Annotated in this window: 58 protein-coding genes (2 of these 58 running past the window's edge); 19 read left to right on the top strand and 39 right to left on the bottom strand. The window is 74.1% G+C overall.

Annotated features, from left to right (window positions below):
- Both HPC71_RS10120 and HPC71_RS10115 read right to left on the bottom strand, forming a co-directional pair.
- Positions 1-600, bottom strand: the 5' portion of a protein-coding gene (locus HPC71_RS10120) for a phosphotransferase family protein (RefSeq protein WP_171896649.1). Its footprint begins 195 nt before the window's first position; the window shows 600 of its 795 coding nt (coding positions 1-600); its start codon is at positions 598-600; its stop codon lies beyond the left edge, outside the window.
- 50 nt (positions 601-650) lie between these two features.
- Positions 651-1310 (bottom strand): nitroreductase family protein, encoded by a 660-nt coding sequence (locus HPC71_RS10115; protein WP_154614403.1) that lies wholly within the window; start codon positions 1308-1310, stop codon positions 651-653.
- A 50-nt stretch (positions 1311-1360) separates the two neighbouring features.
- Here HPC71_RS10115 and HPC71_RS10110 point away from each other — a divergent pair, with 50 nt between their 5' ends.
- The 3 genes from HPC71_RS10110 to HPC71_RS10100 are packed head-to-tail and all read left to right on the top strand — an operon-like array spanning position 1361 to position 3486.
- Positions 1361-2107, top strand: a complete 747-nt coding sequence (locus HPC71_RS10110; protein ID WP_195849508.1) for a glycerophosphodiester phosphodiesterase — start codon at positions 1361-1363, stop codon at positions 2105-2107.
- Positions 2104-3051: an alpha/beta hydrolase gene (locus tag HPC71_RS10105; RefSeq protein ID WP_171896648.1), complete on the top strand. Its 948-nt coding sequence runs from the start codon at positions 2104-2106 to the stop codon at positions 3049-3051. Before HPC71_RS10110 ends, HPC71_RS10105 begins: the two co-directional genes overlap by 4 nt.
- 57 nt (positions 3052-3108) lie before the next feature.
- Complete coding sequence (locus tag HPC71_RS10100; protein WP_154614405.1) at positions 3109-3486, top strand: hypothetical protein; 378 nt, start codon at positions 3109-3111, stop codon at positions 3484-3486.
- Positions 3487-3544: 58 nt separating this feature from the next.
- Here HPC71_RS10100 and HPC71_RS10095 read toward each other — a convergent pair whose 3' ends face one another.
- The 4 genes from HPC71_RS10095 to HPC71_RS10080 are packed head-to-tail and all read right to left on the bottom strand — an operon-like array spanning position 3545 to position 6810.
- Positions 3545-4306: a sulfite exporter TauE/SafE family protein gene (locus HPC71_RS10095; protein WP_216656585.1), complete on the bottom strand. Its 762-nt coding sequence runs from the start codon at positions 4304-4306 to the stop codon at positions 3545-3547.
- Positions 4307-5503 carry an SPFH domain-containing protein gene (locus HPC71_RS10090; RefSeq protein ID WP_154611686.1) on the bottom strand — a complete coding sequence of 399 codons (1197 nt, stop codon included), beginning with the start codon at positions 5501-5503 and terminating at the stop codon, positions 4307-4309. It abuts the gene before it with no gap.
- A gap of 10 nt (positions 5504-5513) precedes the next feature.
- Positions 5514-5975 carry an NfeD family protein gene (locus HPC71_RS10085; protein ID WP_154614406.1) on the bottom strand — a complete coding sequence of 154 codons (462 nt, stop codon included), beginning with the start codon at positions 5973-5975 and terminating at the stop codon, positions 5514-5516.
- Between the two features lie 40 nt (positions 5976-6015).
- Positions 6016-6810, bottom strand: a complete 795-nt coding sequence (locus HPC71_RS10080; protein WP_154611688.1) for an ABC transporter ATP-binding protein — start codon at positions 6808-6810, stop codon at positions 6016-6018.
- A gap of 71 nt (positions 6811-6881) precedes the next feature.
- Here HPC71_RS10080 and HPC71_RS10075 point away from each other — a divergent pair, with 71 nt between their 5' ends.
- Positions 6882-7622, top strand: coding sequence for an Rv1486c family protein (locus HPC71_RS10075; RefSeq protein ID WP_171896647.1), 741 nt, complete (start codon positions 6882-6884; stop codon positions 7620-7622).
- A gap of 3 nt (positions 7623-7625) precedes the next feature.
- Here HPC71_RS10075 and HPC71_RS10070 read toward each other — a convergent pair whose 3' ends face one another.
- On the bottom strand, positions 7626-8327 hold the full coding sequence (locus HPC71_RS10070; protein ID WP_171896646.1) for a VOC family protein: 702 nt from the start codon (positions 8325-8327) through the stop codon (positions 7626-7628).
- A gap of 58 nt (positions 8328-8385) precedes the next feature.
- Here HPC71_RS10070 and serB point away from each other — a divergent pair, with 58 nt between their 5' ends.
- Positions 8386-9594, top strand: coding sequence for a phosphoserine phosphatase SerB (serB, locus tag HPC71_RS10065; protein ID WP_154614407.1), 1209 nt, complete (start codon positions 8386-8388; stop codon positions 9592-9594).
- 128 nt (positions 9595-9722) lie between these two features.
- Here serB and HPC71_RS10060 read toward each other — a convergent pair whose 3' ends face one another.
- The 5 genes from HPC71_RS10060 to HPC71_RS10040 all read right to left on the bottom strand — a co-directional run bounded on the left by HPC71_RS10060 (position 9723) and on the right by HPC71_RS10040 (position 13196).
- On the bottom strand, positions 9723-10682 hold the full coding sequence (locus HPC71_RS10060) for a type IV toxin-antitoxin system AbiEi family antitoxin domain-containing protein (RefSeq protein ID WP_154614408.1): 960 nt from the start codon (positions 10680-10682) through the stop codon (positions 9723-9725).
- Positions 10683-10841: 159 nt separating this feature from the next.
- Entirely contained in the window at positions 10842-11360 is a 519-nt protein-coding gene (locus HPC71_RS10055) for a SixA phosphatase family protein (protein WP_171896645.1), read from the bottom strand.
- Between the two features lie 18 nt (positions 11361-11378).
- Positions 11379-12173, bottom strand: a complete 795-nt coding sequence (fabI, locus tag HPC71_RS10050; protein ID WP_154614409.1) for an enoyl-ACP reductase FabI — start codon at positions 12171-12173, stop codon at positions 11379-11381.
- A 1-nt stretch (position 12174) separates the two neighbouring features.
- Complete coding sequence (locus tag HPC71_RS10045; RefSeq protein WP_171896644.1) at positions 12175-12912, bottom strand: beta-ketoacyl-ACP reductase; 738 nt, start codon at positions 12910-12912, stop codon at positions 12175-12177.
- Positions 12913-12983: 71 nt separating this feature from the next.
- A complete protein-coding gene (locus tag HPC71_RS10040) occupies positions 12984-13196 on the bottom strand; it encodes a dodecin (RefSeq protein ID WP_154611692.1) in 213 nt (70 codons plus the stop codon).
- 59 nt (positions 13197-13255) lie between these two features.
- On the opposite strand from HPC71_RS10040, the gene HPC71_RS10035 reads away from it, so the two are divergent.
- Positions 13256-13597 carry a DUF3099 domain-containing protein gene (locus HPC71_RS10035; protein ID WP_154611693.1) on the top strand — a complete coding sequence of 114 codons (342 nt, stop codon included), beginning with the start codon at positions 13256-13258 and terminating at the stop codon, positions 13595-13597.
- Positions 13598-13651: 54 nt separating this feature from the next.
- Positions 13652-13864, top strand: coding sequence for an acetone carboxylase (locus tag HPC71_RS10030; RefSeq protein ID WP_154611694.1), 213 nt, complete (start codon positions 13652-13654; stop codon positions 13862-13864).
- 3 nt (positions 13865-13867) lie between these two features.
- Here the strand turns inward: HPC71_RS10030 and moaA are convergent, their stop codons facing one another.
- Entirely contained in the window at positions 13868-14863 is a 996-nt protein-coding gene (gene moaA / locus HPC71_RS10025) for a GTP 3',8-cyclase MoaA (protein WP_171896643.1), read from the bottom strand.
- 87 nt (positions 14864-14950) lie between these two features.
- Here moaA and HPC71_RS10020 point away from each other — a divergent pair, with 87 nt between their 5' ends.
- A complete protein-coding gene (locus HPC71_RS10020; RefSeq protein ID WP_171896642.1) occupies positions 14951-15871 on the top strand; it encodes an SURF1 family cytochrome oxidase biogenesis protein in 921 nt (306 codons plus the stop codon).
- Here the strand turns inward: HPC71_RS10020 and HPC71_RS10015 are convergent.
- The 4 genes from HPC71_RS10015 to abc-f form a co-directional block, all read right to left on the bottom strand.
- Positions 15757-16515 carry an SDR family oxidoreductase gene (locus HPC71_RS10015; RefSeq protein ID WP_154614410.1) on the bottom strand — a complete coding sequence of 253 codons (759 nt, stop codon included), beginning with the start codon at positions 16513-16515 and terminating at the stop codon, positions 15757-15759. The two genes, HPC71_RS10020 and HPC71_RS10015, sit on opposite strands and share 115 nt — an antisense overlap.
- A gap of 13 nt (positions 16516-16528) precedes the next feature.
- Complete coding sequence (locus HPC71_RS10010; RefSeq protein WP_154614411.1) at positions 16529-18403, bottom strand: ABC transporter ATP-binding protein; 1875 nt, start codon at positions 18401-18403, stop codon at positions 16529-16531.
- Positions 18404-18413: 10 nt separating this feature from the next.
- Complete coding sequence (locus tag HPC71_RS10005; RefSeq protein WP_154614412.1) at positions 18414-19217, bottom strand: enoyl-CoA hydratase/isomerase family protein; 804 nt, start codon at positions 19215-19217, stop codon at positions 18414-18416.
- 102 nt (positions 19218-19319) lie between these two features.
- Positions 19320-20918, bottom strand: a complete 1599-nt coding sequence (abc-f, locus tag HPC71_RS10000; protein ID WP_154611698.1) for a ribosomal protection-like ABC-F family protein — start codon at positions 20916-20918, stop codon at positions 19320-19322.
- A 66-nt stretch (positions 20919-20984) separates the two neighbouring features.
- On the opposite strand from abc-f, the gene ypfJ reads away from it, so the two are divergent.
- On the top strand, positions 20985-21941 hold the full coding sequence (gene ypfJ / locus HPC71_RS09995) for a KPN_02809 family neutral zinc metallopeptidase (RefSeq protein WP_154614413.1): 957 nt from the start codon (positions 20985-20987) through the stop codon (positions 21939-21941).
- 192 nt (positions 21942-22133) lie between these two features.
- On the opposite strand, the gene HPC71_RS09990 is transcribed toward ypfJ, so the two are convergent.
- From HPC71_RS09990 to HPC71_RS09940, 11 genes are all read right to left on the bottom strand, one after another.
- Positions 22134-23039 carry a phosphotransferase gene (locus tag HPC71_RS09990; RefSeq protein ID WP_154614414.1) on the bottom strand — a complete coding sequence of 302 codons (906 nt, stop codon included), beginning with the start codon at positions 23037-23039 and terminating at the stop codon, positions 22134-22136.
- Positions 23040-23192: 153 nt separating this feature from the next.
- Positions 23193-23831 carry an acVLRF1 family peptidyl-tRNA hydrolase gene (locus HPC71_RS09985; RefSeq protein ID WP_171896641.1) on the bottom strand — a complete coding sequence of 213 codons (639 nt, stop codon included), beginning with the start codon at positions 23829-23831 and terminating at the stop codon, positions 23193-23195.
- On the bottom strand, positions 23828-24388 hold the full coding sequence (locus HPC71_RS09980) for an ASCH domain-containing protein (RefSeq protein ID WP_171896640.1): 561 nt from the start codon (positions 24386-24388) through the stop codon (positions 23828-23830). Before HPC71_RS09980 ends, HPC71_RS09985 begins: the two co-directional genes overlap by 4 nt.
- Before the next feature lie 7 nt (positions 24389-24395).
- Positions 24396-24779 (bottom strand): metal-sulfur cluster assembly factor, encoded by a 384-nt coding sequence (locus HPC71_RS09975; RefSeq protein ID WP_154611701.1) that lies wholly within the window; start codon positions 24777-24779, stop codon positions 24396-24398.
- On the bottom strand, positions 24776-25225 hold the full coding sequence (sufU, locus tag HPC71_RS09970) for a Fe-S cluster assembly sulfur transfer protein SufU (RefSeq protein WP_154611702.1): 450 nt from the start codon (positions 25223-25225) through the stop codon (positions 24776-24778). Before sufU ends, HPC71_RS09975 begins: the two co-directional genes overlap by 4 nt.
- Positions 25226-25229: 4 nt before the next feature.
- The gene (locus HPC71_RS09965) at positions 25230-26495 is read right to left on the bottom strand and encodes a cysteine desulfurase (RefSeq protein WP_154614415.1); all 1266 of its coding nucleotides are present in this window, start codon (positions 26493-26495) and stop codon (positions 25230-25232) included.
- Entirely contained in the window at positions 26492-27253 is a 762-nt protein-coding gene (sufC, locus tag HPC71_RS09960; RefSeq protein ID WP_154611703.1) for a Fe-S cluster assembly ATPase SufC, read from the bottom strand. Before sufC ends, HPC71_RS09965 begins: the two co-directional genes overlap by 4 nt.
- Complete coding sequence (locus tag HPC71_RS09955; protein ID WP_171896639.1) at positions 27250-27597, bottom strand: non-heme iron oxygenase ferredoxin subunit; 348 nt, start codon at positions 27595-27597, stop codon at positions 27250-27252. Before HPC71_RS09955 ends, sufC begins: the two co-directional genes overlap by 4 nt.
- Positions 27594-28802: a Fe-S cluster assembly protein SufD gene (gene sufD, locus HPC71_RS09950; RefSeq protein ID WP_154611704.1), complete on the bottom strand. Its 1209-nt coding sequence runs from the start codon at positions 28800-28802 to the stop codon at positions 27594-27596. Before sufD ends, HPC71_RS09955 begins: the two co-directional genes overlap by 4 nt.
- A gap of 55 nt (positions 28803-28857) precedes the next feature.
- Entirely contained in the window at positions 28858-30276 is a 1419-nt protein-coding gene (gene sufB, locus HPC71_RS09945; RefSeq protein ID WP_154611705.1) for a Fe-S cluster assembly protein SufB, read from the bottom strand.
- On the bottom strand, positions 30273-31109 hold the full coding sequence (locus tag HPC71_RS09940) for a helix-turn-helix transcriptional regulator (protein WP_171896637.1): 837 nt from the start codon (positions 31107-31109) through the stop codon (positions 30273-30275). Before HPC71_RS09940 ends, sufB begins: the two co-directional genes overlap by 4 nt.
- A gap of 175 nt (positions 31110-31284) precedes the next feature.
- Here HPC71_RS09940 and HPC71_RS09935 point away from each other — a divergent pair, with 175 nt between their 5' ends.
- The 3 genes from HPC71_RS09935 (at position 31285) to HPC71_RS09925 (ending at position 33840) form a co-directional block, all read left to right on the top strand.
- On the top strand, positions 31285-32298 hold the full coding sequence (locus HPC71_RS09935) for a lysylphosphatidylglycerol synthase domain-containing protein (protein ID WP_154614416.1): 1014 nt from the start codon (positions 31285-31287) through the stop codon (positions 32296-32298).
- 142 nt (positions 32299-32440) lie between these two features.
- Entirely contained in the window at positions 32441-33178 is a 738-nt protein-coding gene (locus HPC71_RS09930; protein ID WP_154611707.1) for a phosphatase PAP2 family protein, read from the top strand.
- The gene (locus HPC71_RS09925; RefSeq protein WP_154614417.1) at positions 33175-33840 is read left to right on the top strand and encodes a glycerophosphodiester phosphodiesterase; all 666 of its coding nucleotides are present in this window, start codon (positions 33175-33177) and stop codon (positions 33838-33840) included. Before HPC71_RS09930 ends, HPC71_RS09925 begins: the two co-directional genes overlap by 4 nt.
- On the opposite strand, the gene HPC71_RS09920 is transcribed toward HPC71_RS09925, so the two are convergent.
- Together HPC71_RS09920 and HPC71_RS09915 are read right to left on the bottom strand one after the other, a co-directional pair.
- Positions 33837-34280, bottom strand: coding sequence for a hypothetical protein (locus tag HPC71_RS09920; protein ID WP_171896636.1), 444 nt, complete (start codon positions 34278-34280; stop codon positions 33837-33839). The genes HPC71_RS09925 and HPC71_RS09920 overlap by 4 nt on opposite strands.
- Complete coding sequence (locus HPC71_RS09915; RefSeq protein ID WP_154611709.1) at positions 34273-34635, bottom strand: hypothetical protein; 363 nt, start codon at positions 34633-34635, stop codon at positions 34273-34275. The genes HPC71_RS09920 and HPC71_RS09915 overlap by 8 nt, the downstream gene beginning before the upstream one ends.
- A gap of 62 nt (positions 34636-34697) precedes the next feature.
- On the opposite strand from HPC71_RS09915, the gene HPC71_RS09910 reads away from it, so the two are divergent.
- Genes HPC71_RS09910 through HPC71_RS09900 form a run of 3 tightly spaced genes read left to right on the top strand, consistent with a single transcriptional unit; the run spans position 34698 to position 37383 of the window.
- Positions 34698-35636 (top strand): ABC transporter ATP-binding protein, encoded by a 939-nt coding sequence (locus HPC71_RS09910; protein ID WP_253943983.1) that lies wholly within the window; start codon positions 34698-34700, stop codon positions 35634-35636.
- Positions 35633-36433 (top strand): ABC transporter permease, encoded by an 801-nt coding sequence (locus tag HPC71_RS09905; protein ID WP_253943982.1) that lies wholly within the window; start codon positions 35633-35635, stop codon positions 36431-36433. Before HPC71_RS09910 ends, HPC71_RS09905 begins: the two co-directional genes overlap by 4 nt.
- A gap of 5 nt (positions 36434-36438) precedes the next feature.
- A complete protein-coding gene (locus HPC71_RS09900) occupies positions 36439-37383 on the top strand; it encodes a COX15/CtaA family protein (protein WP_253943981.1) in 945 nt (314 codons plus the stop codon).
- Here the strand turns inward: HPC71_RS09900 and HPC71_RS09895 are convergent.
- The 9 genes from HPC71_RS09895 to HPC71_RS09855 all read right to left on the bottom strand — a co-directional run bounded on the left by HPC71_RS09895 (position 37309) and on the right by HPC71_RS09855 (position 49883).
- Complete coding sequence (locus HPC71_RS09895; RefSeq protein ID WP_171896635.1) at positions 37309-38541, bottom strand: glycosyltransferase family 4 protein; 1233 nt, start codon at positions 38539-38541, stop codon at positions 37309-37311. The genes HPC71_RS09900 and HPC71_RS09895 overlap by 75 nt on opposite strands.
- Positions 38538-39560 (bottom strand): glycosyltransferase family 2 protein, encoded by a 1023-nt coding sequence (locus HPC71_RS09890; RefSeq protein WP_154614420.1) that lies wholly within the window; start codon positions 39558-39560, stop codon positions 38538-38540. Before HPC71_RS09890 ends, HPC71_RS09895 begins: the two co-directional genes overlap by 4 nt.
- The gene (locus HPC71_RS09885; protein ID WP_171896634.1) at positions 39557-40378 is read right to left on the bottom strand and encodes a polysaccharide deacetylase family protein; all 822 of its coding nucleotides are present in this window, start codon (positions 40376-40378) and stop codon (positions 39557-39559) included. The genes HPC71_RS09890 and HPC71_RS09885 overlap by 4 nt, the downstream gene beginning before the upstream one ends.
- A gap of 8 nt (positions 40379-40386) precedes the next feature.
- A complete protein-coding gene (locus tag HPC71_RS09880) occupies positions 40387-41403 on the bottom strand; it encodes a glycosyltransferase family 2 protein (RefSeq protein WP_171896633.1) in 1017 nt (338 codons plus the stop codon).
- Positions 41404-41587: 184 nt separating this feature from the next.
- Positions 41588-44095, bottom strand: coding sequence for an oligosaccharide flippase family protein (locus tag HPC71_RS09875; protein ID WP_154614422.1), 2508 nt, complete (start codon positions 44093-44095; stop codon positions 41588-41590).
- The gene (locus tag HPC71_RS09870) at positions 44092-46413 is read right to left on the bottom strand and encodes a hypothetical protein (protein WP_154614423.1); all 2322 of its coding nucleotides are present in this window, start codon (positions 46411-46413) and stop codon (positions 44092-44094) included. The genes HPC71_RS09875 and HPC71_RS09870 overlap by 4 nt, the downstream gene beginning before the upstream one ends.
- Entirely contained in the window at positions 46410-47528 is a 1119-nt protein-coding gene (locus HPC71_RS09865; RefSeq protein ID WP_154614424.1) for a glycosyltransferase family 4 protein, read from the bottom strand. Before HPC71_RS09865 ends, HPC71_RS09870 begins: the two co-directional genes overlap by 4 nt.
- A 32-nt stretch (positions 47529-47560) precedes the next feature.
- A complete protein-coding gene (locus HPC71_RS09860) occupies positions 47561-48442 on the bottom strand; it encodes a glycosyltransferase family 2 protein (RefSeq protein WP_154614425.1) in 882 nt (293 codons plus the stop codon).
- A gap of 484 nt (positions 48443-48926) precedes the next feature.
- Positions 48927-49883 (bottom strand): heme o synthase, encoded by a 957-nt coding sequence (locus HPC71_RS09855; protein ID WP_171896632.1) that lies wholly within the window; start codon positions 49881-49883, stop codon positions 48927-48929.
- A 154-nt stretch (positions 49884-50037) separates the two neighbouring features.
- Between HPC71_RS09855 and tkt the strand changes: the two genes are divergently transcribed.
- The 4 genes in view from tkt to pgl are tightly spaced (at most 51 nt apart) and all read left to right on the top strand, a layout consistent with a single transcriptional unit that may run on beyond the window.
- Entirely contained in the window at positions 50038-52131 is a 2094-nt protein-coding gene (gene tkt / locus HPC71_RS09850; RefSeq protein WP_394370157.1) for a transketolase, read from the top strand.
- 51 nt (positions 52132-52182) lie between these two features.
- Complete coding sequence (gene tal, locus HPC71_RS09845) at positions 52183-53289, top strand: transaldolase (protein ID WP_171896630.1); 1107 nt, start codon at positions 52183-52185, stop codon at positions 53287-53289.
- Positions 53286-54968 (top strand): glucose-6-phosphate isomerase, encoded by a 1683-nt coding sequence (gene pgi, locus HPC71_RS09840; protein WP_171896629.1) that lies wholly within the window; start codon positions 53286-53288, stop codon positions 54966-54968. Before tal ends, pgi begins: the two co-directional genes overlap by 4 nt.
- Positions 54965-55546: the 5' portion of a 6-phosphogluconolactonase gene (pgl, locus tag HPC71_RS09835; RefSeq protein ID WP_154614426.1), read on the top strand. Its footprint extends 183 nt past the window's final position; the window shows 582 of its 765 coding nt (coding positions 1-582); its start codon is at positions 54965-54967; its stop codon lies beyond the right edge, outside the window. Before pgi ends, pgl begins: the two co-directional genes overlap by 4 nt.

The following is a 55546-nucleotide window of genomic DNA, read 5'->3' as shown; positions in this document are numbered from 1 at the left end:
GCCGTGCAGCACGGCGAGGTTGGTCGCGCAGTGGGCAACGTCGAGCCACGCCGGCCCGGTCGACGTCTCGACCCAGTCCACGACCCCGCTGACCCGGTCACCGTCCCAGAGCACGTTCCAGGGCTGGAAGTCGCGGTGCAGGAACGTCGGCTCGTACGCCGGGGGGCCGGCGCGCAGCACCTCGAAGGCCTGGCGCCACACCTCCGGCCGCTCGGCCCAGCCCGGCACCACGTGCTTGGCCGGCCCGGCCCACGACTCGTAGGTGCGCGGCGGCGGGTCGGCCCGCACGTCGTGGATCGTCGCGAGCGTCGCGGCGAGCGCACGCAGGGAGGCGTCGTCGGCGCGGTCCGCGTCGACGCGGCCGGGCAGCAGGGTCATCAGGTGCGCCCCGGCGCCGGCGTCCAGGGCCAGGCTGCGGGGCGCGGGCACGGGGGTGTCCGCGAGCTGGAGCTGCACCTCCCGCTCGCGGGTCGTGAGCGCGACCCGGTGGGCCGCCCACGGCTCCCGGTCGACGACCCGCAGGACGGTCGCGGCGCCGTCGACATGGGTCAGCGCGAGCAGGGTGGAGGTCGTGCCGCCGCTCAGCGCGCGGCGGGCCACGACCGGCGAGCCGACGCAGCGCGCGGCCCAGGCGACCGGGTCCGTCTCGCTCAGAACGGCTCCCCGTCGAACCGCTCGCGCACGGCCAGCTCCTCGACGGGCAGCCGCGTGAGACGGGTCAGCTGCTTGACCGGCCGCCCGAGCGGCACCACGGCGGCGAGCGCGTAGGTGTCGGGCAGACCGAGCAGGTCCTTGACCTCCGGCTCCATCGCGGTGGCCATGGTGGTGATCGTGCCGCCGTACCCCTCGGCGCGGGCGGCGAGCAGCACGTTCCACACCAGGGGGTAGACCGAGGCGCCGCCGACGATGCCCACCCGGTCGAGGTCCTGGTCCATCGCGGCGACGACCGCGAGGTCGACGACGAAGACCAGGACGACCGGCGCCCGCAGGACCGGCTCGGTGAACGACGACGGCACACGGGTCGCCGCGATCTCCTCGGCGCTCGGCCCGGGCGGGTGAACGGGGTTCCACGGGCTCTCCCCCGCCTTCTTCTGGGCGACGTAGCGGCGTACCGCCGGCTCGTTGAGCTCCGCCAGCCGCTCGCGGGTCGCCCGGTCGCGCACCACGACGACCCGCGTCCCCTGGCGGTTGCCCCCACTGGGCGCGAACCGGGCGTCCTCGAGGATGCGGCGCAGCACCTCGTCGGGCAACGGGTCGTCGGTGAACTCGCGCACCGCCGCGGTCGTGCGCATCACCTCGGAGAGCTCCATCACGCCACCGTCTCATGCGCCACCGACCCGGGAACCCGACACTGGTGCCCGTGCCCCCTCCCGCGCCCGTCCAGCTCAGCGCCCACCGGTGCCTGACCCGGCAGGCCGTCGACCGGGCGCTCGCGCTCGACGTGGACTTCGTCGAGTTCGACGTCGAGCGCTGCGCCGACGGCACCCTGGTCGTCTTCCACGACTCGGTGGTCGAGGTCGGCGGCGAGGAGGTCCCGCTGGCCTCGCTGTCCCTCGACGCGCTGCGCGCGGTCGTGCCGGACCTGATGCTGTACGACGAGGTCCTCGACGCCCTCGCCGGCCGGCGGCGCGCCCACCTGGACCTGAAGTTCGTGGGCAGCTGCGCCGAGGCGACCGCCCGCGCGGTCGAGCGGCTGGGCGCCGACAACCTGGTGGTCACCACCCTCGACGACGACGCCGTGCGCGAGGTGCGCGGCTGGGCCGAGGCGCACGGCCACCCCGACCTGCTCGTCGGGCTCTCGTTGGGCCGGCGGGTGACCGGCTTCCCGGTCTGGCGCCAGTTGCGGGTGCGCGCCTCGGAGGTCTGGCCGCACCTGCGCTACCGCCAGTCCCGCGCGAACCTCGTGGTCGCCCACCACTGGCTGGCGCGCGCGGGGGTGGCCGGCTTCGCCCGCCGCCGGCGCCTGCCGCTGCTGGTGTGGACGATCGACACCCCTCGGTCGCTGCGGTACTGGCTGCGCCCGGGCCGCGCCTTCCTGGTGACCACCAACCGCCCGGAGGAGGCGCTGGCGGTCCGCGGGCGGCGTACCGCGAGGATGTGGGGGTGACCCAGCGCCCCGACGTCCTCGGCGCCCCCTACCGGGCCGAGGAGATCCACCTCCCCGACGACGCGGAGGGCCCCGTCGTCGCCACCCTCGTCCACCGGCCCGCCGCCGAGCCGACGCGGCGGGCGGTGCTGCACGTGCACGGGTTCGCCGACTACTTCTTCCAGACCGGGTACGCCGAGTGGTGGACCGCGCGGGGCTACGACTTCTACGCCCTGGACCTGCGCAAGTACGGCCGCTCGATCCGGCCGCACCAGACCCCGAACTACGTCGCCGACCTCGCGGAGTACTTCGTGGAGCTCGACGCCGCGTGGGACCTGGTCACCGGGCGCGACGGGCACGACCACGTCGTGCTCACCGGCCACTCCACCGGCGGCCTGACCACGCCGCTGTGGGCCGACGCGCGCCGGCCGCCCGAGCTGCGCGGGATGGTCCTCAACTCCCCCTGGTTCGACCTCCAGGGCAGCCCGCTGCTGCGCACCGTCGGCACGGTGCTCGTCGACCAGATCGGCCGGCGCACGCCGATGCGGGTCCTGCCGCGCAGCGTCTCCGGCCTCTACGCGCGCAGCCTGCACCGCGACCACGAGGGCGAGTGGGACTTCGACCTGACCTGGAAGCCGCTGGAGTCCTTCACCGTCCACGCCGGCTGGCTGCGCGCCGTGCGCCGCGGCCACGCCCGGCTGCACGCCGGGCTCGAGGTGCCCTGCCCGGTGCTGGTGCTCTCCTCCGACGCCAGCTCCCGGCCCGCGGAGATGGGCGACGACGTGCACCGCCACGACATCGTGCTGGAGGTCCCGCACATCCGGCGGTGGGCCGGCGCGGTCGGCCCGCACGTCACCTACGTCGCGGTCCCCGGCGCCCGGCACGACGTCGTGCTCTCCCTGCCCGCGCCGCGCGCCGCGGCGTACGACGCGATCGGGCGGTGGCACGACGCCTGGGTGTCCTGAGACGCCGCGTCGCGGACACCCGCCCCGGCGACCGCGCGCCCCGCTAGGGTCCGGCGCATGAATCCCGTGACCGCAATCTCCCTGGGCCGCATCGCGATCGGCGCCGTCTCGCTCTACGACCCGACCATGGCCGCCAAGCAGATGAAGCTGGACCCGGTGGGCAACCCGCAGGTGCCCTACCTGACCCGGCTCTTCGGCGCCCGCGAGGTCGCCCTGGGCGTCGCGACGCTGATCGCGAGCGGCTCGGCCCGGCGCAACCTGGTCCTCCTCGGGGTGCTCGTCGACGCGGCCGACGCCGCGACCGGCTACCTGGCCATCCGCGACGGCTCGGCCCCGGTCCAGGCCGGCCAGGGCATGACCGCGATCGCCTCCGGCGCGGTCGTCGGCGGCCTGCTCGGCCTCCGCACCGGCAAGGACAAGAGCGCCACCGCCTGACCGACCGCTCGCCCGACTGACGGGCTGACCGCGCGGGGGGCTCCGGGCCCTCCCGGGCTCAGAGCGCGAACGACACCAGCGCGGTCAGCCCGACCACCACGATCACCGCACGCAGGACGGTCGGGGGCAGCCGTCGACCGACGGTCGCCCCGACCTGCCCGCCGATCACCGCACCGACGCCGATGAGCGCCACGATCCGCCAGTCGACGTCCGCCACGACGACGAAGAGCAGGCCCGCGACGCCGTTGACGATCGCGGCGAGGATGTTCTTGACCGCGTTGAGGCGCTGGAGCGACTCCTCGATGCCGATGCCGAGCAGGCCCATGAGGATCACGCCCTGCGCGGCGCCGAAGTAGCCGCCGTACACCCCGGCCAGGGACGTCGCCGGCCAGGTCCACCACGGGTCGGGCCGGTCACCGTCGACCGGCCGTGCCGCGCGCCGGCGGGCGACCGCGGCCGAGACCCGCGGCTGCACGACGACCAGCACGACGCCGAGCCCGATGAGCACCGGCACGATCGCCTCGAACGCGCCCGCGGGCAGGACGAGCAGCAGCACCGCGCCGACCAGACCGCCCAGCAGCGAGGCCGAGGCGAGCCGCAGCACCCGTGCCTTCTGGCCCGCGAGCTCGCGGCGGTAGCCGATCGCCCCGGAGATCGAACCGGGCACGAGCCCGATGTTGTTCGAGACGTTCGCGACGACCGGCGGGACGCCGAAGGCCAGGAGCGTCGGGAACGTGATGAGCGTCCCCGAGCCGACGACGGTGTTGATGGCGCCCGCGGCGACCCCCGCGAGCAGGATCGCCACCGACTCCAGCAGCACCTACGGAGCCGGCGGAGCGGGCGGGGACGCCGGCGACTCCGGCGGTACCTCGACCGGGTCGATCGAGGGGTCCGTCGCGGTGACGGGCTCCCCGACCGGGCCGGCGTCGCTGCTCGAGCCGGCGTTCCCGCGCGGGTCCGCGGCGCTCTCCGCCGCGCGGATCGCCTCCCGGACGGCCTCGTTGGCCTCGCTCAGCTCGGCGTCGTCGCGGTTGGCACCGCGGGGCAGCTGCGGCTCGGCCGGGCCCATGTCGACGCGGGTGCGCGGACCGGAGACCTCCTGCGGGATGCCCTGGAGCTGGCTCATCGTCGAGCCGAGGCCCTTGAGCGCCTCGTTGAACTCGCTCGGGACGATCCAGACCTTGTTGGCGTCGCCCTCGGCGATCTTCGGCATCATCTGGAGGTACTGGTAGGCCAGCAGCGACTGGTCCGGGCGGCCGTCGTGGATGGCCTGGAAGACCGTCTGGATCGCCTGGCCCTCACCCTGGGCCCGCAGGATCGCGGCCTCGCGATCGGCCTGGGCGCGCAGGATCTGCGACTCGCGCTGACCCTCGGCCTGGAGGATCGAGGACTGCTTCTGGCCCTCGGCGGTGAGGATCGCGGACTGGCGCTGGCCCTCCGCGGTCAGGATCGCGGCGCGCTTGTCGCGGTCGGCGCGCATCTGCTTCTCCATCGTGTCCTTGATGGACGGCGGCGGGTCGATGCTCTTGATCTCGACCCGTCCGACGCGGATGCCCCACTTGCCGGTGGCCTCGTCGAGGACGCCGCGCAGGCCGGAGTTGATCGTCTCGCGGCTGGTCAGCGTCTGCTCGAGGTCCATGCCACCGACGATGTTGCGCAGCGTGGTCATGGTGATCTGCTCGACGGCCTGGATGTAGTTGGCGATCTCGTAGGTCGCCGCGACCGGGTCGATGACCTGGAAGTAGATGACCGTGTCGATCTCGACGGTCAGGTTGTCCTCGGTGATCACCGAGGACGGCGGGAAGCTGACGACCTGCTCGCGCAGGTCGATCAGGTAACGCACCTTGTCGATGAAGGGCACGACGATGTTCAGGCCCGCCGGCAGCGTCTGCTTGTACTTGCCGAACCGTTCGACGATGCCGGCGCGTGCCTGGGGCACGATCCGCACGGTCTTGGCCAGCACGGTGATCACGAAGACCAGCAGCAGCGCCAGGACGATCAAGATGGCCGTAGTCAAGGGGAGCTCCTCAGCTCTCGAGGCGAGGGACGGGGTGGACGTACGCGGTCGCGCCGCGGATCTGCAGGATCTCGACGGATTCACCCGGTGCGATGCTGACCAGGTCGTCGTAGGGCTTGGCGGTCCAGTCCTCGCCGGCGACGCGGATGCGTCCGGGCTCGAGCGCGCTGACCGCCTGGGTGACGATGCCCCGCTGGCCGACGAGCTTGTTGTGGCTCATCGTGAGCTCGGGGCCGCTGTGCAGGCGCTTGACGACCGAGGGCCGGACCAGGGCCAGCATGGCCACCGAGGTGGCGGCCGCGACCAGGATCTGGACGACCAGGGGCGCGGAGAGCAGGCCGGCCACCATGCCGGCGATCGCGCCGACCGCCAGCATCAGCAGGATCAGGTCCAGGCTGAACAGCTCGGCGACGCCCAGCGTGAAGCCGAGACCGAGCCACACCGCCCAGGCGTTGTCTCCGAGCCAGTCCATGGCACGACCCTATCGGTAGGAACCGACGTCGCGCCGCCGGTCAGCGGGCCCGGGTGCGTCGGCGGGCGGCCCAGCGGCCGTCCTCGTGGCTGAGCAGCAGCGGCATGCCGAACGTGGCGGCCAGGTTGTCCTCGGTCAGCACGTCGTCGAGCAGGCCCGCCGCGACGACCGCGCCCTCGCGCAGCAGCAGGGCGTGGCTGAAGCCCGGCGGGATCTCCTCGACGTGGTGGGAGACCAGCACCGTGGCCGGGGAGTCGGGGTCCATCGCGAGCACGCTCAGGGTGGAGACGAGGTCCTCGCGGCCCCCGAGGTCGAGGCCCGCCGCGGGCTCGTCGAGCAGCAGCAGCTCGGGGTCGGTCATCAGCGCCCGGGCGATCTGGACGCGCTTGCGCTCGCCCTCGCTGAGGGTGCCGAAGGTGCGGTCGGCGAGGTGGCCGGCCCGGACCTCGTCGAGCAGCTCGGCGGCGCGCTCGTGGTCGAGCTCGTCGTAGTCCTCACGCCAGCGCCCGACCACGCCGTACGACGCCGACACCACGACGTCGCGGACCTTCTCCTGCCGCGGGATCCGCTCGGCGAGCGCCGCGCTGGTCAGGCCGATGCGGGGCCGCAGCTCGAAGACGTCGACGGTCCCCATGACCTCCTCGAGGATGCCGGCGACGCCCGAGGTGGGGTGCACCTGGGCGGCGGCGACCTGCAGGAGGGTGGTCTTGCCGGCGCCGTTCGGGCCGAGGATGACCCAGCGCTCGTCCTCCTCGACGGTCCAGGACACCTGGTCGAGCAGGGTGGACCCGCCGCGTCGGACCGTCACGTCGGCGAACTCCAGGACTGCGGCCATGGGCGTCACCCTAGCGAGTGGCCCGGGCGCCCTGCCGGGGCCCGTCGCGGTCGCGTCGTACAGTCCCCGCCGTGCACGACGACCCCTCCGAGACGCTCCCGGCCGCGGCCCGGCTGGCCTGGTGGGGCACCGCCTGGCTGCGGGGCGCCGTGGTGACCGACCTGCTCGTGGATGCCGTCATCGGCGACGACGCCACGCACACCGTCGCCGACCCGTTCCAGGGCACCGACACCCTCGTCGGCGGGCTCGCTCGCCTGCGCGCGGAGGGCGCACGCTCCTTCGGCGCGGCGTTCCCGGCCGAGGGCGACCCGGTCGGGCTCGGCGGGCCCGCGTCGTTCAACGCGGCCGCGCTCGAGGAGGGCTCCGCCGTCGTCGTGGAGGGCACCGGCCTCGGCCTGGTCCCCCAGCGGACCGGGGCCGCGGTCGCGTGGGTCCTCCACCCGGCGCAGCGCAGGCAGCTGCCCGACGTCGGCGAGGCCGACCGGGGGCTGCGCGCCGCGCTGCTGGAGTCGGCCTCCGCGCTGGCCGCCCTCGACGTCGCCCGGTGGAACCCCGAGGTGGCCGACCGGCTGATGAACCTGCGGCACCGGCCCGCGCTCACCGCGCCGGCCGGCGTGCCCGACCGCTGCGTGGACCTCGCGGCCCGCGGCCTGCAGGCGACCGGGATCGCGGCGCTGGCGCTGGAGGACGACGGCGGCGCCGTGACCGCCCACGAGATGACCGCGCGCCGGGAGGCCCTGGTGCCGCTGGAGCGGGCCGGCCGGCGCGCGCTGGTCGCCGCCTGCTCCCCGGAGGTCTGGCCACCCGCGTGAGGCTCATCTGCCCCACACCCCGATCTCGGTGCCGCCGGGGTCGGTGAGGTGGAACCGGCGGCCGCCGGGGAACGCGTACGGCTCGCGGACCACGGTGCCGCCCGCGGCCCGGACCGCCGCGAGGGTCGCGTCGAGGTCCGCGGAGTGCAGCAGCACCAGCGGCCGCCCCGGGCTCGTCGACGCGCCGGGCTCGCCCGTCGCGGCCAGGCCCCCGACCTCACCGCGCCCGGAGGGCGCGAGGATCGCGGCGTACGACGGCCCGTAGCGGCGGAACCGCCAGCCGAACGCCTCGCCGTAGAAGCGCTCGGCCGCCTCCAGGTCGGGCACGGGCACCTCGACGTAGTCGATCCCGTGGTGCTGGGGCTCCGGGCCGGCCTCGCCGACGCCGTCGGTCCACACCTCCACCACCTCGGTGAGCAGGCCCGCGGCCACGGTGCCGAAGGCGGCGAGGTGGTACGTCGTCGCGCCGCTGGTCACCCGGGCGCGCAGCGCGGCCGACTCCCCCGCGCCCGTGACCTGCTCCCGGGTGAAGGTCCACGGCCCCGGGTAGTCGCGGTTGAGGGCGACGAAGCCGTCGCGGTCGAAGACCTCGCCGGTGTGCAGCAGCCGGACCGCGACGTCCGGCGCGAGCAGCGCGGCCAGGCCCGCCCAGTCGCGGGCGGCGATGGTGTCGGCGTACCGGGTCATCGCGGTCGTGGCGTCCATGGCCCGAGCATGGACGCGGCCACCGACAGTCGTCGGGCCAGCGATAACCTCGGACGCGATGGAGACCCCGGAGACCCTGCTCATCACGCTCACCGGCAAGGACCGCCCGGGCGTCACCTCGGCGATCTTCTCGACCCTGGCCCGCACCGGCGTCGAGGTCGTCGACATCGAGCAGATCGTGCTGCGCCGTCGGCTGATCCTCGGTGTGCTGGTGACGGTGCCCGAGCGCTGGCAGCTGCTGCACGACGCCATGACCGCGACCGCCGACGAGCTCGGGATGAGCATCGAGATCGAGCGCGGCACCGGCGACAACCGGACCCGCCCCGGCGGGCGCTCGCACGTGACCGTCATCGGCTCCCCGCTGCGCGCGACCGACATGGCCGGCGTCGCCGGGCGGATCGCCGAGGCCGGCGCGAACATCGACCGCATCGAGCGGATGGCGCGCTACCCCGTCACCGCGATCGAGCTGCACGTCTCCGGCGCCGCACCCGCCGTCCTGCGCACCGCCCTGGCCGCCGAAGCCTCCGCGCGCGGCATCGACATCGCCGTGCAGCCCGCCGACCTCCTGCGCCGCGGCATGCGCCTGATCGTGATGGACGTCGACTCCACCCTCGTCCAGGGCGAGGTCATCGAGATGCTCGCCGCCCACGCCGGCTGCGAGGCCGAGGTCGCGGAGGTGACCGAGCGGGCGATGCGGGGCGAGGTCGACTTCGAGGAGTCCCTCCGCGCGCGGGTGGCGCTGCTCGAGGGCGTGCCGGCCACCGCCCTGGACTCCGTCTACGACAGCCTCCAGCTGGCCCCCGGCGCCCGCACGATGGTCCGCACCCTCAAGCGGCTCGGCTACCGGTTCGCGATCGTCTCCGGCGGCTTCTCCCAGATCACCGACCGGCTCGCCGCCGACCTCGGCATCCACTACGCCCGCGCCAACGAGCTCGAGATCCTCGACGGCCGGCTCACCGGCCGCGTCGTCGGCGAGGTCGTCGACCGGGCCGGCAAGGCCCGCGCCCTGCGCGAGTTCGCCGCCGACATCGGCGTCCCCCTCGACGCCGTCATCGCCATCGGCGACGGCGCCAACGACCTCGACATGCTCAACGCCGCCGGCCTCGGCATCGCCTACAACGCCAAGCCCATGGTCCGCGACGCCGCCGACACCGCCGTCAACGTCCCTTACCTCGACACCATCCTCTACCTCCTCGGCATCTCCCGCGAGGACATCGAGGCCGCCGACGCCGCCGCCGGCATCGTCACCCCCGCTCCTCCGGTCTGAGGGGGTTTTCCGTGGGGATCGCGTCCCACCTATAGGTGGGATGCGACCGCTTCTGGGCCAATAAATCGCCCCAGAAGCGGTTGCAAAGGCCCAGAAGTCGGGGTGAACCCTCACCCGCCGCTGGAGGGTCAGGCAACCGCCGGGAACAGCGCGGCCAGCACGATGTCGGCGACCCGAGCCGGGTCCTGGAGGTCTGACCAGGTGATCCGGATGCAGCGCCAGCCGGTCAGGCGCCGGACGAGGTCCTCCCGGTTCTTCTCCCGTACGACAGCATCGGCGATGCTCTCACCCGGTCGGCGGTGCTTCTCGTACTTGCTGCGCCCGTCGAACTCCACCCACACCCCCAGCTCCGGCCAAGCGAAGTCGAGCCGCGCGACGACCCGGCCGGTGCCGTCCTTCACCTCGTGCTGGAGCACCGGCTTGGGCACGTGATGCTGGTAGAAGAGCCAGAACGCCCGGCTCTCGCCCACGGATTCGATCCGCGCGTCCGCGAGCCGGAGGAGGACCTCCCCGGCGAGCGTGCCGGGCCACGACTCCATCTCGACCACCTGTGACCGCAGGTCGGAATCGGTGACCAGACCACGGTGGAGAAGGTCGTTCAGTGCGCAGAAGGCGGCCTCGGACGGCCCGACGGCACAGGACTCGATCGCAGCACGGGCGGGGTTGGTCACCAGCACGCCGTTGACCGTTGCCAGGTCTGCAGGGGCGATCCGTCCGACGTGCGAGTACACCCCGGCCTCGTGCCGACCCCAGGTCCCGTCGGTCCGCGTGACATGGACGTCGCGGAGGTCGAAGCCCCACAGCGGAGCGCCGAGCTCGGCGAGTGCGGAGACGTGCGACAGCGCCATCGTCGTCCTCGCCTGGCCCAGCACCGCGCGCCCGCGGAGGCCGAACCGGCCGCCTTCGTCCAGGGCGCGCCAGACGTCGGGGCCGACGTACGCCCCGGGCCGCACCCGCACCAGGTCGCCGCGGCACAGCAGCCGCTGGATCGCGCTGCTCGTGTAACCGTGAGCCAGCAGGTCGCGCCGCAGGAGCACCGGCCCGTTCCTCGGGTCGTCGGCCGGTCGGGTCTTCGTCGGGATCATCATGGGTCGCGGATGCCCGACCGCAGCGGCGCGGACACCACGGCCCTCGGCGCCTGTGGAGAACTGTCCTACTTCTGGGTCAATGCACCCGCTTCTGGGCCGAAATACTGCCCCGGAAGCGGGTGCGTCCCACCTATAGGTGGGACGCTCGCCCCAGCCCGACTACGCCCCGACGAAGAACGCGACGACCGAGGCGGAGGCGTCGGCGAGCTCGTCCCAGTCGCCGTCGTAGGAGAGCACGGTGGTGGCGGAGGTGGGGTAGCCGAGGGCGAGGCGGTTGCCGGCCTCGACGTCACCCTCGCCGTCGTCGAGCAGTTGGGCGAGGGTGCCCATGGTGGGGTTGTGGCCGACGACGACGAGCGTGCGGACGTCGGCGGGGACGGCGCGGACCAGGTCGAGCGCGGACTCCGGCCCGGCGGCGTACAGGGTCTCCTCCACCTCGGGCTCGAGGTCCCAGCCGGCGGCGTCGGCGATGTCGTCCCAGGTCTGGAGCGTGCGGACGGCGCCGGAGACGAGCGCGTGGTCGGGCACGATCCCCTGCTCGGCGAGCCAGGTGCCGACGGCGGCCGCGGCGACGTGGCCGCTCTCGGCGAGGCGTCGTTCGGCATCGGTCGGGCCGTCGGCCTCCGCCTTGGCGTGCCGCACGACCACCAGCGTCCGGCTGCCTTCGTCTCCGCTCACGGGACCAGTCTCCCAGCCTCAGGCACCGAGGGCGTGGAAGCCCCCGTCGACGTGGACGATCTCACCGGTGGTGGCCGGGAAGAAGTCCGAGAGCAGCGCGCACACCGCCCGCGCGGTCGGCTCCTGGTCGGTGTTGTCCCAGCCGAGCGGCGCGCGGGTCCCCCACATCTCCTCGAGGTCGGAGAACCCGGGGATCGCCTTGGCCGCCAGCGTCCGCAGCGGACCGGCGGAGACCAGGTTGCAGCGGATACCCGCCGGCCCGAGGTCGCGGGCGAGGTAGCGCGAGGTCGATTCCAGCGCGGCCTTCGCCACGCCCATCCAGTCGTACGCCGGCCACGCGACGGTCGCGTCGAAGGTCAGCCCCACGACCGACCCGCCGGCGCCCATCAGCGGCCGGCAGGCGGTCGCCAGCGACTTCAGCGAGTACGCCGAGACCTGGACCGCCTGCGCGACGTCCTCCCACGGGCCGTCGAGGAACCGACCGCCCAGCAGGGTCTCGGGGTTGCCGTAGGCGATGGAGTGGACCACGCCGTCGAGACCGTCGACGTGCTCGCGCACCAGGTCCGGCAGCCGGCGGAGGTGCTCGGGGTCGGTGACGTCGAGCTCGAGGACCGGCGGCTCGACCGGGAGCCGCTTGGCGATCCGCCGGGTGATGCCGAGCGCCCGGCCGAAGTTGGAGATGAGCACCGTGGCGCCCTGCTCCTGGGCGACCTTCGCGGTCGCGAAGCCGATCGAGCTGTCCATCGTCACGCCCGCGACGAGGATCCGCTTGCCGGCGAGGATGCCGGAGGTGCCGGTGGTGTCAGGTGTCATGTCAGTGCCCCATCCCGAGGCCGCCGTCGACGGGGATCACGGCCCCGGTGACGTACCCCGCGTCGTCGGAGGCCAGCCAGGTCACCGCGGAGGCGACCTCGGCCGGCACGGCGTAGCGCCCGAGCGGCACCTGCGCCTTGATCGTGTCGCGCTGCTCGTCGGTGAGCACGCCGGTCATGTCGGTCTCGACGAAGCCGGGCGCGACGACGTTGGTGGTGATCGACCGCGAGCCGAGCTCGCGGGCCAGGGAGCGCGCCATGCCGACCAGGCCGGCCTTGGAGGCGGCGTAGTTGGCCTGCCCGGCGGACCCGAGCAGGCCGACCACCGAGGAGATCAGGATGATCCGCCCGCGGCGCAGCCGCAGCATGCCCTTGGCCGCGCGCTTGGCGAGCCGGTAGGAGCCGGTCAGGTTGGTGTCGATGACCGAGGACCAGTCGTCCTCGCTCATCCGCAGCAGCAGGGTGTCCTTCGTGATGCCGGCGTTGGCGACGAGCACCTCGACCGGGCCGTGCGCTGCCTCGACCTCGGCGAACGCCGCGTCGACGGCGGCGGGGTCGGTGACGTCGCAGCGGACGTCGAGCGCTCCCTCGGGGGCGCCGCCGTTGCGGGTGGTCACGGCGACGCGGTCGCCCTGGGCCAGGAACGCCTCGGCGATCGCGCGGCCGATGCCGCGGTTGCCGCCGGTGACGAGCACCGAGCGGCCGGTCGGGGAGGCGTCCGTGGGGTCTGTCTCACTCACGTCGAAGGACGCTAGTGATTACCCCGGGGTACGCCTAACAGCCTGCACCGACCGCCCGGAGGGGCTCGGGCTCAGTCGTCCTCGAGGCGGAAACCGACCTTGATGCCGACCTGGAAGTGCTCGACCGTGCCGTCCTTGACCTGCCCGCGGACCTGGGTCACCTCGAACCAGTCGAGGTGGCGCAGCGTGCGCGCGGCGCGCTCGACGCCGTTGCGGATGGCCTCGTCGATCCCGTCGGGCGAGGTGCCGACGATCTCGGTGACACGGTAGGTGCGGTTCGTCATGGGGGGAGCCTTCCGGTGGGCGCGTGGGAGTCGCACTCTAGCGACGTAGGCTTGACGACATGGCCCGCGACCAGCGCAGGGACCGCGACGACGCGGTGCGCATCACCACGGCTGCCTCCAGCCACAACGCCGACATCGCCGCCCGGCAGCGGCGCTACCTGCTGTCGATGAGCATCCGCTCGATCTGCTTCGTGGGCGCCGTGGTCGCCGCCCTCGCCGGCATCCAGTGGCTCTGGCCGTTCCTCATCGCCGGCGCGATCCTGCTGCCGTACGTCGCCGTGGTGCTCGCGAACGTGCAGGCCACGCGCAAGGAGGGGTTCGCGCTGCAGGACGCGGCGTACGGCGCCCCCGAGCTCCCCGCCGCGCCCAGCGACCCCGAGGTCGGGCACTCCGCGCGATGACGCGATGATCGGCCTGATGATCACCGCCGTGACCTGCGCTGGGATGGACGACTGATGGACCCCGACACCTGCTCGGCCAAGGGCTGCACCGCGCCCGCCGCGTGGCAGCTGCAGTGGAACAACCCCAAGCTGCACACCCCCGACCGGCGCAAGGTGTGGCTGGCGTGCGGGGACCACCGGTCCTCGCTCTCGGACTTCCTCACCGCGCGCGGGTTCCTCAAGGACGTCGTCCCGCACGAGGCGGGCGCGTCGCAGGGGCGGGAGTAGCGCTCAGCCGCCGATGGCCGACATGGGTCGGTCGGGTTGGAGGAACGTCGGGTCGTCGATGCCGTGCCCGGCGCGCTTGCCGAGCATCGCCACGACCCAGCGGTCAGCGATCTCCTCGTCGGTGGCGCCACCGCGCAGCGCGGCGCGCAGGTCGGACTCCTCGCGGGCGAACAGGCAGTTGCGGACCTGTCCGTCCGCGGTCAGCCGGACCCGGTCGCAGTCGCCGCAGAAGGGACGGGTCACCGAGGCGATGACCCCGACGGTGCCGGGGCCGCCGTCGACCCGGAACAGCTCGGCCGGGGCGCTCCCCCGCGGCTCGACGGCCGGGCTGAGCTCGAAGTCGCGGGAGAGCCGCTCGAAGATCTCCTCCGCGGTGATCATGCCGGTGCGCGACCAGCCGTGCTGGGCGTCCAGCGGCATCTGCTCGATGAAGCGCAGCTCGTAGCCGCGCTCGAGGCACCAGGCCAGCAGCTCGCCCGCCTGGTCGTCGTTGGTGCCGCGCAGCAGCACCGCGTTGACCTTGACCGGGCCCAGCCCGGCGGCCTGGGCGGCCTCCAGCCCGGCGACGACGTCGGGCAGCCGGTCGCGGCGGGTGATGGCGTGGAAGGTCTCGGCGCGCACGCTGTCGAGGCTGACGTTGACCCGGTCCAGGCCGGCCGCCGCGAGCTTGTCCGCGGTGCGGGCCAGGCCGAGCGCGTTGGTGGTGATCGAGAGCTCCAGGTCGGGCCCGAGGGCCCGGGTGCGCTCGACGATCCCGACCAGGCCCCGGCGTACCAGCGGCTCGCCACCGGTGAACCGCACCTCGCGCACCCCCAGGTGCGACACCCCGATCCCGATCAGCCGGACGACCTCGTCGTCGCTGAGCACCGAGTCGTCGGGCAGCCAGTCCAGGCCCTCGGCCGGCATGCAGTAGTTGCAGCGGAGGTTGCACCGGTCGGTGAGCGAGACGCGCAGGTCCGTGGCCACCCGGCCATAGCGGTCCTGCAGGGGTCTCGTCACTCCCGCAGTCTAGGTCGCTGCTCCCAGGAGTCGAGGATCACGACCGCCGGGCGTGGGAACGGGTCCGGCGGCGGATAGCCTCGGGGGGTGCGTCGGTTCCGGATCCTGCTGAGTCGACGGTGGGCCTTCTTCGCCCTGGCCATCGTCGGCGTCGCCTGGGCGACCTGGTGGCTCGGCAACTGGCAGTTCGACCGGCTCGAGGACCGCCGCAGCAGCAACGCCGTCGTCGAGCGCAACGAGAACCTCGAGCCGGCCCCGGTCGCCGAGGTCCTCTCCCCCGGCGGCGACGTCGCCGAGGACGACGAGTGGCGGGTGGTCACCGCGACCGGCGAGTACGCCGTCGAGGACACCGTCATCGTCCGGTACCGCACCCGCGACGGCGAGGCCGGCATCGAGGTGGTCGTCCCGCTCATCACCGCCGACGGCACCGCCCTGGTGGTCGACCGCGGCTGGATGCCCACCGACAACCGCGGCGGCGACGCCGAGGGGGTCCCCGACCCGCCGAGCGGCGAGGTGACGATCACCGGCTACGTGCGCGCCGACGGCACCGGCGACAGCACGCGGGTCGTGGACGGCAGCACCCGCGCGGTCTCGAGCGAGGAGATCGGCGAGGCGATCGGCCGGCCGACGTACGGCGGCTTCGTCGACCTGCGCTCGGAGGACCCCGAGCCCGCGGAGACGCTCACCCCGCGCGACCTGCCCGAGCAGAATGACGGCCCGCACTTCTTCTACGGGCTCCAGTGGTGGTTCTTCGGGGTGCTCGCGATCTTCGGCTTCCTCTACCTCGCCTACGACGAGCTCAAGCGCGGCCCGCACGGCCAGCGCGGCTCCCGTCGACCGCCGCGTCCCAAGGCCGACCCGCGCACCGGCAAGCGTCCGCCGCGGGAGCCCGCTCAGAGCGCCCGCAGCGCCCCGCCGTCGACCGGCAGCATCACGCCGGAGACGAACGACGCCGCGGGCGAGAGCAGGAACGCCGCCGCCCGCCCGAACTCCTCCGGCCGGCCGTAGCGACGCAGCGGGATCGCCGCCTCGGCCCGGGCGCGCTCGGCCGCCGGGTCGTCGGCGAGCGCGTCGAGCTCGGCCACCCGGTCGGTCGCGACGCGGCCGGGCAGCAGCCCGTTGACGCGTACGCCGCGTGGCCCGACCTCGTCGGCCAGCGTCTTGGCGACCATGGCCAGGCCGGGGCGCAGCCCGTTGGAGACGGCGAGCCCGGCCAGGGGTGACCGGACGCTGGAGGAGAGCACCAGCGCCAGCGACCCGCCCGCGGGCAGCGCCTCGACGACCGTGCGGCAGATCCGCACCGCGCCGAGGAACACCGAGTCGAAGGCGTCGCGCCACTGCTCGTCGCTCGCCTCCAGCACCGTCCCCGCGGGCGGACCGCCGACGCTGACCAGCGCCCCGTCGAGCCTGCCGAAGGCGTCGTGCGCCGCGGCGAGGAGCCGGCCGGGCGTCGCGGGGTCGGCGTTGTCGGCGACGACGGTCGCCACGCGGTCGGGCCCCAGCTCCGCCCGCGCGGCGGCGAGCGAGTCCTCCGAGCGGCCCGAGAGCACCACGCGGGCGCCCTCGGCCACGAGCACCTCCGCGGTGGCCCGGCCGAGGCCGCGGGCGCCGCCGGTGACCAGGAGGACCCGGTCGGTCAGCTGGAGGTCCATCAGTGGGCGCCGCTCACGCCGGGACGTCCTCGACCAGCTGGGTGCGGTACAGGTCGGCGTACAGCCCGCCCTGGGCGAGCAGCTGGGTGTGGGTGCCCGACTGGACGATCCGGCCGTCCTGGACGACCAGGATCTGGTCGGCGTTGCGCACCGTGGAGAGCCGGTGGGCGATGACCAGCGAGGTGCGGCCCGCGTGCGCGGCGTCCAGCGCGCGCTGGACGGCGACCTCCGAGCCGGAGTCGAGGTGCGCGGTCGCCTCGTCGAGCACGACGATCGAGGGTGCCTTGAGCAGCAGCCGGGCGATGGCCAGGCGCTGCCGCTCCCCACCGGAGAGGCGGTAGCCGCGGTCCCCGACCACCGTGTCGAGCCCGTCGGGCAGGGCCCGGACGAGGGTGGAGACCTGAGCGGCCTCGAGGGCCTGCCAGATCTCCTCGTCGGAGGCGCCGGGCCGGGCGTAGAGCAGGTTGGCCCGGATCGTGTCGTGGAACATGTGGGCGTCCTGGGTGACGTACCCGACGGTGTCCTCCAGGGACTGGAGGGTCACGTCGCGGACGTCGTGGCCGCCGACGCGCACGGCGCCGCCGTTCACGTCGTAGAGCCTGGCCACCAGGTGGGTGACGGTCGTCTTGCCCGCGCCCGAGGGGCCGACCAGGGCGATCATCTGCCCGGCGTCGGCGACGAAGGAGATGTCGTGGAGCACCGGGCCGTTGTCGCGGGACTCCGTGCGGGCCACGGTCTCCAGGGACGCCAGCGACACGTCGTCGGCGCGGGGGTAGCTGAACGAGACGTGGTCGAACTCCAGGCGCGACGCCGTCGGCGGCAGGGCGACCGCGCCGGGCTTCTCGCGGACCAACGAGGGCAGGTCGAGCACCTCGAAGACCCGCTCGAAGCTGACCAGCGCGGTCATCACGTCGATGCGGACGTTGGAGAGGCCCTGGAGCGGCCCGAGCAGCCGCAGCAGCAGGGTGGCCAGCGCCAGGAGCGTGCCGACGGTGAGGGTGCCGTCGATGGCTAGGTGCCCGCCGACGCCGTACACCAGCGCCGTGGCGAGCGCCGGGACGAGCATCATCGCGGCGCCGAAGATGCGGGTGATCAGGGAGATCCGCACGCCGAGGTCGCGGACGTTGGCCGCCTTGTCGGCGAACAGCGCGTCCTCCTCGCCGCGGCGGCCGAAGAGCTTGAGCAGCATCGCGCCGCCGACGTTGAAGCGCTCGGTCATCACGTTGCCGAGGTCGGCGTTGCCGTCCATCTGGCGCCGGGTGAGCCCGGCGAGCTTGCTGCTGACGAACCGGGAGACGCCGAAGAGGATCGGGAACATCGCCAGGCACAGCAGCGTCACCTGCCAGCTGAGCGCGAACATCGCGATGCCGACGACGAGCACGGCGATGGTGTTCGACACCGTGCTGGACAGCGTCGAGGTGAACGCCCGCTGGGCGCCGATGACGTCGTTGTTGAGCCGGGAGACCAGGGCGCCGGTCTGGGTGCGGGTGAAGAACGCCAGCGACTGGCGCTGGACGTGCCCGAAGACCTGGGTCCGCAGGTCGTAGATGAGCCCCTCACCGATCTTCGAGGACAACCAGCCGCCGAGGACCGCCAGGAGGGCGTTGAGGACCGCGACCCCGGCCATCGCCAGGGCGAGCACGGTGACCAGGCGGGCGTCGTTCTTCAAGATGCCGTCGTCGACCACGCGCTGAACCAGCAGCGGCGTGACCACCACCATCGCGGCGTCGATGACGGTCAGGACGAGGAAGACCGCGATGGTGCGCCGGTGCGGGCGGGCGAAGCCCAGCACCCGGCGCAGCGTTGCGCCGGTGATCCGGTTGTCGACCACGCTCCGGTCCGACCTCAGGTGGCGCCACGCGGCGCCTGCGCCGTACATCCCCGACATCGCTGCTCCTTCACCTACCTCCCGCGAGGGCGGCCATCTCGCGGAACCGGCGCACCTGCGCCTCGCGCTCGAGGCGTCGCTGCGTCTCGAGGTCCCGCTCCTGCGCCCCCTGGAGGAGCTCCTTGATCTCGCGGACCGCGCCCGGGAGGGGCGCGACCAGGGCCTGGACCAGGTCGGCGACCGTGGAGTCGAGCTCCTCGGTCGGCACGGCGGCGAGCGCCAGGCCGATCCGCACGGCCTCGTCTGCACCCACCATCCGCGCGGTCGCGCAGATCTCCAGTGCCCTGGCGTAGCCAACGCTGTCGACCAGCGGCTTTGTTCCCGTCAGGTCCGGCACCAGCCCGAGGGCGGCCTCCTTCATCGACAGCTGCGCGTCGGTGGACAGGACCCGCAGGTCGCAGGCGAGCGCGAGCTGGAAGCCGGCGCCGATGGCGTACCCGTGCACCGCCGCGACCGAGACGAACCGCGGGTCGCGCAGGAACGTGAAGCCCCGCTGGTAGGCGTCGATCGTCGCGGAGAGCTCCTCGTCGGAGAGCATCACCAGCCCGGCCACCGACTCCTCCTCGCCGCCGACCGACGAGGGGTCGAGCAGCCGGCGGTCCAGGCCGGCCGAGAACGCGGCGCCGTTGCCCCGCACCACCACCACGCGTACGTCGCCGGGCAACGCCTCGCCCAGGTCGGCCAGCGCGCGCCACATCGCCGGGGTCTGCGCGTTCCGCACGTCGGGCCGGTCGAGCGTGATCGTCGCGACCGGGCCGGTGAGGTCCAGCTGCAGACCCGCCGCGGCGAGGGTCTCCGGTGAGGGTGTCGTCATGGGCGCGAGCCTAGGTCCGCCCGCCGACAGCCCCGCCGACAGCCCCCACCACCAGCCCACCACCAACGACCGCCCGGGACGGTCGCCGTGGCCGGGCCGGCCTCAGGCCAGCGACACCAGGTCGGCGTACCCCTCGTTCCACAGGTCCTCGTCGCCGTCGGGCAGCAGCAGCACCCGGTCCGGCTCGAGCGCGCGGACCGCGCCCTCGTCGTGGGTGACCAGCACGATCGCGCCCTCGTAGGAGCGGATCGCGGCCAGCACCTCCTCGCGCGAGGCGGGGTCGAGGTTGTTGGTGGGCTCGTCGAGCAGCAGCACGTTGGCGCTGGAGACGACCAGCGAGGCCAGCGCGAGGCGCGTCTTCTCCCCACCGGAGAGGACCTTCGCGGGCTTGTGGGCGTCCTCGCCGGAGAAGAGGAACGAGCCGAGCACCGAGCGCGCCTCGGTGTCGGTGAGCTGCGGCGCCGCGGACTGCATGTTCTCCAGCACGGTCCGGTCGGTGTCGAGCGTCTCGTGCTCCTGGGCGTAGTAGCCGACCTTGAGCCCGTGGCCCGGCACGACCTCGCCGGTGTCGGCCTGGTCGACGCCGGCCAGGATGCGCAGCATCGTGGTCTTGCCGGCGCCGTTGAGGCCCAGGATGACCACCCGCGAGCCCTTGTCGATCGCCAGGTCGACGTCGGTGAAGACCTCGAGCGACCCGTAGGACTTCGACAGGCCGGTCGCGGTGAGCGGGGTCTTGCCACAGGCAGCGGGCTTGGGGAAGACGATCCGCGCGACCTTGTCGGCCTGCCGCTCCCCCTCGAGCCCGGCCATCATCTTCTCGGCCCGCTTGAGCATCGACTGCGCCGCCGAGGCCTTGCTGGCCTTCGCACGCATCCGGTTGGCCTGGTCGGTCAGCGTCTTGGCCTTGGTCTCGGCGTTGGCGCGCTCGCGCTTGCGGCGCCGCTCGTCGGTCTCGCGCTGGACGAGGTAGTCCTTCCAGCCCATGTTGTAGACGTCGATCTCGCCGCGGTTGGCGTCGAGGTGGAGGACCTTGTTGACGGTCTCCTCCAGCAGCCCGTTGTCGTGGCTGATCACGATGAACCCGCCGCGGTGGGCCTTGAGGAAGTCGCGCAGCCACACGATCGAGTCGGCGTCGAGGTGGTTGGTCGGCTCGTCGAGGATGAGGATCTCGGCGCCGGAGAAGAGGATGCGGGCCAGCTCGACGCGACGACGCTGGCCACCGGAGAGGGTCTTCAGCGGCTGGGCCAGGATGCGGTCCTCGATGCCCAGGCTGTGCGCGATGACCGCGGCCTCGGACTCCGCGGCGTACCCGCCCCCGGCGTGCAGCTCGGCGTCGGCGCGCTCGTAGCGGCGCATCGCCTTGTCGCGCACGTTCGGGTCGTCGCTGCCCATCCCCGTCTCGGCGTCGCGCAGGCGGCGTACGACGTCGTCGAGCCCGCGCGCGGACAGGATGCGGTCGCGGGCGAGGACCTCCGGGTCACCCGTGCGGGGGTCCTGCGGCAGGTAGCCGACCTCGCTGGTGGTCGTGACCGTGCCGGCGGCGGGCTGCCCCTCCCCGGCGAGGATCTTGGTCAGCGTGGTCTTGCCGGCGCCGTTGCGCCCGACCAGACCGATCTTGTCCCCGGGCGCGACCCGGAAGCTGACGTTCTCCATGAGCAGTCGCGCGCCCGCTCGGACTTCCAGCTGGGTGGCGGTGATCATGAGGGCACCGAGTCTAGGTGGGTACGGGCCCAGCCACGAACCGGCACGGACGTGTGAGGAGTCACCATGCGCTTCAACCCCAAGGCCCGCCTGGACACGGGGCGGGTCCGTGACCGTGGCCGGGGTAGCGGCGGCGGGTTCGGGCGCGGCGGGCGCGGTGGCGGGCTGGGCGGGGCGCGCATGCCCGTCCCCGGTGGGATGCGGACCGGCGGCGGCATCGGCGGCGTGATCGTCCTGGTCCTGCTGTTCGTGCTCGTGCAGTGCGTCGGCGGCGGCGTGCCGGGGCTCGGCGGCGGCGGGGGCGCGGCGTACGACACCGGCCGGTTCGCCGACACCGACCGCTACGAGAACTGCCGGACCGGTGAGGACGCCAACGACGACGTCGACTGCGCCCGCGTCGCGGTCGAGAACTCCCTGCACGACTTCTGGTCCGACGAGCTCGGCAACCGGTTCCGGCCGGTCGAGCAGCTCGCGACGTTCTCCGGCTCGACCCAGACCGGGTGCGGCGGCGCCAGCTCCGCCGTGGGGCCATTCTACTGCCCGCCGGACTCCTCGATCTACCTCGACACGACCTTCTTCGAGGAGGTGCTCGACCGGCAGCTCGGCGGGCCCAGCGGCGGGTTCGTCGAGCCCTACGTGCTCGCCCACGAGTACGGCCACCACATCCAGAACCTCCTCGGCACCATGGGCCGCGTCCGCACCCAGCAGGGCCCGACCAGCGACGCGGTGCGGTTGGAGCTGCAGGCCGACTGCTACGCCGGGATGTGGGCCCGCGCGGCCACCTCGACCGAGGACGCCGACGGCAACGTGCTGATCAGCGAGCTGACCCGCCAGGACGTCGAGGAGGCGGTGGCCGCGGCCGAGGCCGTCGGCGACGACCGCATCCAGCAGAAGACCCAGGGCCAGGTCACCGAGGAGTCCTGGACCCACGGCTCGGCCGCGATGCGCGTGCGCTGGTTCGAGACCGGGTACGACACCGGCTCGCTCGAGGCCTGCGACACCTTCGCCGCCGACCGGCTCTGAGGCCGTACCGGGCGCGCTGCGCGACGTTTCATCGGCCGGCCGGTGGAACTGGCGCCGGGACGCTGAAGTTTTATCGGCCAACCGGGAGGTTCATCGGCCGGCCGATGAAACTGGCGCCGGGACGATGAAGTTCCATCGGCCAACCGGGAGCTTTGTCGGCCGGCCGATGAAACGTGGCCCGCCCACCAGCGCTCAGCGGCCGAGCAACGCCTCGACGTGCGGGGCCTGGCGCTGGAGGGCGCGCAGGTGCGGGGCGACCGCGGGGTGGCGGAACTTGCCGGCGAGCGCACCCTCGCCGCCGGCGGCGCGGGCCAGTGCCCACTCGGCGCCGTTGAGAGCGGTGAGCACCGCGGTCACCCGCGCCGCGTGCCGCACCTGGTCGGCCGTCGCCAGTCCGTCGGGCAGCCCGAGCAGGTAGGCGTCGACCAGCGGGTCGAGCTCCTCGCGGGCCAGCAGCGAGTAGTAGCCGAGGTCGGCCCCGACCGGGCCGTGCCCGAGCGTGCCCCAGTCGATCGCGAGCACGTCGTCGCCCTCGCGGCCCGGCAGGTTGGCCGGCGTCGGGTCGCCGTGCTGGGCGACCTGCGGCAGCGCGTCGAGCTCGGCGAGCAGCGTCGTACGACGTCGCCACAGGTGGTCGGCGACGTCGGCCACCGTGGTCCGCGCGAGCGTCGGCCACCCGCCGCGGTGCTCGACGCGGAGCATCCGGCTGCGCAGCTGGTCGCGGGCGAGCGCCGGCGCGGCCAGCGCGGCGCCGGCGAACCTGCCCAGGCAGCGGGCCACGAACAGCCCGCTGTTGGCGGCGTCCTCGACCCACGCCTGGGTCAGCGTGATGCCCTCGGTGTCCTCCTCGGCCGCCGCCTGCGGCTCCGCGCGCAGCCCCGGCGTCGCGACGACGAGCCTCTCGACCAGGACGTCCGCGGCGCGTCGCCAGTACGCCGGGTGGTGGGGGTCCGACAGCTCGACCGGGTCGCCGGGGAGCGGGCGCGCGAGGCGCTTGACCACGACCGGCTGGTCGCCGAGGACCGTGCGCCAGACCCCGACGGTCGACGCACCGCGCCCGCCGGGAACCGCCAGCCATCCCGGCTCCGGCTGCCACATGGCCTGGACGCTAGCCACGCCCGCGGTCCGCGTCACGCAGGCGCGCACAACCCGGCACGACCCGGCCACCGAACGGGCCCCGCGACCGCTCTCGTGATGCCCAGCGTGCGCCCCGGCGCACGCTGGGCATCACGAGGCGGCCGAGCACCAGCGTCAGGAAGCGTTGTGGACGGCCACCTGCACCGCGCAGGCGTCGAGGACGGCCGCGTCGAGGACCGCCCGGCGCGGATCGGGTACGGCGAGCCAGGGACCGACGACGGTGAGCCGGTCGAGCGGCGGCCCGGCCAGGACCTCCTCGACGGCGGCCCGGTCCCCGCCGGTGACGAGCGGACCGGACAGGCCGTGGAGGATCCGGGCGGCGTGGCCGGCCGCGGCCTCGTAGGCGGCCCGCGCCTGGTTGTCGCGCCGGCGGGCGAACCGCTGCTGGCTCTGGCCACCGGCCTTGGTGCGGCCCTGGACGTGGCGCTGGCCGACCTTGGAGTCCACGACGGTCCTGCCTGCGACCCGGGCCATCGCGAAGCCGCCCTTGCGCACGAGCAGCACGCCCCAGTCCTCGGGCGCGGCGCAGGCGGCGGCGAAGGCCTCGGCGTCCGGCAGGCCGGCGTACCGCTCCGCGAAGGGCAGCGAGGCGGCGAAGGTGGAGCCGTCGGCCGCGGCGCCGAACAGGTCCCCGGAGGTGACCTCGAGGGCGGTGGCGCCGTGGCGGCCCTGGAAGTTCAGCACCCACCGCGGCCAGCGCTGGGCGGGCACCAGCACCACCGACGGGCGGGAACCGGCGGCGCCCGGGCTCACCGGCCGGGCTTGGGGTGCAGGACCTTGAACCGCTCCAGGACGACCGGCATGTCGGGGCGGAAGCCTCGGCCGTGCGGGTCGACGTCGCGGAAGAACGCCTCGTGGCGGGCACGCCAGGTCGCCAGCGTCCGGTCCCCCTCGCCCTCGGCGTGGGCATGGGCCTCGTCGACCTCCTCGAAGGCGACGACGCGGACCTCGGTCGTGGCGACCAGCGCGCGGGGGTGGCCGCCGCCGTCGAGCACGATGCCGAGCGTGCCCGGCTCGGGCAGCGGCTCGCCCTCGAGGGCGTAGTCCTCGGCCGCGCTGGCGGTCGCGGTCTTGACCCCGTCGAGCACCAGCCCGGCGAGCTCGTCGGCCTGCTCCGGCGTGGCCCCGAAGGACCACGCCGGCGGCGGGAGCGAGACCAGCCCCGAGGGGCCGAAGTAGGCCGGCAGCCGCTCGAGCTTGGCCTGCCGGCGGGCGAGCACCCAGAAGGTCTCGACCTCGGGATCGCTCGCGAGGTCGCTCGCGAGGACGTTCGCGGGGTCGCTCGCGGGGTCGCTCGCGGTGTCGGTCACGCCAGGCTCAGACGTTGAAGCCGAGGGCGCGCAGCTGCTCGCGGCCGTCCTCGGTGATCTTGTCCGGGCCCCACGGCGGCATCCAGACCCAGTTGATCGCGACGTCGTTGACCAGGCCCTCGAGCGCGGCGTTGGTCTGGTCCTGGATGACGTCGGTCAGCGGGCAGGCCGCCGAGGTCAGCGTCATGTCGAGGACGACGTTGGAGCCCTCGTCGACGTGCACGTCGTAGACCAGGCCCAGGTCGACGACGTTGATCCCCAGCTCGGGGTCGACGACGTCCTTCATCGCCTCGGTCACCTCCTCGGGCGACACGGTCGAGGAGCCCGCCGGGGCGGGAGCACCGGTGGCCTCGGGGACCTCCGGCAGGTCGGAGTGGTCGAGCTCGGTCATCGGGTCTCCTCCAGGGATCGGGCCGTGGCGTCCTTCCAGGCCATCCACGACAGAAGCGCGCACTTCACGCGCGCGGGGAACTTCGCCACACCGGCGAAGGCGATGCCGTCCTCCAGCACGTCCTCGTCGGGCTCGACGGTCCCCTTGCCCTGCATCAGGGTCAGGAACTCCTCGTGCACCGACATCGCCTCGTCGACCGGCTTGCCGATCACGAGGTCGGTCATCACCGACGCGGACGCCTGGGAGATCGAGCAGCCGACGGCGTCGTACGACACGTCGGCGACCGTCCCGTCGGCGATGTGGACGCGCAGCGTCACCTCGTCGCCGCAGGTCGGGTTCACGTGGTGCACCTCGGCCTCGTAGGGCTCCCGCAGACCGGCGTGGTGGGGGTTCTTGTAGTGGTCCAGGATGATCTCCTGGTACAGCGAGTCGAGCTCGGCGTTCATCTTCTCAGCCCACCTTGAAGTACGCGCGGGTGTGCTCGAGGCCCTCCACGAGGGCGTCGATCTCCGCGGGGGTCGTGTAGAGGTACGACGACATCCGGGTCGTGCTCTGCACCCCGAAGCGGGCGTGCGCGGGCTTGGCGCAGTGGTGACCGGCCCGCACCGCGATGCCGCGGGAGTCGAGCACCTGGGCGATGTCGTGGGGGTGCACCCCGTCCATCTCGAAGGCGATCGCTCCCCCGCGCCGGGTGGCGTCCAGCGGCCCGAGGACCCGCAGGCCCGGGATCGTGGCGAGGCCCTCGAGCGCGTAGCCGGTGATCGCCTGCTCGTGGCGGTGGATGTTCTCCATCCCGACCGCCGCGAGGTAGTCCAGCGCCGCGCCGAGGCCCACGGCCTCGACGATCGGCGGGGTGCCGGCCTCGAACTTGTGCGGGATCCCGGCGTACGTCGACCGCTCCATGCGGACGGTCTCGATCATCTCGCCGCCACCGAGGAACGGCGGCAGCTGCTCGAGCAGCGACCGCTTGCCCCACAGCACGCCGATGCCGGTCGGGCCGACGACCTTGTGGCCGGTGAAGACCAGCACGTCGGCGTCGACCTCGGTGACGTCGACCGGCAGCTGCGGCGCGGCCTGCGAGGCGTCGACCACCACGATCGCGCCGACCTCGTGGGCGCGACGGGCGATCTCGGCGACCGGGTTGATCGTGCCGAGCATGTTCGAGACCCAGGTCAGCGAGACGACCTTGGTCCGCTCGGTGATCAACGAGTCGATCTCGGAGAGGTCGAGCTCGCCGGTCTCGGTGAGCCCGAACCAGCGCAGCGTGGCGCCCTTGCGCTCGGTGAGCATCTGCCACGGCACGATGTTGGAGTGGTGCTCCATCTCGGTGATGACGACCTCGTCGCCGGCACCGATCGCCAGGTCACCGGTGGCCCAGGCCAGGGTGTTGGCGACCAGGTTGAGCGCCTCGGAGGCGTTCTTGGTGAAGACCACCTCGTCGCGGCTCGGCGCGCCGATGAAGCGGGCGACCACGTCGCGCGCGTTCTCGAACGCCTCGGAGGACTCCGCCCCGAGCTGGTGCATGGCGCGCGCGACGTTCGCGTTGTGCCGCTCGAGGTGGTCGACCATCGCGTCGATCACGCACTGCGGCTTCTGCGAGGTGTTCGCGCTGTCGAGGTACACCAGCGGGACCCCGCCCGCGAGCGTGCGCTCGAGGATCGGGAAGTCCTTGCGGATGACCTCCAGCTCGGGGAGGAGCCCTGGGAGCACGATCAGACCGCCGCTGCCTTGAGGTACTTGTCGTACCCCTCGGCCTCGAGCTCGTCGGCGAGCTCGGGGCCGCCGGAGGCGGCGACCTTGCCGGCCACGAAGACGTGGACGAAGTCGGGCTTGATGTAGCGCAGGATCCGCGTGTAGTGCGTGATCAGCAGGACGCCCTTGCCCTCCTGCTCGCGGAAGCGGTTGACGCCCTCGGAGACGACCTTCAGCGCGTCGATGTCGAGGCCGGAGTCGGTCTCGTCGAGGATCGCGACCTTCGGGTTGAGCAGCTCGAGCTGGGCGATCTCGTGGCGCTTCTTCTCGCCACCGGAGAAGCCCTCGTTGACCGACCGGGTGCCGAAGGTCGGGTCGAGGTTGAGCCGCTGGAGGGCGCCGTTGACGTCCTTGACCCAGGTGCGCAGCTTGGGGGCCTCGCCGTCGATCGCGGTCTTGGCGGTGCGCAGGAAGTTCGAGACCGAGACGCCGGGGACCTCGACGGGGTACTGCATCGCGAGGAACAGGCCGGCGCGGGCACGCTCGTCGACCGACATCGTGAGGACGTCCTCACCGTCGAGGGTGACGCTGCCGCCGGTGATCGTGTACTTCGGGTGGCCGGCGATGGAGTAGGCCAGCGTCGACTTGCCGGACCCGTTGGGGCCCATGATCGCGTGGGTCTCGCCGGACCCGATGGTCAGCGTGACGCCCTTGAGGATCTCCTTGGGACCGTCCTCGGTGTCCACGGACACCTGCAGGTCCTTGATGACGAGCTCGCTCATGAGGGGGTGACTCCGTTCAGGGTGGTGGTGGTGTCGACGTAGACGCTCGGTCCGTCGGGGGATTCGCGGACCTCTACGGGGAAGGTCGCGACGGGTTCGGTGGCCGGGAGGCCGGTGGGCTTGCCGGTGCGGAGGTCGAAGCGGGAGCCGTGCAGCCAGCACTCGACCGCGCAGTCCGCGACCTCGCCCTCGCTGAGCGAGACCGCGGCGTGGGAGCAGAGGTCCTGCAGCGCGAAGACCTCGTCGCCGTTGCGGGCGATCGCGACGTCGTAGGCGCCGACGGTGACGCCGAGGGCCTCGTCGTCGGGTACGTCGCTCAGCCAGCAGGCACGCTCGAAGGTCACGAGGAGCCCACCGGCGGCAGGCCGTCGAGGACGTTCTTGGCCAGCTCGGCCTCGACGGTGGCGGTCAGCTGCTCCTCCAGGGAGGGGATGCCGACCTTGCGGATCAGGTCGTTGAAGAACCCGTGCAGCACCAGGCGGCGCGCCTCGGCGTCGGAGACGCCGCGCGAGCGCAGGTAGAACAGCTGCTCGTCGTCGAAGCGGGCGGTCGCCGACGCGTGGCCCGCGCCCTCGATCTCGCCGGTCTCGATCTCCAGGTTCGGCACCGAGTCGGCCTGGCAGCCGTCGGTGAGCACGAGGTTGCGGTTCTCCTCGTAGGTCTCGATGCCCTCGGCGACCTTGCGGATCAGCACGTTGCCGATCCAGACCGTCCGCGCGCCCTTGCCCTGCAGCGCACCCTTGTAGGCGACGTTGGACTTCGTCCGCGGCTGGTTGTGGTCGGCGAAGAGCCGGTGCTCGAGGTGCTGGCCGGCGTCGGCGAAGTACAGCCCGAGCAGCTCGGCGTGCCCGCCGGGGCCGTCGTACTCGACGTTGGCGTGCATCCGGACCACGTCGCCGCCGAAGCTCACCGAGGTGTGCTTGACGCTCGCGTCGCGGCCGACCCGGATCGCGTCGCGGCCCAGGTGGACCGCGTCGTCGTCCCAGTCCTGCAGGGAGACCATGTTGAGCTCGGCGCCGTCGCCCACGACCACGGTCGTGGTGGCGGCGTACCGCGCCGAGCCGGTGTGGCGCAGCACGATGGTGGCCTTGGAGTGGCGCCCGAGGCGGACCACGACATGGCCCCACACGAGGTCGTCGGCGTTCTCGCCGGTCAGCGTGACCACGACGGGGTCGGTGGTCTCGAGCTCGAGGTCGGCCGGGACGTCGAGCAGCACGGCGCCGCCGGCGTTGGCGACGGCCAGCGCGGAGGGCCGGTCGTTGGGCGCGAGCTCGCCGAGCTCACGCGCCTGCTCGGCGGTGATCTCGGTGAGGGTCACGCCCTCGGGCAGGGAGACCTCGCGACGCAGCTTGGTCGCGGAGGCCTCGCCGTCGAGGATGCCGCGCAGCCGCTTGAGCGGGGTGAAGCGCCACACCTCCTCGCGCCCGGTGGGGAGCGGGTGGTCGGCGAGGTCGTACGACGGCGGCGGGTTGAGGTGGGACTCCACCCGGTCCTGCTCGAGCGCGCTCGCGACGCTGTCGCGCGCGATGGCCGGGTCGGTGTCAGTCACGGTCACTACGGTTTGTCCTTCTGGGGAATCGACGGGGCGGAACGACGGGCGGCGATCAGCCGACCGCGCCCTCCATCTGCAGCTCGATCAGGCGGTTCAGCTCCAGGGCGTACTCCATCGGCAGCTCCTTGGCGATCGGCTCCACGAAGCCGCGGACGATCATCGCCATCGCCTCGTCCTCCTCCATGCCGCGCGACATGAGGTAGAAGAGCTGGTCGTCGGAGACCTTCGAGACACTCGCCTCGTGGCCCATGGACACGTCGTCCTCGCGGATGTCGACGTAGGGGTAGGTGTCCGAGCGGCTGATCTGGTCGACCAGCAGCGCGTCGCACAGCACGTTGGACTTCGAGCCGTGGGCGCCCTCGTTGACCTGGATCAGGCCGCGGTAGGAGGTGCGGCCGCCGCCGCGCGCGACGGACTTGGAGAGGATCGAGCTCGAGGTGTTCGGCGCGGCGTGGACCATCTTGGCGCCGGCGTCCTGGTGCTGGCCCTCGCCGGCGAAGGCGATCGAGAGCGTCTCGCCCTTGGCGTGCTCGCCCATGAGGTAGACGGCCGGGTACTTCATCGTCACCTTGGAGCCGATGTTGCCGTCGACCCACTCCATCGTCGCGCCGGCCTCGCAGGTCGCGCGCTTGGTGACGAGGTTGTAGACGTTGTTCGACCAGTTCTGGATGGTCGTGTAGCGGACGCGGGCGCCCTTCTTCACGATGATCTCCACCACGGCGGAGTGCAGGGAGTCCGAGGAGTAGATCGGCGCCGTGCAGCCCTCGACGTAGTGCACGTAGGAGTCCTCGTCGGCGATGATCAGCGTCCGCTCGAACTGGCCCATGTTCTCGGTGTTGATCCGGAAGTAGGCCTGGAGCGGGATGTCGACGTGGACGCCCTTGGGCACGTAGATGAACGAGCCGCCGGACCAGACCGCGGTGTTCAGCGCGGAGAACTTGTTGTCACCGACGGGGATGACGGTGCCGAAGTACTCCTTGAACAGCTCGGGCTGCTCCTTGAGCGCGGTGTCGGTGTCGAGGAAGAGCACGCCCTGCGCCTCGAGGTCCTCGCGGATCGAGTGGTAGACGACCTCGGACTCGTACTGCGCGGCGACACCGGAGACCAGGCGCTGCTTCTCCGCCTCGGGGATGCCGAGCTTGTCGTAGGTGTTCTTGATGTCCTCGGGGAGGTCGTCCCAGGTCGCGGCCTGCTTCTCGCTGGACCGGACGAAGTACTTGATGTTGTCGAAGTCGATCCCGCCGAGGTCGGAGCCCCAGGTCGGCATCGGCTTGCGGCCGAAGAGCTTGAGGCCCTTCAGGCGCAGGTCGAGCATCCACTGCGGCTCGCTCTTCTTCGAGGAGATGTCGCGGACGACGTCCTCGTTGAGGCCACGCTTGGCGGTCGCACCCGCGGTGTCCGGGTCGGCCCAGCCGAACTCGTAGCGGCCGATGCCCTTGAGCTCGGGGTTGAGCTCCTCGATGGAGGTCATGGGGTGACCGTCTCCTTCTGTGTGGATGGGACGAGCGTGTCGCGACGGGGCTGCGCCCCGTGCCGCTGCGCGGCCGGCGCCGCGCTGGTCTGTGTGGATGGGACGAGCGTGTCGCGACGGGGCTGCGCCCCGTGCCGCTGCGCGGCCGGCGCCACGCTGTCGTCCTGCTCGGTAGGTGCCGGGATGCTCGGGATGCAGGTGGTGCAGACCCCGTCGCCGTGGGCGATGGTGGCCAGCCGCTGCACGTGGCTGCCGAGCACCAAGGCGATCGCCTCGGTCTCCGCCTCGCACAGCTGCGGGAACTCGTGGGCGACGTGGCTGACGGGGCAGTGCTGCTGGCACAGCTGCTCCCCCACCGGCACGTCACGCACCGCGGCGGCGTAGCCCTCGTCGGTGAGGACGCGGGCCAGGACCTCCGCCGGGCTGAGCTCCGGGTGCTGCTCGACGAGCTCGTCGAACCGCTCGGGGATGAAAGCCACGCGGCGGCTCGCGAATTCCCGGACGGCGTCCTCGCCGCCGGTCTCGCGCAGGAACCGCAGCGCCTGCACGGCGAGGTCGTCGTAGTGCTGGTCGAAGCTGTCGCGACCGACCTCGGTCAGCGCGAACACCTTCGCCGGGCGGCCGCGGCCACGGGTGGCCGAGGTGCGCGGCTCACGGGCCTCGACGGCGCCTTCCTCGACCAGCTGGTCGAGGTGGCGACGCACCGCCGCCGGGGTCAGCGCCAGGCGCTCGGCGAGCGCCGCGGCGGTCGAGGGACCATCGACGAGGATCGACCGGGCGACGCGCTGACGCGTCGGCTGGTCGCCCGCGGGGCGGGCCTCCTCGAATTCCACTACGCCAGTGTGACGTTAATGCCGGGGGCGCTTCAAGGAAGGTAACCCTAACCGGCGCCCGTCGTGTGACCGGGCTCTCGCATGCGGCCCTGGGGACCCTTGAAGTCCCGAGCCAGACTGGAACCAGCTCGAGACCGCTCGAGGACAACGGACCCCCGAGACACCCTTCCCTGAGATGACCCTCTCGCCACTCATCGGCCCGCAGCCCTCCCCGGCCGCCCAGCAGACCACCCAGCAGACCACCCAGCAGCCCGAAACGACGAGCAAGCCGCCGAGCGACCTCCCGGCCTCCTGGTGGCGCCGCGCCGGCGCCCGGCTGAACCGGGCCGCGCAGTCGCGGACCGCCCTGGTCGTCGGCGTCGCCGTGAGCCTGATCGTCCCCGCCGTGACCCTGCCCCGCCTGCCCGACGTGTCGGTGGTGCCGCTGCTGCTCGGCCTCGTGCCCTGGGTGCTCGGCAAGTACGTCGCGTGCCCGCTGCGGTGGCGCGCGCTCACCGGCGCGGGCCTGAGCCGCAGGTGGCACCTGCGTGCCTACGCCGAGTCCGAGCTGCTGGGGCTGGTCACGCCCGGCCACGTCGGGGCGGACCTGTGGCGGATGCACCGGCTGCGCCGGGTCGGGGTGGCCCGCGGCGACGCCGTGCTGAGCGTCGGCACCGACCGGCTGGTCGGGGCGCTCGGCCTGGCGGCCTTCGTCGTCTTCGCGGGCACGGCCCTGCCGGCCCGCACCCTGGCCGTCGCCATCGGCGTGTCGGTCGCCGCCGTGGTGGTCGTGCTCGTCCTGCGCAAGGTCCGGCCGGAGTGGCTGCCGACCCGGCCGCTGCCGCGGCCCCGTCAGCTCCTCCACGGGTTCTGGCTCTCGGCGCTCTACCAGGCCACGATCGCCGGGCTGCTCCTCGGCACCGTCGCCGCGACCGGGCACGGGATCTCGCCGATGGTCGCGCTGGGGGCCTTCGGGGCCAGCCAGCTCGCCGGCGCGGTCCCCGGGCCCAACGGCGCCAGCCCCCGCGACGGCGCGCTCGTCCTGGCCCTGGCCGCCGCCGGCGTCCCCTGGACCGCAGCGGCCGCGGCCGTCTCCCTGAAGGCCGCCGTGGCCTGGCTGCCGGCCCTCCTGCTCGGCGGCGTCAGCCTGCTGCTCGCCCGCCGGGCGGCTTCGCGAGGTTCCGAGGGGCCGGTGCCGGCCGCGGCCTGAGCCGCCCCGGCGGGACCACCAGGGCCCGGCGCGCCGGGACCTTCGGCAGTGGTCAGACGGCCGCGCGTGGCCAGCATGGGAGGGATCCCGCGGGCGCTGCGCCAGCGCCGCCCGTCCCTGCCACGCACCTACGAGGTCTCCGATGCGCCTGTCCCCACCGGCGACCACCGCGGTGCGCTCACAGCTCCCCTGGGTGCTCGGCCAGGCGGTGGTGGTGACCCTCGCGGTCCTCGTCTACTTCGGCGTCCGCGGCCTCACCGAGGGCCGGGTCGATCGCGCGCAGGAGAACGCGCGCCTGGTGGTCTCCTTCGAGCGGTGGCTCGGGATCGACCTCGAGGAGGTCGCGCAGGCGCCGCTGGAGTCCTACGGCAGGGTGGAGACGGTCGCGAACTGGATCTACATCTGGGGGCACTGGCCGGTCATCATCGTGACCATGGTGTGGCTGGCCTGGCAGCACCGCGACAACTTCTTGTGGCTGCGGGACTCGATGATGATCTCCGGCGCGATCGGGATGGTCGTCTTCGCCCTCTTCCCGGTGGCGCCGCCGCGCCTGGCCGGCCTGGGCCTGGTCGACACCGTGAGCCAGTCCTCGGAGGCCTACCGCGTCCTCCAGCCGCCCGCGTTCGTCAACCAGTACGCCGCCATGCCGAGCCTGCACGCCGGCTGGGACCTCCTCGTGGCGATGGCGATCGTGGCCGCGACCTCCTCGCTGCCGCTGCGGCTCCTGGCCTCCGCGCTGCCGGTCCTGATGGTCCTCGCCGTGGTCGTCACCGCCAACCACTACCTGCTCGACGTCGTGGCGGGCATCGCGATCGCGCTGGCGGCGACCGTCCCGGCCCGGGCCCTCGCGCGACGACGACGGCTGCGAGCCGCGCGATGAGCGTCCTGGCCATCGCCCACCGGGCGGGCAACTCGCTCGGTGGCCTGCACGCGGCGAACCTGCTCGGGGCCGACGTCATCGAGTGCGACGTCCACGCCCACCGCGGCCGGCTCGAGGTGCGGCACACCAAGACCGCCGGGCCGCTCCCCTTCCTGTGGGACCGCTGGGAGCTGCGCTCGGCGTGGGCGCCGCGGCTGGGGCTGGCCGAGCTGCTCTCGGCCGACCGCGGCGGGACGACGTTCATGCTCGACCTCAAGGGCCGCCGGGCGCGGACCGGGCTCGCCGTGGCCGCGCAGCTGCACGAGCTGGGCCACGGCCTGGGTCCCGAGCGGCCGATCCTGGCGTGCGGGCGCTACTGGCCCGCCGTCGACGAGGTCGCCCGGCTGCCCTACGTGCGCCCCGTGCTCTCGGCCCGCACGGGCGTGGAGCTGCGGGCGCTGCACCGGCGGGTGCGGCTGCGGGCGCCGTACGGCGTCTCCGTGCACCTCTCGCTCCTGGACCCTTCCGTGGTGGCCTCGCTGCGCGAGCACGTCGAGGTCGTCATGACCTGGCCGATCAACGACGCGGCCACGTTGGCCCGGGCGCTGGACGTCGGCGCGAACGGGATCATCACCGACGAGCCCGACGTGCTCGCCGCCGTGGCCGGCCGGCGCTCGGGCTAGCCCTGCGGAGACCGACCCTCGGGAGCCCCGGGCCCGGCGGCGACCCACCGGGTGTGCCGGAGCCAGGCGATGCCCAGGAACGGCAGCACGAGCGGGAGGAAGCCGTAGCCCTGGCCGAAGTGGGACCACACCGTGCGGTCGGGGAAGAGCTCGGGCGAGACGTAGGACAGGGTCCCGACCGCGAGCACGCCGACGGCCTCGACCGCGACGGCCACCAGGGCGGCCCACCAGCCGCGGCGCCCGCCGACCAGCAGGCAGGTCGTGGCGGCGACGTACACCAGTGCGGCGACGAGCGAGAGCGTGTAGGCCAGCGGCGCCTCGTCGGCCTTGGTGCCGAGCTGGACCAGGGAGCGCCCGGTCGAGGCGACCGCGAAGACCGCGTAGACCGCGACGAGGACCCGGCCCCAGCCGTGCGAGAGGGCCTCGGCGCGCTCAGCCACCGACGGCCCACAGCGACCAGAGGCGCACCTCGAGCGCGGCCACCGTCAGCAGCGCGACCAGCAGCACCGTCGTCCCCGCCCGGCTGCGCTCGGCCAGCGACCAGAAGGCGCCGATGGGCAGGACGAGCAGGATCGAGACCAGGTAGCTGACGAACGTCACGCCGGCGACGTCGCGCTCGGTCCCCGCGAGTGCCACGCCGCCGACGACCGCCTGGACCAGCAGCACGACCTCGACGACCGCGAGGGCGAGGAAGGTCGGGTCCCCGGCCGTCTCGTCGCGGACGAGGTGGACCACGACCATCACGACGGCCACCAGCGTGAGGGCCAGCACGGCCCAGAGGAGCAGTGCGTTCACGACTCGCACCCTAGGCCCTGCCCGGGGCGGGCCCGCCGCCGGACGTTTCCTAGACTGACCAGGTGTCCGACGCCGCCCCAGCAGTCGCCGTCGACGGCTTGGTGATGCGGTACGGCGACAAGCTCGCCGTCGACGAGCTCTCCCTGACCGTCGACCGCGGCACCATCACCGCCGTCCTCGGCCCCAACGGGGCCGGCAAGACCACGACCCTGGAGACCTGCGAGGGCTACCGCAGGCCTCAGCGCGGCACCGTCCGCGTGCTCGGCCTCGACCCGGTCGCCCAGCGCGCCGAGCTCCTCCCCCGCATCGGCGTGATGCTCCAGGGCAGCGGCGCCTGGAGCGGGGTGCGCGCGATGGAGATGCTGCGCCACGTGGCCCGGCTGCACGCCCACCCGATGGACGTCGACGTGCTGGCCGAGCGGCTGGGCCTCGGCGAGTGCGGCCGGACGCCGTACCGCCGGCTCTCCGGCGGCCAGCAGCAGCGCCTGGGCCTGGCGATGGCCCTCGTGGGCCGCCCGGAGATCGTCTTCGTCGACGAGCCCACCGCCGGCATGGACCCGCAGTCGCGCCGCACCACCTGGGAGCTGCTGGCGGAGCTGCGCGACGCCGGCGTCACCGTCGTGCTCACCACCCACTACATGGACGAGGCCGAGCGGCTCGCGGACCGGATCCACATCATCGACCACGGCCGCCTCATCGCGTCCGGCTCGCCGGTGCAGCTGACCCGTGGCGGGTCCTCGGCGACGATCCGGCTGGTCGTCAGCCGGCCGTTCCCGCCGGGCGCGCCCGACTCGCTCCGCGCCGCGCTCGGCGACCGGATCGAGGTGACGGTGCTCGACGAGGTCAGCCTGCTGGTCACCGGGCCCGCGGACGCGACCACGCTGTCGAAGGTCTCGACCTGGTGCGAGCAGCAGGGCGTGCTCCCCGAGTCGCTGACCCTGGGCCAGCGCACGCTCGAGGACGTCTTCCTCGAGCTCACCGGACGGGAGCTCCAGCCGTGACCACCCCCACCGCCCCGCCGGGCGCGACCACCGACTGGACCCCGCGACCCGGCGGCGCGCCGTGGCTGCGGCAGGTCGCGGCGCAGGCCTCGATGGAGTCGCGGCTCATGCTGCGCAACGGCGAGCAGCTGCTGCTGGCCGTGGTGATCCCGGTCATCGTGCTCGTCGGCGCCGTCCAGGCCTCCGACCGCGTCGACCTGGACCTGGACGGGCGGGCCATCGACGTCTTCACGCCCGGCGTCCTCGCGCTGGCGGTGATGTCGACGGCGTTCACCTCGCTGGCCATCGCCACCGGCTTCGAGCGGCGCTACGGGGTGATCAAGCGGCTCGGCTCCTCGCCGCTGCCGCGCTCGGGCCTGCTCGCCGGCAAGGTCGGCGCGCTCGTGCTCGTCGAGGCGCTCCAGGTCGTCGTGATCTCCGGGGTCGCGCTGGTGATGGGGTGGGACCCGGCCGGCGGGGCGGGCGCCGCGGCCGGCGCGGTCCTGGCCGTGCTGCTGGGGACCGCCGCGTTCGCCGCGCTGGGGCTCTTCCTGGCCGGGGCACTCCGCGCGGAGGCCACCCTGGCCGCCGCGAACCTGGTCTACCTGCTGCTCATGGCCGGCGGCGCCGTGGTGCTGCCGGCGTCGGCGTACGGCTCCTTCGGCGACGTCGTGGGCTGGCTGCCCTCCGGGGCGCTCGGCGAGGCGATGCGCGAGGCGCTCGTCGAGGGCGCCGTCGCGCCCGTGGCGCTTCTCACGCTGCTCGGATGGGCCGTGGTCGGCACGGTGCTGACCGCCCGGACGTTCAAGTGGGAGTGAGGATCGTGCGACTTTCCGTGGAGGACGCGACCCGCTGGGTCCGGCCGATGGGCTGGGCGACGCTGGTCGCCAATGGCGTGCTGGTGGTGACCGGCGGCGCGGTGCGCCTGACCGGTTCCGGCCTGGGCTGCCCGACGTGGCCGCGGTGCACCGAGGATTCCTACACCCCGCACGGCGAGCTGACGATGCACGCGGCGATCGAGTTCGGCAACCGCATGCTGACCTTCGTGCTCGTGGCGATCGCGCTGGCGACGTTCCTCGTCGCGTGGCGCAGCCGGCGCAGCGACCTGCTCAAGCTCGCCACGCTGCTGGCGCTGGGCATCCCCGCGCAGGCCGTCATCGGCGGCATCACCGTGCTGACCGACCTCAACCCGTGGATCGTCTCGCTGCACCTGATCTGCTCGCTGGCGATCATCGCGCTCTCGGTGCGGTTCCTCCAGGTCGCGAACGCCCCGGTCGGCCCGCCCGTGCGCGGCGGCCTGCTGCCGCTGGCCTGGGTGATGTACGCCGTCGGGTGGGCCGTGCTCTACATCGGCACCATCGTCACCGGCTCGGGCCCGCACGCCGGCGACGAGAACTCCGTGCGCACCGGCCTCGACCCGCTCCAGGTCAGCCAGCTGCACGCGGACGCGGTCTTCCTCTTCCTCGGCCTCACGATCGGGCTGGTGCTCGCGCTGCGGGCGACCCGCGCCCCGGCGCAGGCCCAGCGGGCCGCCCGGATCCTGCTGGGCGTCGAGCTCGGCCAGGGCGTGATCGGCTTCGTGCAGTACTTCACCGACCTGCCGGTCGTCCTCGTCGGCTTCCACCTGCTCGGCGCGGCCCTCACTGCCGCGGCGATGACCTGGGCGCTGCTGACCGTGCGGCACCCGCGGGCCTCACACCAGCGAGTCGTAGATCCCCTCGAGGTCGGCGGCGACCCGGCTCTGGAGGAACCGGCGCACGTGCGCTGAGGCGCCCCGGACCAGCCGGGCCCGCAGCTCGGGCTCGTCGACCAGGCGCTGGAGAGCGGCGGTCAGCGACAGCGCGTCGCCGGCCGGCACGACGAGCGCCGACTCCTCGTGGGCGACCATGTCGGCGATCCCGCCCTGCGCGGTCGTCACCAGCGGTGCCCCGACGGCCATCGCCTCGAGCACCGTGGTCGGGCAGGGATCGGGCCACTCGCTGGGCAGCGCCGCGGCCAGGGCGTGGCGGAAGCCGGACAGCACCCGCGCGTGGTCCCAGTGGTGGTGGACGTGCACCCCGGCCGGGACGCCCGAGAGGTCCATGGTCGGTCGCCCGACGAGGACCAGGTCGGGGCGGTCGCCGGGGCGCAGCCGCTCCCAGGCCCGCAGCAGGGTCGCGACGCCCTTCTGCTCGGAGAGGTCGCCGGCGAAGAACAGGTACGGCGCGGTCGGCAGCGCCGGGTCGCGGTCGCCCGCGGCGGGCGTCCTCGGGCCGGCCGGCTGGCCGGCCAGCTCGTCGGGCACGAAGTTCGGGACGACCTGCCAGCGGACGCCCTGCTCGTCGAGGCGGTTGGCGTCGGCGACGTACCGGCTCACGGGGGTGAAGACGTCGACCGCCCGGCGCCGGGCCGGCAGGCCCGCGCGGACCGCGGCCTGGACGACCGGGCCGCGGCCGCGGCCGTAGTGGTCGGTGGTGCACCCGAAGCACTTGGCCGGCGCCGGACCCGAGCACGGCGCGTCCTGGAACATCAGCCGCTTGGTGGGGCAGACGTGGCCGTAGTCGTGCAGGGAGTGGACCAGCGGCACGTGCCGCGCGGAGGGCACCGCCAGCCAGGAGGCGATGATCCAGTTGTGGGCGTGCGCGACGTCGGGGCGGACCTCGCGGACCACCCGGGCCAGGTCGCGCACGGTGAGCGGGTCGGGCACCGGCAGCGCCAGCGGCCGGTCGGCGGTCGGGTAGAGCGCCGGCACCCGGCGGCCGACGTTGTCGAGCAGGTGCACCCGCACGCCGGGGTCGGCCACGGGCCCCTCCGCCCCGCCGGTGTCCAGGGTGGCGACGTGGACCTCGTGGCCCCGCGCGGCCAGCGCCACCGCGAGGTTGCGCACGTGGCGCTCCTCCCCGCCGATCACCGGCGGGTAGAACTGCGCCAGGAGCAGGACCTTCACCCGGCCGCCCGGGTGCCGGCACGGCGTGCGCGGGCCCCGGCCCACCGGCCCCGCGCCAGGCCCGAGAGGACGGCCAGGCAGCCGACGACGATGCCGAGCGCACGGGCGGGGCGGCCGGTGGCCAGGGCGCGCAGCACCGCCAGCGGCAGCCGCAGGGCGAACGCCCGCTCGGGGCCCAGCGAGCCGGCGGGCAGCCGGGCGGCGAGCCGGGCCTTCATCACGCCCTCGCCGTGGCAGCGGCGCACGAAGTAGGACCAGCTCAGCCGCGGGGCCGGCACGTGGTGGCGGATGACGGCGGCCGGTTCGAAGGCGAACTCCCCGCCGGTCGCGGCGGTGGCCCGCAGGCAGAAGTCGGCCTCCTCGCCGCCGCCGATGACGTCGCCGTGGTAGCCGGTGGCGGGGTCGAAGCCGCCCACGGCCAGGAAGGTCTCGCGCCGCACGACCGCGCAGCCGCCGTAGAAGTTCCGCACCCGCGCCGGCCCCGTGGGCATCCCCCGGTAGCTGCACCCGAGCGTCCACAGGAACTCCTCGGGCAGCCAGGCGGGCCGCCGGGCGCCGAAGACCGCGAGCGACCGGCCGCTCGCGCCGAGCACGGCGGGGTCGGCCATCGGCGCGAGCAGCCGCTCCAGCCACGGCCCCTCGGCCACCGCGTCGTCGTCGAGGAACACCACGAGGTCGCTGGTCATCAGCTCCGCGCCGCGGGTGCGCGCGGCCGAGACGCCGCTGTTGACGCCCATCGCCGCGACCCGGACGCCCGGCACGACGGCGCGGACCCGCTCGGCCAGCTCCTCGTCGTTGTCGACCATGACCAGCAGCTCGTCGGGGCGGCGGGTCTGGTCCTGCACGGAGGCCACCGCGGCCCGCACGAGCTCGAGCCGCTCGGCGGTGTGGGTGGCGACCATGACGCCCACGGTGGGGCGCCGGGCCGGGCCGGTCGGGGCGGTGCTGGTGTCGGCTGCGGTGACGGCTGTGGTGGCTTCGGTGGGCGGGGCGGGCGGCGGGGTCGGTGGGCTGGTCATGTCCAGGTCGCTCCTGCGAGTCGGGCGGTACGTCGCGTGGCGCGCCAGACCGGGGTGGCGGCGCGCTTGAGGGCCGGCACGATCGAGCGCGGGCCGCGTCCGGCGACCAGGTCGAGCACGGCGGCGGGGTCGTGCTGGGGGCCGACGAGCAGCCGGGAGACCGCGGTCGGGTCCTCCCCCGGCGGGCTGACCCGGTGGCCGATGACGCAGGCGTTGTCGTAGCCGGACGCGTGCACCTGGCGGCGCAGCACCGGCGAGGCGTAGCCGTGGGGGTAGCAGAAGGAGACGACCGGCCGGCCGACGACCTGCTCGAGGACCGCCTTGCTCTCCCCGAGCTGGGCGGCGGCGACCGGGCGCGGCAGCACGTCCATCGGCACGTGCACGGCGCCGTGGCTGCCCACCTCCAGGCCCAGCTGGGCGACGACGGCGATGCCGCGGGCGTCGAGCAGCGGCAGGTCGGCCCCGGATCCGGGCAGCCAGTCCGCGGTGCCGCCGATGTTCCGGGAGGGCACGTAGAGCGTCGCGCCGGCCCGGAGGTCGGCGAGCACCGGCACGGCAGCGTCGAGGAAGTCGCGGTAGCCGTCGTCGAAGGTGAGGCCCACGACCCGGCGACCGCTCCCCCGCGCCGCCAGGGCGTCGGTGAGGCCGAGCAGCTCGTAGCCGGCGCCGGCCAGGGCCGCGAGCTGCTCGGCGAGCAGCGCGGGCGGGACGCTGAGCTCGGCCAGCCGGGGCGGCATCGCGCTCCCGACGGCGTGGTACATCAGCACCGGCAGCCCGCTCGCGGGTGCGCTCGCCGGCTCGCTCGTCGGCCCGCTCATCGGCTCGTTCATCGGCCGGCCCCGGCGGTCCGGGCGGCCCCGGCGGTCCGGGCGGCCCGGGCTGCCCGGGCGGCGCGGGTGGTGGCCGGGGCGGGGCCGAGCCGACCCCGCAGGTAGCCGTAGCCGGTCGCCCCGAGCGCGGTCGCGATGCCCGCGGCCGCGCGCCACCCGTCGCGGTCGCCGGCGAGCCCGCGGGCCACCTCGCGGCGGACGCCGGCGGAGAGGACGTGCCGGACGTAGGTCCGCTCGGTCGCGGTCGCCTCGGCGCCGCCGACCAGGGCGGCCATGGCGGCCTTGGAGGTGCCCTCGGCCAGCGAGCGGGCGCGGAGGTAGGACCAGGTGGTGCGCTGCTCCCCCACCCGGTGGTGGACCCGCGCGGCCGGCTCGAGCACCACACGGGCGCCCGGCACCCGCTGGGTGAGCCGGATGCACAGCTCGGTCTCCTCGCAGCCCACCGGGATCGCCCCGATCCGCCCGGCGCCCTCGTCGAAGCCGCCGACCAGCGCGAAGACCTCGCGGCGGAACGACATGCTGGCGCCGATCAGGTTGCGCACGTCGGCCCGCCCGGTCGGCTGCCCGCGGTAGGAGCAGCCGACGACCCAGTCGAGCTCGGGAGGCAGGTGCGCCGGCCGGCCGGCCGCGGGCCACACCGGCTCCGCGGCCCCGCCGACCGCGAGCACCGACGCGTCGTCGTACGCACCGACGAGGGCGGCGAGCCAGCCGGTCGCCGGCACCGCGTCGTCGTCGAGGAAGGCCACGACCGCGCCGGTGGCGTGGGCGACCGCGGTGTTGCGAGCCCCGGAAAGGCCTCGGGTGCCGGTGTTCTCCAGGACGGTCACCGCCGTCCCGCCCCAGGTCGCGCGGGCTCGGTCGAGCAGCGCCGGGGCGTGGTCGACGACGAGCAGCACCTGCGCGGGCGGCAAGGTCTGGCGGGCGACGCCGTCGAGCGCGGCGACCAGGTCGGCCCACCGCTCCAGCGTGTAGGCGCAGACCACGACGGTGGGGTCAGGAGGTGCCGGGGTCACGGGGCCACCCCGTCAGGCGGGACAGCAGGCGTCCGGCGGGGCGCCGGGAGCGGAACCTCGGGCACGCGCACAGCCCGCAGTCCGAGCCGCGGCGCAGGTGCTGGTGGACGAGGTCCGAGTGGCCACATCGGCACAGTCCGGTGGCGTGGCGCGGAGACACCTGCGCAGGCTAGCCGGGATCGCCTCACCGCGCGGCTCCTTCCCGACGACCGCCGGCCCGGTCCCGCAGCGCGGCCCAGGTGGCGCTCGGCTTCAGCTGCTCGTCGAGCAGCGTCCAGGTCGCGGGGTTCCACGGGGTCGGGTGCAGGTAGTACCAGGACAGCGCCGCGACGTACGGCATGCAGCCGACGACGTCCAGCGCCGCCACGGCGTACGCCGCCCGCTGCTCGTCCGGGACGCCCGTGAACCCCCGGTAGTCGGTCGTGGGGTAGCCGAACTCGCCGAGGTAGAGCGGCACGTCCAGGCCGCGCTCGACGAGCAGGTCGTGGAGCCGCTCGAAGCCGAGGAAGTTCTCGTCGTAGGTGCCGAACGGCTCGCGCTCGAAGACCCGCTCGGGCGCGCGGACGTCGGGGGCGCCCGGGCTGTAGGGGTGGACGCCGACCAGGTCGACCGGGAGGTCGGCGCCCGCGTCGGTGCCGAGCTCGTCGAGGAGCCGCTCGAGGTAGCCGACGTCGTTGCCGGCCAGGCCGCCGCTGACCAGCCGCAGGCCGGCTCCCCCGCGGGCCCGGTCGACCGCCTCGGCGGTGACCTCCAGCAGGCGCGCGAAGGCCGCCGGGTCCGGCCCGGTGCTCCAGAACTCGGTGGAGTTCGGCTCGGTCCAGACCTCGAGGTAGGTCGCGCGGCCGGCGAGGTGCTCGACCAGCCGGGTGACCCAGCCGGCCCACCGGTCGAGCTCGGCGTCGCTCAGCGGGGCGCGCCAGCGGCCGCCGGGGGTGCCCGGGTCGTGTGCCCAGTCGGGGGTGTCGACCACCTGCACGCGGACGTCGAGCCCGCGCCGTTGGGCCGCCGCGAGCACCCGGTCGAGCGCGGCCCAGTCCGGCCTCGCGCCCCGGCGCGGCTGGACGGTGCGCCAGCTGACCGAGGTCGAGACGACGTCGGCGCCGGCCTCGGCGGCCAGGTCGACCAGCCGGCGGACCGTGCGCACGGGCAGCAGCGGGGCGGCGCGGTCCCCCGTCGCGGCCTGGACGCCGAGGTCGAGGACCGGGTCCGAGCTCGCGGCGGGATCGCAGTCGGAGGCGGCCGGGGTGCTCGGCTGCGAGCTCCCCGGGCCGGAGCTCGAGCCGCCCGTCCCGCCGGTCGCCACGACGGCCGCGGCGACGGCGGCGACGACGACGGCTGCGGCGACCAGCACCGGCCAGCGCGCCTGCCCCGCCTCGGCCCGCTCGGCCCGCTCGGCGAGCCAGGGCGGCAGCGGCAGCGGCAGCCGCCAGGCCAGCCCGCCGAACGCCTCGCGCAGCCACCGCCGGGCCAGCACGGCCTCGACGACCATCGCGGCCAGCCACCCGGCGCAGAGCCCGACGGCCCCGCCGAGCACCCCGCCGAGGGTGGCGCCGGTCAGCTCGAGCAGCACGCCCGCGCCGGCGAGCCGGGTCGCGAGCCCGTGCCGGCGCTGCACCCGCCACAGGGTGACCAGGTGGTCCTTGAGCACCATCCACAGCCCGGCGGGCACGAGCAGGGCGAGCACCGGGTAGGACCCCGCGGCGTACTCCCCGCCGAAGACCGCCAGCACCGGCCGGCCCAGCGCCCACGCCCCCAGGCACAGCGCCAGGCTGAGCAGGAGCGCGGCGGGCAGCGTCGTGCGCATCTCCCCGCGCAGCTCCTCGGTCGTGGTGTTCGCGCCGTGGGCGAAGAGCGCGACCGCGAGCAGGTAGGGCGGCAGGAACGCGAACGTCGCGAGCATCCAGGCCACCGCGAGCTCGGCGTTGGCGACCGAGGTGAGCACCACGCCCGCGACCACGGGGACCATCGCGGTCCCGGAGGCGACGGCGAGGTTGAGGCCGTGGTGCCGCAGCGCCGGTCGGGCGTACGTCGCCACGTCGGCGCCGAGGGCCGGCCCGCCCGCGCCGGCGGCCGGCCGCGGCAGCCGCAGCCGGGAGGCGGCGACGAGCAGGGAGACGACCAGCGGCAGCACCCAGCACAGCTGGAGCACCAGCGCGTCGCGGGTGCCGGCCAGCAGCAGCGCGGCGGCGAGCGGGAACCGGAGCGAGGAGGCCAGCAGGTTGCGCCACACCTGCAGCGAGGAGCGGCGCAGCCCGAGCGTCGCCTCGTCGAGGACCAGCGCGCAGCCGGCGGCCGCGACTCCCGCGACGAAGACCAGGGCGCCCGCGGGGTGGCCCAGCGCCTCGGCGAGGTTCGGGCCGAGCAGACCGGCGGCCGCGGCGACCGTGGCGCCGAGCACCAGCCCGGCGAGCACGACCGCGAGCAGGCTGCGCTGGACCAGCCGCCGCTGCCGCGCCGGCGGGTGCACGGGCAGCTCGGCGACCAGCAGCGTCCCCAGGCCCAGGCTGGTGACCAGCCCGAGCAGGGTCTGGGTGGAGATCGCGGCCGCGGCCACGCCGACCTCGTGGGCCGGCACGAGCCGGGCGACCAGGACCCAGAACAGGAACCCGAGGCCGGCGCCGACCACCTGCGCGGTGAGCAGCGAGCGGAACGGGCCGAGGATCCCCTCGCTCGCGGCGGCCGGCGCGCTCATCGGTCCACCCCCGCGGCGCTCGGGCCGGTGGGCGGTGGTGCGGAGGTCTGCGGCGCGGGCAGCGCCGGGGCGTCGAGCTGGGCGCGCCACTGGCCGAGCCCGGCGACGCCGACGCAGACGAGGAGGACGGCGACGGCGACCGCACCCGCGGTCCCGAGGGTCCGGGCGGGGGCCACGGGCCCGACCGGAGCCGCGGGCGGGGCCGGCGGGGCGGGCAGCAGCGCGACGGCGCCGGCCAGGCCGGCCAGCAGCAAGGCCCCGACGACCGGGTCGACCCCGACCAGGACGCCGACCGCGCCGAGCGCCATCAGCGCGGGCAGCGAGACCAGCAGGGTGGTCGGCGTCGCGGCCAGCGCGCGCAGCCGCGACCGGCCGAGCAGCGCGACGGCCAGCAGGGCGAGCCCGGCGAGCGCGGTCCGGCCCGGGTGGGCGTCGCCGGGCAGCCCCGGGTCGGGCCGGTCGGCGAAGACCCGCCGCTCGGCGTTGAGCGCCCGCACGTCGTAGACGCGCACCGGCCCGTCGAGGACCAGGTCGACGCCGGGGACGTCGGCGAACTTGCCGAGCTGCTCGGCGTCGAGGACGGCGGCCCGCTCGCCCCAGCCCTGGCTGCCCTCGAACCAGGAGCCGGAGCGGACCCGCTGCCCGGTCATCCGGGTGTCCACGGCGACGAAGTCGACGGCGCCGTCCTCGATGATCGCCAGCCACCTGTCGTCGATCTCGCGGGCCAGGAAGAGCTCGGTGACGTTGACCGCGGGGCCGGTGCCCGGGGAGGAGGTGACCGGCTCGACCGGGGCGAAGTTGGGCAGGACGCGGCCCAGCGTGGTGTCGGTCGCGATCCGCGAGCCGGCCGGCAGGTGGCGGCCGGCCCACTGCGCGACCTCGACGGTGGTCGCGTCGACCGAGCGCTGCTCGGCGCCGGGGAGGTGGTCGCCGGGCACGCGCTGCCAGTCCGGCCCGCTGCCCAGCATCGTCCCGCCGAGCACGAGCAGCACGACGCCCGGCACGGCCAGCCGACCGACCTCGCGCAGCCGCGGCACCAGCCAGACGGCCACCACGAGCGCCATCGCCATGGTGACGAAGGTCGAGGCCCGGTCGGCGACCTCGGCGGCGGCGGGCGAGAAGCGGGCCACGAGCAGGATCGGGTACGCCGCGGCGAGCCCCAGCGGCAGCCACCGCGCTCGGGAGCGGCCGAGCCCCTGCCCGCGCCACACGACGTGCGCCGCCGGGACGAGCAGGAGGCACCACAGCACCATCGAGCCGGCCATCACGCCGACCTCCCAGGCCGGGGCCGGCGTGCCGCCGCCGTCGGCGCCGACCGCGCGGCCGCCGCCGTCGAGCGCGAGCAGGCGGGCGAGCTCGGAGCCCGCGTTGTCGAAGATCGGGCTGAGGTAGCGCACCAGCAGGGGCGCGACGACCGCGGCCCACGCGGCGGCGACCACGGTCGCGATCTCGGCGGCGACCAGCATCCGGCGGGCCCGGCGGCGCTCCCCGCCGAGGCCGAAGAGCAGCGCGAGCAGCCACAGCGCGCCGAGGGTGAGCCAGCTGGTGAGGTGGTGGGTCACGGCCAGCGCGGCGAGGCAGACCTGGGCCGCGAGCATCGGCCGCCAGGGGCGGGTCTCGGCGGCCTCGCAGGCGCGGGCGAGGAAGAGCAGGGCGGCGGCGAGCATCGCGATCGCCACCGTCTGGTAGCTGAACTGGGCGTTGAAGAAGTAGAACTGCGCGCTCGCGGTGTAGAGCAGCACCACCACGCCGGCCACCCGCGCGGAGCGGGTCACGGTCGCGGCGAGGAGGAACAGCGCCACGACCAGGGTGACCCGGGCCAGCGCGACCACGACGACCTGGCAGGCGATCAGCGGCAGGCCGCTGAGCCAGTGCACCGCGACGGCGGCGAGCTCCAGGCCCGGGTAGTGCGGGCTGACCGGGAGCATGGAGTTCTCCGAGAACAGGCCCGCGCCGCCGGCCAGCGCCGTGAGCGTGGTGACGTGCAGCGTCTCGTCGAAGCGGGTGGCCAGCAGCGGGCTGGTGAGGAACCAGGAGAGGTAGAGCACCAGCGCGTAGACCACCGACGCGGTCAGGCGCTGGGCGGCGTCGAGCCGGTCGCCGAGCAGCGCGGCGGCGTACGGCGCGGTCAGGCCGACGAAGCCGACGTACCAGGCCACGACCGCGGTCGTCTCGTGGCCGGCCCACCCGGCGGCGTACCCGAGCACCTGGACGAGCAGCGCGAGGGACGCCACCAGCGTGGCGGCCGCGACCGGGTGGGTGGGGCGCCTGGCCCCCGGCACGACGCCGGTGGTCGGGCGGGTCAGGAGCGCGGTCATCCCGCTCCCGCGACGACGGGCCGGCCCTCGCCCGCGAGCACCGCGTCGTACACGTCGACGAGCTCGTCGACGCAGTCCTCCCACGTCGGCAGGGACGACGGCGGCGGGAGGACGGGGTTGGCCAGCTGCGCGGCCATCGCCGCGGCGGTCGTGGCGGCATCGGCGTCGGGCTCGACGCCGACCGCCCAGCCGACCTCGGCCAGCTCGGTGAGGCCGGAGGTCCGGCTGACGACGACGGGCCGGCCGGCGGCCAGCGCCTCCATCACTGCGACCGGGTGCGCCTCGTAGTCGCTGAGCAGCACGACCAGGCCCGCGCCCGCGAGCGCGGCGGCCATCGCCTCCCGGTCCTCGGGGGGGACGAAGCGGATCGCGACCCGGTCGGCCACGCCGAGCTCGTCGGCCAGGGACCGCAGCTCGGCCTCGTAGGGTCCGGCCCCGAGGATCTCCAGCCGGGCGCCGGGGCGCTGCTCGAGCAGGTGCGGCAGCGCGGCGACCGCGCGGTGGTGGCCCTTGTAGCGCTCCAGCCGCCCGATGCTCAGCACCAGGTCGGGGTCGGGGACCGGCGCGATGCGCAGCGGGGGCAGCGAGCCGCCGTTGCGGACCAGGCGCACCCGCCCGGGCTCGGCCAGCACCTCGTCGAAGCGCCGGGTCTCGAACAGGGAGACGCCGACCAGCGCCGCCGCGCGCCGCAGCAGGGGCGCCAGCAGGCGGAACTGGAGGCCCCGCGAGCGCTCGCGCAGCGCGCTGGAGGACCCGCCGGTGTGGAAGGTCAGCACGTACGGCGCCCGCCGTGCCCGCGCGGCGAGCATCGCCAGCGGCGGCACCAGCGTGTGCACCCCCTGGACGTGGACCAGGTCGTGCCGGCCACGGAGCACCGCCCAGGCCAGGCCCGGGCTGAGGTACCAGTCACGGTGCCGCGGCCAGGCGCGGAAGCGGCGTACGACGTAGCCGCCGTCGCTCCCCGCGGCACCGACGCGCTCGACCCGCGGCAGCCGGCCCCCGCGGTCGGTGGTCAGCACCTCGACCTCGACGCCCCGGCTGGCCAGCCGGCCGGCGACCTCACCGACGTGGGCCTCGATCCCGCCGATCTCCGGCCGGCACCGTGTCGCCACCATCCCGACCCGCGTCACCGCACGAGCCGGCCCGCTCACGACGCGACCCGGACCCGGCGCGGCGCCACTCGTCCGTCGGTGGAGGACCCACCGGCGGCGTCGGTCCGCGTGGCCAGCGGCAGCCGCGGGCGCAGCTCCTGCAGGGTGCGGGCGCGGCGGCGCTCGGCCCCGGCGGTGCGCAGGACGCGCAGCCCGTCGGAGACCGCATGCAGGTTGCTGTCCCCGTAGATCCGCAGCCGCTCGACGCTCGGCACCTCGGTGATCCGCACGCCGGCCGCGGCGAACCGGCAGTTGATCAGGGTCTCGATCTCGAACCCGTCGCCCCACAGCATCCGGCCGTCGGCGCGGCCCGGGATCGCCGGGTCCGGCAGGTCGAGCATCGGCAGCAGGTCGGTCCAGAAGGCGTTGTAGCCGTAGCACAGGTCGCTGAAGCGGGTCCCGAAGCCGTGGTTGACCACGCCGTTGAGGAAGGCGTTGCCGGCCCGGCGGACCGGCGTGATGTCGGCGCTGCCGCCACCGGCGCAGAACCGGCTGCCCTTGGCGAAGTCGGCGCCGGCGACGAGCGCCTCGACGAAGCGCGGGATCTCGGCCGGGTCGGCGCTGCCGTCGGCGTCGAACATCACCACCACGTCGCCGGTGACGGCGGCGAACCCCACCGCCAGCGCGTTGCCCTTGCCCCGTCGGGTCTGGGTCAGGACCTTGATCCCCGGCAGCGCCTGCCGGGCGGCGGCGACGGTCCCGTCCAGGGAGCCGCCGTCCACGAGGATCACCTCGTGCACCTCGGGCAGCTCGGGCAGGACGACCGCCAGGTTGCGGGCCTCGTTCAGGGCCGGGACGACCACGCTGATGCGCGGGTCGGACGGCCGATCGGGCTTGGTCTCGGATCGGGCGCCTCGTGAGCGCGCAGCATCGGACATGTTCGTGAACCCCCCAGTTCGATTGCCGTGCGCATCCCCATGCGGCACACAGCCCGCACTGAACCAGTGCGGCGTAGTCACAACGGACTATGCCCGGCATGGTCACGCTTGACACCTGCGAGGTGACGAGCGCCACGCTCCGCACGACGTCCGCCGGAGCGAGACCGGCCGGCGCCGCGGATCGCAGGACGGGTACGCCGCGCAGGTCGGGGCCGGAGGCGGACGACGGGCGGGCAGGCCCGGTCGTGGTTGGGTCTGGCGGGCCGGAGCGAGGCACGAGCGCAGGCCTGGTAGACCGGGCCCTGCCCGCCCGGCGGGAGCCGCAGGCCCCGACCCCCCACCACCCGACGTACGCCGCAGGCGGACGCCCGTCCCCGCGGCCGCAGTCGGCTCACCGGGTTTCGACACGGCTCGCTGGCGCTCGCCTGCTCAACCAGCGGGCGGGGTCGCTGGCGCTCGCCTGCTCGACCAGCGGGGGTGGGGGTCAGCGGGTGAGGAGCGGGTCGAGCGCGACCGCGACGAAGAGCAGCGAGAGGTAGAGGTTCGAGGAGTGGAACAGCCGCATCGGCTGGATCACCGTGAGGTCCTCGGTGTCGCGGGCCCGGGCGTGCATCCGGTGGGCCTCGAGGAGGAAGACCGCGCCCAGGACGGCGGCGGCGACGGGGTAGGCCGGGCCGGTGTCGGCCACGGGCCAGAGCACCAGCGAGGTGGCGACCATGACCCAGCTGTAGAGGACGACCTGGCGGCCGACCTCGCGGGCCGACTTGACCACGGGCAGCATCGGGACGTCGACGTTCGCGTAGTCCTCGCGGTAGCGCAGCGCCAGCGCCCAGGTGTGCGGCGGGGTCCAGAAGAAGACGACCAGGAACAGCACGATCGGCGTCCAGGAGAGCTCGCCGGTGACCGCGGTCCAGCCGATGAGCGCCGGGAAGCAGCCCGCGAGCCCGCCCCAGACGATGTTCTGGGTCGTGCGCCGCTTGAGCAGCATCGTGTAGACGAAGACGTAGAAGGCGTTCGCGCCCAGCGACAGAGCCGCGGAGAGGCCGTTCACCCACACCGCGAGGATCACCGTCGAGAGCACCGCGAGGATCACGCCGAAGACCAGCGCGGCGGCCGGCGAGACGATGTGGCGCGGCAGCGCACGGCGCCGGGTGCGGCGCATCTGCTCGTCGATGTCGCGGTCGTAGACGCAGTTGAACACCGACGCCGACCCGGCCGAGAACGTCCCGCCGATGACGGTGGCGACCACCAGGCCGAGCTCGGGGACGCCGCGGTCGGCGAAGAACATCACCGGGACGGTGGTGAGCAGGAGCAGCTCGATGACGCGGGGCTTGGTGAGCCCGACGTACGCCGCGACGACGTCGCGAAGGCCGGCCTTCGGGGTCGGCTCGCCGGACTCGTTCCGCTCGGAGGCGGTGGCCGACTGGCCGACGTAGGTCACGGGTTCCTCGGGTGGGATCGGGAGCGTGGAGCGGCTGTGAGTCTAGACCCCGGTGTCAGTAGGCTCGGAAACGCCCGAGCCCGATCGCCACCCCGGTGTGAGCGGTCTCTCGCCGTCCCCTGCTCCGTACTTCGAAAGGCTCCCCGTGACGACTGTGCCCGACCTCGAGTGGAACGACCTCGACGACAAGGCGGTGGACACCGCCCGGGTGCTGGCGATGGACGCGGTCCAGCGGGTCGGCAACGGCCACCCGGGTACCGCGATGAGCCTGGCGCCGGTCGCCTACCTGCTCTTCCAGAAGGTGATGCGGCACGACCCCGCCGACCCGACCTGGATCGCGCGCGACCGCTTCGTGCTCTCCTGCGGGCACTCCAGCATCACCCTCTACACCCAGCTCTTCCTCGGCGGCTTCGGCCTCGAGCTCGAGGACATCAAGGCGCTGCGCACGTGGGGCTCCAAGACCCCCGGCCACCCCGAGCTCGGCCACACCGCGGGCGTCGAGGTGACCACCGGCCCCCTCGGCCAGGGCGTCGCGAACGCCGTCGGCATGGCGATGTCCGGGCGTCGCGTGCACGGCCTGCTCGACCCCGACGCCGCGGAGGGCGAGAGCCTGTTCGACCACCACGTCTACGCGCTGTGCTCCGACGGCGACCTGCAGGAGGGCGTCAGCGGCGAGGCGTCCTCGATCGCCGGCACCCAGCAGCTGGGCAACCTCACCGTGATCTACGACCGCAACCGGATCTCGATCGAGGGCGACACCGACGTCGCGTTCACCGAGGACGTCGCCAAGCGCTACGAGGCCTACGGCTGGCACGTGCAGACCGTCGACTGGACCAACGGCGGCAAGAAGTACCGCGAGGACGTCCCCGCCCTCCACCAGGCGATCGTCGAGGCCCGCGAGGTCACCGACCGGCCCTCGCTCATCGTGCTCGACACGATCATCGCCTGGCCCGCGCCCAACGCGCAGGGCACCGAGAAGGCGCACGGCAGCGCGCTGGGCGACGAGGAGGTCGCGGCCACCAAGGAGATCCTCGGCTGGGACCCCGAGCAGCGCTTCCAGGTGCCGCCGGAGGTGCTCGAGCACACCCGCGCCCTGCGCACCCGCGGCTCCGGCTGGGGCCAGGAGTGGGACGAGCGGTACGCCGCCTGGTCGGCCGCCAACCCCGAGCGCGCCGAGCTACTGCACCGGCTCAAGGCCCGCGAGCTCCCCGAGGGCATCGCCGACGCCCTGCCGACCTTCGAGCCCGACGCCAAGGGCGTCGCCACCCGCTCGGCCTCCGGCAAGGTCATCAACGCCCTCGCCCCGGTCCTGCCCGAGCTGTGGGGCGGCTCGGCCGACCTGGCCGGCTCCAACAACACCACCATCACCTCGGCGCCGTCGTTCATCCCCGAGGGCCGCAGCACCCGCGACTGGACCGGCGACCCCCACCAGGGCCGCGTCCTCCACTTCGGCATCCGCGAGCACGGCATGGGCGCGATCATGAACGGAATCGCGGCCGACAAGCTGACCCGCGTCTTCGGCGGCACCTTCCTCACCTTCTCCGACTACATGCGCGGCGCGGTCCGGGTGGCGGCGCTGAGCCAGCTGGCCGTCACCTACGTGTGGACCCACGACTCGATCGGCCTCGGCGAGGACGGCCCGACCCACCAGCCGATCGAGCACCTGGCCTCGCTGCGCGCGATGCCGGGCCTCGACGTCGTCCGCCCGGCCGACGCCAACGAGACGGCCGCCGCGTGGCTGCAGATCCTGCGCCACGTCGACCGCCCGGCCGCCCTGGCGCTGACCCGCCAGAACGTCCCGGTGTTCCCGCGCGGCACGGATGGCTTCGCCACGACCGACGACGTCGCCAAGGGCGGCTACGTCCTGGTCGACGCCGAGAGCGGCGACCCCGACGTGATCCTCATGGGCACCGGCTCGGAGGTGCAGCTGGCCGTCGAGGCCCGCGAGCTGCTCGCCGCCGACGGCATCGCCGCGCGCGTGGTCTCGCTCCCCTGCCTGGAGTGGTTCGAGGAGCAGTCGACGGCGTACCGCGAGACCGTGCTGCCCCCGACCGTCAAGGCCCGGGTCTCGGTCGAGGCCGGCGTGAAGCAGGGCTGGCGCGAGTACGTCGGCGACCACGGCAAGATCGTCTCCATCGACCGGTTCGGCGCCTCGGCCGACTACGCCCGGATCTACCAGGAGTACGGCATCACCGCCCGCGCGGTCGCCGACGCCGCGAAGGACAGCCTCCGCATCGCCACCGAGTGACGCCGCGAGCCCGCGGGTACCGGCAGCATCGACTTCCAGGAAGGATCCACAGTGAGTGATCGTTTGCAGGCCCTGGCTGACGCCGGCGTCTCGATCTGGCTCGACGACCTCTCGCGGGAGCGGATCGAGACCGGCAACCTCGCCGACCTCGTCGCGTCCCGCTCGGTCGTCGGGGTGACCACCAACCCGACCATCTTCGCCTCGGCCATCGCCAACGGCGAGCGGTACGACGAGCAGGTGCGCAAGCTCGTCGCCGACGGCCGCCCCGTCGAGGAGGTGGTCTTCGAGCTGACCACCGAGGACGTCCGCAACGCCTGCGACGTGCTGGCCCCCGTGGCCGAGCGCACCGCCCACGACGGGCGGGTCTCGATCGAGGTCGAGCCCGACCTCGCCAACGACACCGAGGGCACCATCGCCTCGGCCCGCCAGCTGTGGGCAGCCGTCGACCGACCGAACGCGATGATCAAGATCCCGGCGACCCTCGAGGGCCTGCCGGCGATCACCACCGCGATCTCGGAGGGGATCAGCGTGAACGTGACGCTGATCTTCAGCGAGGAGCGCTACCGCACCGTCATGGACGCCTACCTCACCGGGCTGGAGCAGGCCCGCGAGGCCGGCCACGACCTCTCCCGGATCCGCTCGGTCGCCTCGTTCTTCGTCTCCCGGGTCGACACCGAGGTCGACAAGCGCCTCGAGGCGGTCGGCACCGAGATCGCGCTGGCGCTGCGCGGGAAGGCCGCCGTCGCGAACGCGCTGGTGGCCTACGACGCCTTCGCCGAGGTCGTCGCCTCCGACCGGTGGCGCGCGCTGGCCGACGCGGGGGCGAACATGCAGCGCCCGCTGTGGGCCTCGACCGGGGTGAAGAACCCCGACTACGAGGACACGATGTACGTCACCGGGCTGGTCGTCCCCGAGACCGTCAACACGATGCCGGAGAAGACCCTCGAGGCGTTCGCCGACCACGGCGAGGTCCTCGGCGACGTCGTCACCGGCAAGGGCGGCGAGGGCCGCGCGCTGCTGGAGCGGCTGACCGAGGTCGGCGTGGACTTCGACGACGTGCTGCTCGCCCTGGAGCAGGAGGGCGTGGAGAAGTTCAAGAAGTCCTGGACCGAGCTCGTCGAGACCGTGCAGGGCCAGATGGAGAAGGCCGGGGCGTGACCGCTGGGCCGGTGGACCCGACCTCGACCGCGGCCTGGGCGCGGCTGGCGGCGCTGGCGGAGGGCTTCTCCCCCGACCTGCGCGGCTGGTTCGCCCAGGACCCCGGCCGCGTCGAGCGGTGGACGCACCGGGCCGGGGACCTGCTGGTCGACCTGTCCAAGTCCCTGGCCGACGACGCCGTCCTCGGCGCGCTGCTGGACCTCGCCGACGAGGTCGGGCTGGCGGCGCGCCGGGAGGCGATGTTCCGCGGGGAGCGGATCAACGTCACCGAGGACCGTGCCGTCCTGCACACCGCTCTGCGGCTCCCCCGCGACACCCCGGCCGACCAGCGGCCGCAGGTCGACGGCCAGGACGTCGTGGCCGACGTGCACGCGGTGCTCGACCGGGTCTACGCGTTCGCGGACCGGGTCCGCAGCGGGGAGTGGACCGGGGTCACCGGCGAGCCCGTCCGCACGGTCGTCAACATCGGCATCGGCGGGTCCGACCTGGGGCCGGTCATGGCCTACGAGGCCCTGGCGGCGTACCGCCAGGAGGGCCTGGAGTGCCGCTTCCTCAGCAACATCGACCCCACCGACGCGGCGACCACCCTCGCCGGGCTCGACCCGGCCACCACGCTGTTCGTCGTCTCCAGCAAGACCTTCGGCACCCTGGAGACCCTGACCAACGCCCGGCTGTGCCGGGCGTGGCTGCTCGACGGGCTGCGCGAGCGCGTCGGCGACGACCTCGACGAGCGCGCGGCCGTCGCGCAGCACTTCGTCGCGGTGTCCACCGCCCTGGACAAGGTCGCCGACTTCGGCATCGACCCCGACAACGCCTTCGGCTTCTGGGACTGGGTCGGTGGCCGCTACTCCCTCGACTCCGCGATCGGCCTCTCGCTGGCGATCGCGGTCGGGCCGGACCGGTTCGCCGAGATGCTCGCCGGCTTCCACGCCGTGGACGAGCACTTCCGCACCGCCGAGCCGGCGCGGAACGTCCCGCTGCTGATGGGGCTGCTCAACGTCTGGTACGTCGACCACCTCGGCGCCCAGACGCACGCGGTGCTCCCCTACTCCCAGCTGCTCCACCGGTTCCCGGCCTACCTCCAGCAGCTGACGATGGAGTCCAACGGCAAGAGCGTGCGGTGGGACGGCAGCCCCGTCACCACCGGCACCGGCGAGGTCTTCTGGGGCGAGCCCGGCACCAACGGGCAGCACGCGTTCTACCAGCTCCTCCACCAGGGCACCCGGCTCGTGCCGGCCGACTTCATCGCCTTCGCGAACCCCGCCTTCCCGCTCGCGGACGGCGAGGCCGACGTCCACGAGCTGTTCCTCGCCAACTTCCTCGCCCAGACCCGGGCGCTGGCGTTCGGCAAGACCGCCGAGGAGGTGCGCGCCGAGGGGACCGAGGGGTCCGTCGTCCCCGCCCGGGTCTTCTCCGGCAACCGGCCGACCACCGCGATCATGGCGCCCGAGCTGACCCCTGCCGTGCTCGGCCAGCTCGTGGCGCTCTACGAGCACATCACCTTCGTCCAGGGCGTCGTCTGGGGGATCGACAGCTTCGACCAGTGGGGCGTGGAGCTCGGGAAGCAGCTCGCGCAGCAGGTGGGCCCGGCGATCGCCGGGGATGCCGACGCGCTGGCCGAGCAGGACCCCTCCACCCGCGCCCTCATCGCCTACTACCGGGAGCACCGGCGCCGATGACCATCCCCGCCTCCAGCAGCCCGCGCATCGAGGTGCACGAGGACGACCGCGCCCTCGCGACCGCCGTCGCCGGGGAGCTGCTCAGCCGGCTCGCCGACGCCCAGGCCGCCGGCCGGGTGCCGCAGATCGCGCTCACCGGCGGCAGCATCGCCGAGGTCGTGCACCGCGAGATCGCCCGGCTCGCGCCGGGCTCCGAGGTCGACTGGACCCGCGTGGTCGTGTGGTGGGGCGACGAGCGGTTCGTCGAGCCCGGCTCCCCGGACCGGAACGCCGATCAGGCGCGCGAGGCGTTCCTCTCGGTCATCGGCGTCTCCGACGAGAACGTCCACGAGGTGCCCACCACGGCCGAGTGCGCGACGGTGGAGGAGGCTGCGGCGGCGTACGCCGAGGCGCTGGCGACCGCGGGCGCGGCCGAGCTCGAGGTCGTGATGCTGGGCCTGGGGCCCGACGCCCACGTCGCCTCGCTGTTCCCCGGCCACCCGGCGCTGGACGTCCGCGGGGCCACCACGGTCGCGGTGCACGACTCCCCCAAGCCGCCGCCGGAGCGGGTGAGCCTGACCTTCGAGGCACTCAACCGC

Origin of the sequence: Nocardioides marmotae (assembly GCF_013177455.1) — a bacterium.
Taxonomy (GTDB): Bacteria; Actinomycetota; Actinomycetes; order Propionibacteriales; family Nocardioidaceae; genus Nocardioides; species Nocardioides marmotae.
The sequence above is the reverse complement of the archived record's forward strand: the minus strand, read 5'-3'. Positions and strand labels throughout refer to the sequence as shown.

Bases quoted from the DNA above. Each gene is read 5' to 3' on its own strand.
- HPC71_RS10115 (WP_154614403.1), bottom strand. From the start codon at position 1,310: ATGGAGCTCTCCGAGGTGATGCGCACGACCGCGGCGGTGCGCGAGTTC.
- HPC71_RS10100 (WP_154614405.1), top strand. From the start codon at position 3,109: ATGAATCCCGTGACCGCAATCTCCCTGGGCCGCATCGCGATCGGCGCC.
- HPC71_RS10085 (WP_154614406.1), bottom strand. From the start codon at position 5,975: ATGGACTGGCTCGGAGACAACGCCTGGGCGGTGTGGCTCGGTCTCGGC.
- HPC71_RS10080 (WP_154611688.1), bottom strand. From the start codon at position 6,810: ATGGCCGCAGTCCTGGAGTTCGCCGACGTGACGGTCCGACGCGGCGGG.
- HPC71_RS10070 (WP_171896646.1), bottom strand. From the start codon at position 8,327: ATGGACGCCACGACCGCGATGACCCGGTACGCCGACACCATCGCCGCC.
- serB (WP_154614407.1), top strand. From the start codon at position 8,386: ATGGAGACCCCGGAGACCCTGCTCATCACGCTCACCGGCAAGGACCGC.
- HPC71_RS10060 (WP_154614408.1), bottom strand. From the start codon at position 10,682: ATGATGATCCCGACGAAGACCCGACCGGCCGACGACCCGAGGAACGGG.
- fabI (WP_154614409.1), bottom strand. From the start codon at position 12,173: ATGACACCTGACACCACCGGCACCTCCGGCATCCTCGCCGGCAAGCGG.
- HPC71_RS10040 (WP_154611692.1), bottom strand. From the start codon at position 13,196: ATGACGAACCGCACCTACCGTGTCACCGAGATCGTCGGCACCTCGCCC.
- HPC71_RS10035 (WP_154611693.1), top strand. From the start codon at position 13,256: ATGGCCCGCGACCAGCGCAGGGACCGCGACGACGCGGTGCGCATCACC.
- HPC71_RS10030 (WP_154611694.1), top strand. From the start codon at position 13,652: ATGGACCCCGACACCTGCTCGGCCAAGGGCTGCACCGCGCCCGCCGCG.
- HPC71_RS10015 (WP_154614410.1), bottom strand. From the start codon at position 16,515: ATGGACCTCCAGCTGACCGACCGGGTCCTCCTGGTCACCGGCGGCGCC.
- HPC71_RS10010 (WP_154614411.1), bottom strand. From the start codon at position 18,403: ATGTCGGGGATGTACGGCGCAGGCGCCGCGTGGCGCCACCTGAGGTCG.
- HPC71_RS10005 (WP_154614412.1), bottom strand. From the start codon at position 19,217: ATGACGACACCCTCACCGGAGACCCTCGCCGCGGCGGGTCTGCAGCTG.
- abc-f (WP_154611698.1), bottom strand. From the start codon at position 20,918: ATGATCACCGCCACCCAGCTGGAAGTCCGAGCGGGCGCGCGACTGCTC.
- ypfJ (WP_154614413.1), top strand. From the start codon at position 20,985: ATGCGCTTCAACCCCAAGGCCCGCCTGGACACGGGGCGGGTCCGTGAC.
- HPC71_RS09990 (WP_154614414.1), bottom strand. From the start codon at position 23,039: ATGTGGCAGCCGGAGCCGGGATGGCTGGCGGTTCCCGGCGGGCGCGGT.
- HPC71_RS09975 (WP_154611701.1), bottom strand. From the start codon at position 24,779: ATGACCGAGCTCGACCACTCCGACCTGCCGGAGGTCCCCGAGGCCACC.
- sufU (WP_154611702.1), bottom strand. From the start codon at position 25,225: ATGAACGCCGAGCTCGACTCGCTGTACCAGGAGATCATCCTGGACCAC.
- sufC (WP_154611703.1), bottom strand. From the start codon at position 27,253: ATGAGCGAGCTCGTCATCAAGGACCTGCAGGTGTCCGTGGACACCGAG.
- sufB (WP_154611705.1), bottom strand. From the start codon at position 30,276: ATGACCTCCATCGAGGAGCTCAACCCCGAGCTCAAGGGCATCGGCCGC.
- HPC71_RS09935 (WP_154614416.1), top strand. From the start codon at position 31,285: ATGACCCTCTCGCCACTCATCGGCCCGCAGCCCTCCCCGGCCGCCCAG.
- HPC71_RS09930 (WP_154611707.1), top strand. From the start codon at position 32,441: ATGCGCCTGTCCCCACCGGCGACCACCGCGGTGCGCTCACAGCTCCCC.
- HPC71_RS09925 (WP_154614417.1), top strand. From the start codon at position 33,175: ATGAGCGTCCTGGCCATCGCCCACCGGGCGGGCAACTCGCTCGGTGGC.
- HPC71_RS09890 (WP_154614420.1), bottom strand. From the start codon at position 39,560: ATGACCAGCCCACCGACCCCGCCGCCCGCCCCGCCCACCGAAGCCACC.
- HPC71_RS09885 (WP_171896634.1), bottom strand. From the start codon at position 40,378: ATGAGCGGGCCGACGAGCGAGCCGGCGAGCGCACCCGCGAGCGGGCTG.
- HPC71_RS09875 (WP_154614422.1), bottom strand. From the start codon at position 44,095: ATGAGCGCGCCGGCCGCCGCGAGCGAGGGGATCCTCGGCCCGTTCCGC.
- HPC71_RS09870 (WP_154614423.1), bottom strand. From the start codon at position 46,413: ATGACCGCGCTCCTGACCCGCCCGACCACCGGCGTCGTGCCGGGGGCC.
- HPC71_RS09865 (WP_154614424.1), bottom strand. From the start codon at position 47,528: ATGGTGGCGACACGGTGCCGGCCGGAGATCGGCGGGATCGAGGCCCAC.
- HPC71_RS09860 (WP_154614425.1), bottom strand. From the start codon at position 48,442: ATGTCCGATGCTGCGCGCTCACGAGGCGCCCGATCCGAGACCAAGCCC.